51 protein-coding genes (1 of these 51 running past the window's edge) are annotated in these 57,671 nt (G+C 60.0%); 24 read left to right on the plus strand and 27 right to left on the minus strand.

The genetic code is table 11. The annotated features are described in order from the left end of the window. Positions 1–217 precede the first annotated feature (217 nt). The 8 genes from pdxJ to lptF form a co-directional block, all read right to left on the minus strand. Positions 218–964, minus strand: a complete 747-nt coding sequence (gene pdxJ / locus ACW9JE_RS04050) for a pyridoxine 5'-phosphate synthase (RefSeq protein WP_224534057.1) — start codon at positions 962–964, stop codon at positions 218–220. Between the two features lie 51 nt (positions 965–1,015). Beyond that, on the minus strand, positions 1,016–1,705 hold the full coding sequence (gene recO / locus ACW9JE_RS04055) for a DNA repair protein RecO (RefSeq protein ID WP_224534058.1): 690 nt from the start codon (positions 1,703–1,705) through the stop codon (positions 1,016–1,018). A gap of 171 nt (positions 1,706–1,876) precedes the next feature. Then, positions 1,877–2,779, minus strand: a complete 903-nt coding sequence (gene era, locus ACW9JE_RS04060) for a GTPase Era (protein WP_224534059.1) — start codon at positions 2,777–2,779, stop codon at positions 1,877–1,879. After that, entirely contained in the window at positions 2,772–3,461 is a 690-nt protein-coding gene (rnc, locus tag ACW9JE_RS04065; protein WP_175375233.1) for a ribonuclease III, read from the minus strand. Before rnc ends, era begins: the two co-directional genes overlap by 8 nt. A 185-nt stretch (positions 3,462–3,646) precedes the next feature. Then, positions 3,647–4,501: a signal peptidase I gene (gene lepB, locus ACW9JE_RS04070; RefSeq protein ID WP_224534060.1), complete on the minus strand. Its 855-nt coding sequence runs from the start codon at positions 4,499–4,501 to the stop codon at positions 3,647–3,649. Between the two features lie 5 nt (positions 4,502–4,506). Continuing rightward, positions 4,507–6,306: a translation elongation factor 4 gene (gene lepA / locus ACW9JE_RS04075; RefSeq protein ID WP_457432009.1), complete on the minus strand. Its 1,800-nt coding sequence runs from the start codon at positions 6,304–6,306 to the stop codon at positions 4,507–4,509. A gap of 171 nt (positions 6,307–6,477) precedes the next feature. Further along, positions 6,478–7,539 carry an LPS export ABC transporter permease LptG gene (lptG, locus tag ACW9JE_RS04080; protein WP_224534062.1) on the minus strand — a complete coding sequence of 354 codons (1,062 nt, stop codon included), beginning with the start codon at positions 7,537–7,539 and terminating at the stop codon, positions 6,478–6,480. Further along, the gene (lptF, locus tag ACW9JE_RS04085) at positions 7,532–8,650 is read right to left on the minus strand and encodes an LPS export ABC transporter permease LptF (RefSeq protein WP_457432011.1); all 1,119 of its coding nucleotides are present in this window, start codon (positions 8,648–8,650) and stop codon (positions 7,532–7,534) included. The genes lptG and lptF overlap by 8 nt, the downstream gene beginning before the upstream one ends. A 324-nt stretch (positions 8,651–8,974) precedes the next feature. Here lptF and ACW9JE_RS04090 point away from each other — a divergent pair, with 324 nt between their 5' ends. The 3 genes from ACW9JE_RS04090 to ACW9JE_RS04100 are packed head-to-tail and all read left to right on the plus strand — an operon-like array spanning position 8,975 to position 11,355. Continuing rightward, the gene (locus ACW9JE_RS04090) at positions 8,975–10,465 is read left to right on the plus strand and encodes a leucyl aminopeptidase (RefSeq protein ID WP_224534064.1); all 1,491 of its coding nucleotides are present in this window, start codon (positions 8,975–8,977) and stop codon (positions 10,463–10,465) included. 60 nt (positions 10,466–10,525) lie between these two features. Continuing rightward, positions 10,526–10,954 (plus strand): DNA polymerase III subunit chi, encoded by a 429-nt coding sequence (locus tag ACW9JE_RS04095; protein ID WP_224534065.1) that lies wholly within the window; start codon positions 10,526–10,528, stop codon positions 10,952–10,954. An 8-nt stretch (positions 10,955–10,962) separates the two neighbouring features. Then, complete coding sequence (locus tag ACW9JE_RS04100) at positions 10,963–11,355, plus strand: DNA polymerase III subunit chi (RefSeq protein WP_457432012.1); 393 nt, start codon at positions 10,963–10,965, stop codon at positions 11,353–11,355. 226 nt (positions 11,356–11,581) lie between these two features. Here the strand turns inward: ACW9JE_RS04100 and ACW9JE_RS04105 are convergent, their stop codons facing one another. Together ACW9JE_RS04105 and ACW9JE_RS04110 are read right to left on the minus strand one after the other, a co-directional pair. Then, positions 11,582–12,856 carry a glucarate dehydratase family protein gene (locus ACW9JE_RS04105; protein ID WP_457432013.1) on the minus strand — a complete coding sequence of 425 codons (1,275 nt, stop codon included), beginning with the start codon at positions 12,854–12,856 and terminating at the stop codon, positions 11,582–11,584. Beyond that, positions 12,853–14,223 (minus strand): MFS transporter, encoded by a 1,371-nt coding sequence (locus ACW9JE_RS04110; RefSeq protein ID WP_457432014.1) that lies wholly within the window; start codon positions 14,221–14,223, stop codon positions 12,853–12,855. Before ACW9JE_RS04110 ends, ACW9JE_RS04105 begins: the two co-directional genes overlap by 4 nt. A gap of 117 nt (positions 14,224–14,340) precedes the next feature. On the opposite strand from ACW9JE_RS04110, the gene ACW9JE_RS04115 reads away from it, so the two are divergent. After that, positions 14,341–15,249, plus strand: a complete 909-nt coding sequence (locus tag ACW9JE_RS04115) for a LysR family transcriptional regulator (RefSeq protein ID WP_224532976.1) — start codon at positions 14,341–14,343, stop codon at positions 15,247–15,249. Between the two features lie 238 nt (positions 15,250–15,487). Then, entirely contained in the window at positions 15,488–19,567 is a 4,080-nt protein-coding gene (locus ACW9JE_RS04120; protein ID WP_457432015.1) for a molybdopterin-dependent oxidoreductase, read from the plus strand. Between the two features lie 118 nt (positions 19,568–19,685). Here the strand turns inward: ACW9JE_RS04120 and ACW9JE_RS04125 are convergent, their stop codons facing one another. Beyond that, positions 19,686–21,365 carry an arylsulfatase gene (locus ACW9JE_RS04125; protein ID WP_457432016.1) on the minus strand — a complete coding sequence of 560 codons (1,680 nt, stop codon included), beginning with the start codon at positions 21,363–21,365 and terminating at the stop codon, positions 19,686–19,688. A gap of 310 nt (positions 21,366–21,675) precedes the next feature. On the opposite strand from ACW9JE_RS04125, the gene ACW9JE_RS04130 reads away from it, so the two are divergent. Beyond that, a complete protein-coding gene (locus tag ACW9JE_RS04130) occupies positions 21,676–22,665 on the plus strand; it encodes an AraC family transcriptional regulator (RefSeq protein ID WP_457432017.1) in 990 nt (329 codons plus the stop codon). Between the two features lie 61 nt (positions 22,666–22,726). Here the strand turns inward: ACW9JE_RS04130 and ACW9JE_RS04135 are convergent, their stop codons facing one another. Both ACW9JE_RS04135 and ACW9JE_RS04140 read right to left on the minus strand, forming a co-directional pair. Next, positions 22,727–23,950 (minus strand): OprD family porin, encoded by a 1,224-nt coding sequence (locus ACW9JE_RS04135; RefSeq protein WP_457432048.1) that lies wholly within the window; start codon positions 23,948–23,950, stop codon positions 22,727–22,729. A gap of 185 nt (positions 23,951–24,135) precedes the next feature. After that, entirely contained in the window at positions 24,136–25,992 is a 1,857-nt protein-coding gene (locus ACW9JE_RS04140) for a sigma 54-interacting transcriptional regulator (protein ID WP_457432018.1), read from the minus strand. 334 nt (positions 25,993–26,326) lie between these two features. On the opposite strand from ACW9JE_RS04140, the gene pchA reads away from it, so the two are divergent. From pchA to ACW9JE_RS04170, 6 genes are all read left to right on the plus strand, one after another. Next, positions 26,327–27,811: a 4-hydroxybenzaldehyde dehydrogenase gene (gene pchA, locus ACW9JE_RS04145; RefSeq protein WP_457432019.1), complete on the plus strand. Its 1,485-nt coding sequence runs from the start codon at positions 26,327–26,329 to the stop codon at positions 27,809–27,811. 45 nt (positions 27,812–27,856) lie between these two features. Beyond that, positions 27,857–28,186 carry a c-type cytochrome gene (locus ACW9JE_RS04150; RefSeq protein ID WP_457432020.1) on the plus strand — a complete coding sequence of 110 codons (330 nt, stop codon included), beginning with the start codon at positions 27,857–27,859 and terminating at the stop codon, positions 28,184–28,186. 10 nt (positions 28,187–28,196) lie between these two features. Further along, entirely contained in the window at positions 28,197–28,889 is a 693-nt protein-coding gene (locus tag ACW9JE_RS04155; RefSeq protein ID WP_457432021.1) for a hypothetical protein, read from the plus strand. 13 nt (positions 28,890–28,902) lie between these two features. Next, complete coding sequence (locus ACW9JE_RS04160) at positions 28,903–30,468, plus strand: FAD-binding oxidoreductase (protein WP_457432022.1); 1,566 nt, start codon at positions 28,903–28,905, stop codon at positions 30,466–30,468. 58 nt (positions 30,469–30,526) lie between these two features. Next, entirely contained in the window at positions 30,527–30,898 is a 372-nt protein-coding gene (locus ACW9JE_RS04165; RefSeq protein ID WP_224532967.1) for a c-type cytochrome, read from the plus strand. A 189-nt stretch (positions 30,899–31,087) separates the two neighbouring features. Beyond that, positions 31,088–31,573: a DUF6130 family protein gene (locus tag ACW9JE_RS04170; protein WP_224532966.1), complete on the plus strand. Its 486-nt coding sequence runs from the start codon at positions 31,088–31,090 to the stop codon at positions 31,571–31,573. Positions 31,574–31,866: 293 nt separating this feature from the next. On the opposite strand, the gene ACW9JE_RS04175 is transcribed toward ACW9JE_RS04170, so the two are convergent. Both ACW9JE_RS04175 and ACW9JE_RS04180 read right to left on the minus strand, forming a co-directional pair. Next, a complete protein-coding gene (locus ACW9JE_RS04175) occupies positions 31,867–32,724 on the minus strand; it encodes a glycine betaine ABC transporter substrate-binding protein (protein ID WP_224532965.1) in 858 nt (285 codons plus the stop codon). A 93-nt stretch (positions 32,725–32,817) separates the two neighbouring features. After that, positions 32,818–34,074 (minus strand): M24 family metallopeptidase, encoded by a 1,257-nt coding sequence (locus ACW9JE_RS04180; protein ID WP_457432023.1) that lies wholly within the window; start codon positions 34,072–34,074, stop codon positions 32,818–32,820. A 161-nt stretch (positions 34,075–34,235) separates the two neighbouring features. On the opposite strand from ACW9JE_RS04180, the gene ACW9JE_RS04185 reads away from it, so the two are divergent. Continuing rightward, positions 34,236–35,177 carry a LysR substrate-binding domain-containing protein gene (locus ACW9JE_RS04185; protein ID WP_457432024.1) on the plus strand — a complete coding sequence of 314 codons (942 nt, stop codon included), beginning with the start codon at positions 34,236–34,238 and terminating at the stop codon, positions 35,175–35,177. Positions 35,178–35,186: 9 nt separating this feature from the next. Here ACW9JE_RS04185 and ACW9JE_RS04190 read toward each other — a convergent pair whose 3' ends face one another. Continuing rightward, a complete protein-coding gene (locus ACW9JE_RS04190; RefSeq protein WP_457432026.1) occupies positions 35,187–36,152 on the minus strand; it encodes a GlxA family transcriptional regulator in 966 nt (321 codons plus the stop codon). Between the two features lie 193 nt (positions 36,153–36,345). On the opposite strand from ACW9JE_RS04190, the gene ACW9JE_RS04195 reads away from it, so the two are divergent. Continuing rightward, positions 36,346–36,987, plus strand: coding sequence for an HD domain-containing protein (locus tag ACW9JE_RS04195; RefSeq protein ID WP_457432027.1), 642 nt, complete (start codon positions 36,346–36,348; stop codon positions 36,985–36,987). A gap of 164 nt (positions 36,988–37,151) precedes the next feature. Here ACW9JE_RS04195 and ACW9JE_RS04200 read toward each other — a convergent pair whose 3' ends face one another. The 8 genes from ACW9JE_RS04200 to ACW9JE_RS04235 form a co-directional block, all read right to left on the minus strand. Next, on the minus strand, positions 37,152–37,670 hold the full coding sequence (locus tag ACW9JE_RS04200) for a hypothetical protein (RefSeq protein ID WP_457432028.1): 519 nt from the start codon (positions 37,668–37,670) through the stop codon (positions 37,152–37,154). Between the two features lie 83 nt (positions 37,671–37,753). After that, positions 37,754–38,452, minus strand: coding sequence for a hypothetical protein (locus tag ACW9JE_RS04205; protein WP_457432029.1), 699 nt, complete (start codon positions 38,450–38,452; stop codon positions 37,754–37,756). A gap of 98 nt (positions 38,453–38,550) precedes the next feature. Continuing rightward, complete coding sequence (gene pstB, locus ACW9JE_RS04210) at positions 38,551–39,312, minus strand: phosphate ABC transporter ATP-binding protein PstB (protein ID WP_178131312.1); 762 nt, start codon at positions 39,310–39,312, stop codon at positions 38,551–38,553. 76 nt (positions 39,313–39,388) lie between these two features. Beyond that, positions 39,389–40,285, minus strand: a complete 897-nt coding sequence (gene pstA / locus ACW9JE_RS04215; RefSeq protein ID WP_457432030.1) for a phosphate ABC transporter permease PstA — start codon at positions 40,283–40,285, stop codon at positions 39,389–39,391. Next, positions 40,285–41,250 carry a phosphate ABC transporter permease subunit PstC gene (gene pstC, locus ACW9JE_RS04220; RefSeq protein ID WP_224532958.1) on the minus strand — a complete coding sequence of 322 codons (966 nt, stop codon included), beginning with the start codon at positions 41,248–41,250 and terminating at the stop codon, positions 40,285–40,287. The genes pstA and pstC overlap by 1 nt, the downstream gene beginning before the upstream one ends. A 73-nt stretch (positions 41,251–41,323) precedes the next feature. Further along, entirely contained in the window at positions 41,324–42,355 is a 1,032-nt protein-coding gene (pstS, locus tag ACW9JE_RS04225; protein WP_457432031.1) for a phosphate ABC transporter substrate-binding protein PstS, read from the minus strand. Between the two features lie 275 nt (positions 42,356–42,630). Next, complete coding sequence (locus ACW9JE_RS04230) at positions 42,631–43,464, minus strand: type 1 glutamine amidotransferase domain-containing protein (RefSeq protein ID WP_224532956.1); 834 nt, start codon at positions 43,462–43,464, stop codon at positions 42,631–42,633. A 156-nt stretch (positions 43,465–43,620) separates the two neighbouring features. After that, positions 43,621–44,598, minus strand: a complete 978-nt coding sequence (locus tag ACW9JE_RS04235) for a TerC family protein (protein WP_457432032.1) — start codon at positions 44,596–44,598, stop codon at positions 43,621–43,623. Between the two features lie 272 nt (positions 44,599–44,870). Between ACW9JE_RS04235 and ACW9JE_RS04240 the strand changes: the two genes are divergently transcribed. Genes ACW9JE_RS04240 through ACW9JE_RS04265 form a run of 6 tightly spaced genes read left to right on the plus strand, consistent with a single transcriptional unit; the run spans position 44,871 to position 49,838 of the window. Next, positions 44,871–45,293, plus strand: a complete 423-nt coding sequence (locus ACW9JE_RS04240) for a nuclear transport factor 2 family protein (protein WP_457432033.1) — start codon at positions 44,871–44,873, stop codon at positions 45,291–45,293. Then, positions 45,290–46,051, plus strand: coding sequence for an SDR family NAD(P)-dependent oxidoreductase (locus ACW9JE_RS04245; RefSeq protein WP_457432034.1), 762 nt, complete (start codon positions 45,290–45,292; stop codon positions 46,049–46,051). The genes ACW9JE_RS04240 and ACW9JE_RS04245 overlap by 4 nt, the downstream gene beginning before the upstream one ends. After that, positions 46,048–47,295, plus strand: a complete 1,248-nt coding sequence (locus ACW9JE_RS04250) for an NAD(P)/FAD-dependent oxidoreductase (RefSeq protein WP_457432035.1) — start codon at positions 46,048–46,050, stop codon at positions 47,293–47,295. The genes ACW9JE_RS04245 and ACW9JE_RS04250 overlap by 4 nt, the downstream gene beginning before the upstream one ends. Continuing rightward, positions 47,292–48,083 carry a DUF1365 domain-containing protein gene (locus tag ACW9JE_RS04255; protein ID WP_457432036.1) on the plus strand — a complete coding sequence of 264 codons (792 nt, stop codon included), beginning with the start codon at positions 47,292–47,294 and terminating at the stop codon, positions 48,081–48,083. Before ACW9JE_RS04250 ends, ACW9JE_RS04255 begins: the two co-directional genes overlap by 4 nt. Next, the gene (locus ACW9JE_RS04260) at positions 48,070–49,338 is read left to right on the plus strand and encodes a class I SAM-dependent methyltransferase (RefSeq protein WP_457432037.1); all 1,269 of its coding nucleotides are present in this window, start codon (positions 48,070–48,072) and stop codon (positions 49,336–49,338) included. Before ACW9JE_RS04255 ends, ACW9JE_RS04260 begins: the two co-directional genes overlap by 14 nt. Before the next feature lie 17 nt (positions 49,339–49,355). Then, positions 49,356–49,838: a DUF2878 domain-containing protein gene (locus ACW9JE_RS04265; protein WP_457432038.1), complete on the plus strand. Its 483-nt coding sequence runs from the start codon at positions 49,356–49,358 to the stop codon at positions 49,836–49,838. A gap of 32 nt (positions 49,839–49,870) precedes the next feature. Here ACW9JE_RS04265 and ACW9JE_RS04270 read toward each other — a convergent pair whose 3' ends face one another. Together ACW9JE_RS04270 and ACW9JE_RS04275 are read right to left on the minus strand one after the other, a co-directional pair. After that, positions 49,871–50,422: a chalcone isomerase family protein gene (locus ACW9JE_RS04270; protein ID WP_457432039.1), complete on the minus strand. Its 552-nt coding sequence runs from the start codon at positions 50,420–50,422 to the stop codon at positions 49,871–49,873. A gap of 155 nt (positions 50,423–50,577) precedes the next feature. Beyond that, positions 50,578–51,120: an ATP-binding protein gene (locus tag ACW9JE_RS04275; RefSeq protein ID WP_457432040.1), complete on the minus strand. Its 543-nt coding sequence runs from the start codon at positions 51,118–51,120 to the stop codon at positions 50,578–50,580. Between the two features lie 513 nt (positions 51,121–51,633). On the opposite strand from ACW9JE_RS04275, the gene ACW9JE_RS04280 reads away from it, so the two are divergent. The 4 genes from ACW9JE_RS04280 to ACW9JE_RS04295 all read left to right on the plus strand — a co-directional run bounded on the left by ACW9JE_RS04280 (position 51,634) and on the right by ACW9JE_RS04295 (position 56,947). Then, complete coding sequence (locus ACW9JE_RS04280) at positions 51,634–51,951, plus strand: DUF6124 family protein (RefSeq protein WP_457432041.1); 318 nt, start codon at positions 51,634–51,636, stop codon at positions 51,949–51,951. 445 nt (positions 51,952–52,396) lie between these two features. Continuing rightward, on the plus strand, positions 52,397–53,011 hold the full coding sequence (locus tag ACW9JE_RS04285; protein WP_457432042.1) for a biliverdin-producing heme oxygenase: 615 nt from the start codon (positions 52,397–52,399) through the stop codon (positions 53,009–53,011). Then, positions 53,008–55,251, plus strand: a complete 2,244-nt coding sequence (locus tag ACW9JE_RS04290; RefSeq protein WP_457432043.1) for an ATP-binding protein — start codon at positions 53,008–53,010, stop codon at positions 55,249–55,251. The genes ACW9JE_RS04285 and ACW9JE_RS04290 overlap by 4 nt, the downstream gene beginning before the upstream one ends. A 199-nt stretch (positions 55,252–55,450) precedes the next feature. After that, positions 55,451–56,947, plus strand: a complete 1,497-nt coding sequence (locus ACW9JE_RS04295) for an ATP-binding protein (protein ID WP_457432044.1) — start codon at positions 55,451–55,453, stop codon at positions 56,945–56,947. Positions 56,948–57,030: 83 nt separating this feature from the next. Here ACW9JE_RS04295 and ACW9JE_RS04300 read toward each other — a convergent pair whose 3' ends face one another. Beyond that, on the minus strand, positions 57,031–57,671 hold the 3' portion of the coding sequence (locus tag ACW9JE_RS04300) for an MFS transporter (RefSeq protein WP_224532929.1). Its footprint extends 712 nt past the window's final position; only the last 641 of its 1,353 coding nucleotides appear in the window; its start codon lies beyond the right edge, outside the window; the stop codon is at positions 57,031–57,033.

A 57,671-nucleotide genomic window follows, 5' to 3' on the forward strand; every position in this document is an offset into this window, starting at 1 on the left:
GGGTTGGTGCGCGAGGGGGTGGTGTTGGGAAAAATAACTGGGAGTGGATCCACTGTTTTCGAGAAAAACCCCGCTCCCACAGGTTCATGGGACTAATGCAGACTTTGTGAACAACACACCCGGTGGGAGCGAGGCTTGCCCGCGAAGGCGTCAGGACAGCCAACATTGAGGCTGGATGATCCGGCCTCTTCGCGGGCAAGCCTCGCTCCTACGGGGGTCAGGCCTTGGCGGCAGCCGCCAGAATCAGCGCCTTCATCTCCGACACCGCCGACTTGAAGCCCACGAACAGCGCATGCGCCACCAGCGCGTGGCCGATGTTCAGTTCGTTGATGCCCTTGATCGCCGCCACTGCCTCGACGTTGTGGTAATGCAGGCCATGGCCGGCGTTGACGATCAGCCCCTGGGCCAGACCGAAGGCCACGCCGTCGGCGACGCGCTTGAGCTCTTCAGCCACTTCGGTCGGCGTCTCGGCATCGGCGTAACGGCCGGTGTGCAGTTCGATGGCCGGGGCACCGACGCGGCGCGACGCTTCGATCTGCCGCTCGTCGGCATCGATGAACAGCGACACTTCCGAACCGATCTTCGACAGACGCTCCACCGCCGCCTTGATCCGCGCTTCCTGCCCAGCCACATCCAGGCCGCCTTCGGTGGTCAGTTCCTGACGGGTTTCCGGGACCAGGCAGATGTGCGCCGGACGAACGCGCTCGGCGAACGCCATCATTTCTTCGGTGACGCCCATTTCGAAGTTCATGCGGGTCTGCAGCACTTCGCTGAGCACCAGCACGTCGCGTTCCTGAATGTGCCGGCGGTCTTCGCGCAAATGCACGGTGATGCCGTCAGCGCCCGCCTCTTCCGCGTCCAGGGCTGCCTTGACCGGGTCCGGGTAGCGGGTGCCGCGGGCCTGACGCAGGGTGGCGACGTGGTCGATGTTCACGCCAAGAAGAATGCGGGTGCTGGTGGTCACGGAAGCGCTCCAGAAGAAGAGAAAGTTCGGTGCACAGCATACACGGGGAATTTACGGCTTTCGAAACAACTCTCGGGATACCAGTGGCCGACCGCCCAAATGCACCGCCAGCGCCTGGCGCATCAGGCGCTTGGCGGCGGACAGCGCACCGGGGGCGGACCAGTCGGCTTCAGACATGGCCAGCAGTTCGACGCCGTTGAACAGTCCGGGTTGCAACAGATAGACCCGCTCCAGCCCTGCGTCCACTTGCAGGCGATAGAGACCGTCCGGCGCGATAGGCTCGCCGTGGATGTCGGTGCTCAAGGCAAAGCCATAACCCAGGTCGTCCAGCAGGCGCCATTCGAAGGAGCGCAGCAGCGGTTCCAGTGGCCGGCCCTCAGCCAGGGCCAGCAAGGTCGCGGCGTAGTGATCGAACACGCCGGGATGCGGGTCTTCGGCGGGCAGCAGACGAATCAGCAACTCGTTGAGATAGAGCCCGCTGAACAGCGCTTCGCCGTGCAGCCAGGTGGAAACCCCGGCACTTTCCATGCGCCCGACATTCTTAAGCTCTCCCCGCCCGCGAAACTCCACTTCCAGCGGCACGAACGGCCGCGCCAACGTCCCGGCCTTGCCCCGCGCACTGCGCAACACCGCCCGCAACCGCCCTTGGGGCGTGAGGAAGTCCACCAAGGCGCTGGTTTCGCGGTAGGCGCGGGTGTGGAGGACGTAGGCGGGTTGGCCGATGGGCGGGGTTTGCGACATTAAGTCAGAGGTCTCACTGGAGGAATGCGATCTTACCTGTAACCAAAAACCATTGTGGGAGCGGGCTTGCCCGCGATGGCGGACCCACATTCAACATCTCTGCCGAATGTTACATCCTCATCGCGGGCAAGCCCGCTCCCACAGGTTTCTACGGTGCGATGTCGAAAGGGTTTACAGATCGCCGTAACCCAGCGACCGCAAAGCACGCTCATCATCGGACCAGCCACCCTTAACCTTCACCCAAAGGTTAAGCATGATCTTGGAGTCGAACAGCAGCTCCATGTCCTTGCGCGCCTCGGTGCCGATGCGCTTGATGCGCTCGCCCTTGTCGCCAATGATGATTTTCTTCTGGCCGTCACGTTCGACGAGGATCAGCGCATGAATGTGCAGGGTCTTGCCCTGCTGCTTGAACTCTTCGATTTCGACGGTGATCTGGTACGGCAGCTCGGCACCCATCTGGCGCATGATCTTTTCACGCACCAACTCGGCGGCGAGGAAGCGGCTGCTGCGGTCGGTGATCTGGTCTTCCGGGAAGAAGTGATCGTTTTCCGGCAGCTGCTCGGCAATCACCTTCTCCAGCGCGTCGAGGTTGTGCCCGTGCTGCGCCGAAATCGGGATGATCTGCGCGTTCGGCAGCTGTTCCTGCAACCAGGACAGGTGCGGCATCAGCTCGGCCTTGTCTTCGATGCGGTCGGTCTTGTTCAGCGCGACGATCAATGGACCTGTTACGTACTGCACGCGCTCGAGGACCATCTGGTCTTCTTCGGTCCACTTGGTGCGGTCGACCACGAAGATCACCACGTCGACGTCTTTCAACGCCGCCGAAGCGGTCTTGTTCATGTAGCGGTTCAGGGCCTTTTCGCCACCCTTGTGCATGCCGGGGGTGTCGACGTAGATCGCCTGCACATCGCCCTCGGTCTTGATACCGAGCATGTTGTGACGGGTGGTCTGCGGCTTGCGCGAGGTGATCGCCAGCTTCTGGCCGAGGATGTGGTTGAGCAACGTGGACTTGCCCACGTTCGGACGGCCGACGATGGCAACGTAGCCACAGCGAGTTGCAGTTGTATCAGTCATTGCCATTCTCCACACCCAGGGCAATCAGTGCTGCGGCGGCCGCTACCTGTTCGGCAATACGACGGCTCACACCCTGACCTCGGCTTTTTTCGTTCAGTAGGATGATCTCGCATTCGACGAAGAACGTCCGGCAATGCGGCTCACCCTGGATATCCACCACTTCATAACGTGGCAGCTCGCACCCGCGGGACTGCAGGAACTCCTGCAGGCGGGTTTTCGGGTCCTTGTTGGTGTCGACCAGCGTCAGGCCTTCGAACTCGCCGGCCAGCCAGGCCAGTACGCGCTCGCGGGCGACTTCGATCCCGGCATCCAGGTAGATCGCACCAATCAGCGCTTCCAGGGCGTCGGCCAGAATCGACTCACGACGGAAACCGCCGCTTTTCAACTCGCCGGAACCCAGGCGCAGGTGCTCGCCCAGATCGAAACCACGGGCCAGTACGGCCAGGGTCTCACCTTTCACCAGGCGTGCACGCAGACGCGACAACTGGCCTTCGCGGGCCAGCGGGAAGCGCTCGAACAGTGCTTCGCCGGCGACGAAGTTGAGGATGGCGTCACCGAGGAATTCCAGGCGCTCGTTGTTGCGCCCGGCAAAGCTGCGGTGAGTCAGGGCCAGGACCATCAGTTCCTGATCCTTGAAGGTGTAACCGAGCTGACGCTCGAGACGGCTTAGAGAGGCGCTCACGGTTTACCCACGCTGAGTTCGTGGTTGGATTCCACCGCCATCGCCGGGTGGCGGCGCAGGCTTGGGACAATTAACGCTGTGTTCAAAAATAACGTCCTGAATATCATTGGCTTCATGCTTTCGGCCCCGAAATCCGTCGGTTCCAGAAATGCATTCGGCGCTGTGTTCAACAGCGCCGTGTGTGATTACTGAATCAGGCCAACCCGCGAGAAATTCGGCAAGTGACTGAGTTTGGGTTCCGGCCAGCTCATCCAGACTGCAAAGGCCTTGCCGACGATATTCTTGTCGGGAACCATGCCCAGCAGATCCTTGGGAATGTTCGGATCATCCCAGTAGCGACTGTCGTTGGAGTTGTCGCGGTTGTCGCCCATCATGAAGTAGTGCCCGGCAGGCACGGTCCAGGTACGGTCCGGCGTTGCGCGGTAGCGGCTCATTTCCTTGCGGATCAGGTGCTCGGCGACGCCGAGTTTTTCCTTGTAGAGCTCGGCGCTGCCCAGGGTGCCCGGCTCGGAGCCGATCAGCTGCTCGGCAATCGACTGGCCGTTGACGAACAGACGCTTGTCGGCGGTGTAACGAACCTGATCACCCGGCAAGCCAACCACACGCTTGATGTAGTTGACGTTCGGATCGCTCGGGTAGCGGAACACCATCACATCGCCGCGCTGTGGCTCGCCGACTTCGATGATCTTCTTGTCGATCACAGGCAGGCGGATCCCGTAGGAAAACTTGCTCACCAGGATGAAATCGCCGACGTCCAGGGTCGGTTTCATCGAGCCGGACGGAATCTGGAACGGTTCCACCAGGAACGAACGCAGCACCAGAACGATGAACAACACCGGGAAGAACGATTTGCCGTACTCGACCAGCAACGGCTCCTTGTTCAGCTTCTCCAGCACCACCCCGTCAGGCTGGCTGACGCTGCCCTCGTAGGAAGCAATGGCGGACCGCCGACGCGGCGCCAGGATCAGCAGATCGAGCAGCGCCAACAGACCGCAGACGAATACAGCGATAACCAGCAACAGCGGGAAATTTAGCGACATAGGACCTAACTATCCAACCTGAGCACGGCAAGGAAGGCGTCTTGTGGAATTTCCACGTTGCCGACCTGCTTCATGCGTTTCTTACCGGCCTTTTGCTTCTCCAGCAGTTTCTTCTTACGGCTGACGTCACCACCGTAGCATTTGGCCAATACGTTCTTTCTGAGTGCCTTGACGGTTGTACGCGCCACAATCTGACCGCCAATGGCGGCCTGGATTGCCACGTCGAACATCTGCCGTGGAATCAGTTCTTTCATCTTCTCGGTCAACTGACGCCCTTTGTAGTGCGCGTTGTCCTTGTGCACGATCAGCGCCAGGGCATCGACCTTGTCGCCGTTGATCAGCACGTCCAGCTTCACCAGATTAGCCGATTGGTAACGATCGAAATGGTAATCGAGCGAAGCATAGCCGCGGCTGGTGGATTTGAGACGGTCGAAGAAGTCCAGGACCACTTCGTTCATCGGCAAATCGTAGGTCACCTGCACCTGATTACCGAGGAACAGCATGTCGTGCTGCACGCCACGCTTCTCGATGCACAGGGTGATGACGTTGCCCAGGTGTTCCTGCGGCACAAGAATGTTGGCCCGCACGATCGGCTCGCGCATGTCTTCGATCGCAGACAGGTCCGGCAGTTTCGACGGGTTATCGACGTAGATCGTTTCACCGGTCTTGAGCAACAGCTCGAAGATTACCGTCGGCGCGGTGGTGATCAGGTCCAGGTCGTATTCGCGCTCCAGGCGCTCCTGGATGATCTCCATGTGCAGCATGCCGAGGAAGCCGCAACGGAAGCCAAAGCCCAGTGCGTCGGAGCTTTCCGGGGTGTACTGCAGGGACGAGTCGTTCAGGGTGAGCTTTTGCAGGGCGTCACGGAAGTCTTCGAAGTCGTCGGAGCTGACCGGGAACAGGCCGGCGTAGACCTGCGGCTGAATGCGCTTGAAACCTGGCAGCACGTCGACGTCCGGCGTGGAGCTCAGGGTCAGGGTATCGCCCACCGGCGCACCGTGAATGTCTTTGATACCGGCGATGATGAAGCCCACTTCACCGGCCTTCAGGTCAGTGGTGGCGGTGTGCTTCGGGTTGAACACACCAACGCTGTCGACCAGGTGGATCTTGCCGGTGGATTTGACGAGGATCTTGTCGCCTTTCTTCACGCGGCCGTGGCGTACGCGCACCAGGGACACAACGCCCAGGTAGTTGTCGAACCAGGAGTCGATGATCAACGCTTGCAGCGGATCTTCGATATTGCCGGTCGGCGCCGGAATGGTGGTCACCAGGCGCTCCAGCACGTCATTGACGCCCAGACCGGTCTTGGCGCTGCAAGTGACCGCGTCGGTGGCATCGATGCCGATGATTTTCTCGATTTCGTCCTTCACGCGCTCAGGCTCGGCCTGGGGCAGGTCGATTTTGTTCAGGACCGGCATGACTTCCAGGCCCTGTTCGATCGCGGTGTAGCAGTTGGCAACCGACTGCGCTTCAACGCCTTGACCTGCGTCGACCACCAGCAGCGCACCTTCACAGGCCGCCAGCGAGCGGCTGACTTCGTAGGTGAAGTCAACGTGGCCGGGGGTGTCAATGAAGTTCAGCTGGTAGGTAATTCCATCCTGGGCTTTGTAGTACAGCGTGACACTGTGCGCCTTGATGGTGATTCCGCGCTCGCGTTCAAGGTCCATGGAGTCCAGAACCTGGGCTTCCATTTCACGCTCGGCCAGGCCGCCGCAGATCTGGATGAAGCGATCGGCCAGCGTCGACTTGCCATGGTCAATGTGGGCGATGATGGAGAAATTGCGGATATGACTCAAATCACTCACGGATCAACACTCAAAAAGGCTGCAGGCATAGCCCGCCGAAAAATAGCCGGGAATTGTACCTGATCCACGGCGCAAGCGTCACGTTCGCAGGTCAGACGGCAGGTACAAAAACGCCCCGGTCTTGCGACAGGGGCGTTTTCAGATGAGACAAAAGACGTAAATCGCCCGCTTTTAGCCGGCCCGACGCAACAGCCATAGCCCCGCCAGGGCGCAGATCCCGGCCGGCACCAGCACCGCGAACAGTGGCGAGAAGCCGAACACCAGGCTCGACGGCCCCAGCAAATCCTGGGCAATACGGAAGGTAAAGCCCACCAGCACGCCGGTAAACACGCGCTGACCGAGGGTTACCGAGCGCAACGGACCGAAGATGAAGGAGATCGCCATCAATACCAGGGCGGCGGTGACCAGCGGCTGCAACACCTTGACCCAAAATGCCAGCCAATAACGGCCGTTGTTCAGGCCCTGATCCGCCAGATAGTGGATATACCCCCACAGACCGGAGATCGACAGCGACTCGGGCGCCATGACCACGGTGCTCAGCAATTGCGGGCTCAACGCCACGTCCCAACGCTCGACCGGGGTGTTGACCACTTCCGTGCTGCGCTCGTGGAACAAGGTGGTGGTCACATCGCTCAACTGCCAGTGATCGGTCTGGAATTCAGCACGTTTGGAGAAGCTGGACGACAACATGTGCCGTTCCTTGTCGAAGTGATAGCGGGTCACGCCGTACAGGATGCCGTTGGGTTGTACCGAGTTGACGTGGATGAACTCGTCGCCCTGACGGTGCCACAGGCCGTGCTTGGCGCTTTGCGCGTCGCCACTGCCCTGGGCCAGCGAACGGTTGGCCTGCGCAGTGCTTTCGGTGGCCGGCGCGACGTACTCGCCGATCAACAGCCCCACCACCATCAGCACCAGCATCGGCTTCATCACCGCCCAGACGATCCGCCCGACCGAAACCCCGGCCGCACGCATGATGGTCAGTTCGCTGTTGCTGGCCAGACTGCCCAGGCCGATCAGGCAACCGATCAACGCGGCCATCGGCAGCATGTCGTACAGACGACGCGGCGCCGTCAGCAAGACGTAACTCAGGACATCGACCAGCGTATAGGTGTCGCTGACATCGCCCATCTCATCGATGAACGCAAACAAGGTCGCCAGACCGAGAATGATCCCCAGTACCGCCAGGATCGCCATGAACACGCTGCTACCGATGTAGCGGTCGAGCTTAACCACGGGCCACCTCCCGCGCGCTGCGACGACTCGCCAGCTTCAGCTGCAAGGGTTCCCAGTAGAGCAGGCCCAGGCCGATGACCAGGAAAATCCCGTGCACCCACCAAAGTCCCAGCGCGGGCGGGATCTTGCCCTTTTCGAGGGCGCCGCGAGCGGCAATCAGGATGGTCAGGTAAGCCATATAAAGAAGAATCGCCGGCAGCAGCTTGAGGAAACGGCCCTGTCGCGGGTTGACCCGCGACAGCGGCACCGCCATCAGGGTCACGATGAACACCAGCAACGGCAGGGACAGGCGCCATTGCAGCTCGGTGCGCGAACGGATGTCGTCACTGCCCAACAGGGACGCGGTGGTCATGGCGTCGCGGTCGGTCACTTCATCGCTGACATCCGGCTTGGGCAGCAGTACGCCGTATTCCTGGTAGTGAATCGCCCGGTAATCGGCCTGCCCCGGGTTACCGTCGTAGCGGTAGCCGTTATCGAGAATCAGGTAGCGGTTGCCGTCGGGGCGGATTTCCTGACGGCCCTTCTCGGCCACCAGCACCGAAATCCCGCGGTCTTTCTGGTCGGAAGAGAGGTTCTTCTGGGAAATGAATACGCCGGCCAGATTGACCCGGTCATCCGACAGTTGCTCGGTGTAGGTCACCCGGGTCCCGTCGCGCAGGGCCTGGAAGCGACCGGGTTCCAGGGTATCGAACTCGGTCAGCGCGTCCTGCTTGTTCAGCAGCAGCTGGAACTGATTGGCCCCTTGCGGCGCCAGGCTCAGGCTCAACCATGCAACCACCAGCGCCACCAGGGCGGCCGGGAACAGGGTCATGCGAAACAGGCGTTGCTGGCTCATGCCGGTGGCCGACAGCACGGTCATTTCGCTTTCGAGATAGAGGCGACCGTAAGACAGCAGGATCCCGAGGAACAGGCCCAGCGGCAGGATCAGCTGCAGAAAGCCCGGCAGGCGAAAGCCCATGATCAGGAACAGCGAGCTCGGATCCAGCTGGCCCGAAGCCGCTTGCGCGAGGTACTTGATGAAGCGTCCGCTCATGATGATGACCAGCAGCACGGCGCTGACGGCGCTCAAGGTCAACAGGACTTCGCGGGATAGATAACGGAAGACGATCAAACCAGACACTCCAGGGTTGTCAGGCTAAGGCGGCCAAACAAGCAAACACTTCAGACAGCCCGCAGGGCAGAGCCGCCGAAAAAAAGATGGCGCATTATCCTGTGATTGAGTGCGCCTGTCACTTCGCAATGCATCGAGACACCTGCCGTAACAGGCCTGTTGACCACCATACAATCGTATGACCAAGGGTTGTCAGGCGCAGGTAGCGAGGTTCAAACTGCGGCCTTCGTCGCCAGACACCGCTGGCGCCTTCTATTTATAAGCAAGCGACGCACACCCGCTGTCGAGCGCTTGCGAGTTGACCATCAATTCAGGGACCTGGACATGGAACTGGTTGTAAAAAGTGTTAACGCGGAAACATTGAAGACCGCCACGCTGGTCGTCGCTGTCGGCGAAGGCCGCAAACTGGGCGCCACAGCCAAACAACTCGACGAACTCAGCGGCGGCGCCATCAGTGCCGTTCTCAAGCGCGGCGACCTGGCCGGCAAGACCGGCCAGAGCCTGCTGCTGCACAGCCTGCCGAACCTCAAGGCCGAACGCGTGCTGCTGGTGGGCGTGGGCAAGGATGAAGAACTGGGCGACCGCCCGTTCCGTAAAATCGTCGCCGGCGTGCTCAACACCCTCAAGGGCCTGGGCGGCAGCGACGCGGTGCTGGCCCTGGACGAAATCGTCGTCAAGGGTCGCGACAGCTACGGCAAGACCCGCCTGCTGGCCGAAACCCTGGTGGACGGCGGCTACCAGTTCGACCAGTTCAAGAGCCAGAAAGCCGAACCTCGCGCCCTGAAGAAAATCACCCTGCTGACCATCAAGGCCGCTCAGGCCGAAGTGCAGCGCGCCGTGACCCACGCCACCGCGATCGCCAACGGCATGGCCTTCACCCGCAACCTGGGCAACCTGCCGCCGAACATCTGCCACCCGACCTTCCTCGGCGAGCAGGCCAAGGACCTGGGCAAAGAGTTCAAGGATCTGAAAGTCGAAGTCCTCGACGAGAAGAAGATCAAGGCGCTGGGCATGGGTTCCTTCTACGCCGTCGGTCAGGGCAGCGCCCAGCCGCCGCGCCTGATCGTCATGCAATACAACGGCGGCAAGAAATCCGAGAAGCCGTACGCGCTAGTCGGCAAGGGCATCACCTTCGACACCGGTGGCATCAGCCTCAAGCCGGGCGCCGGCATGGATGAAATGAAATACGACATGGGCGGCGCCGCCAGCGTATTCGGCACCCTGCGTGCCGTGCTGGAACTCAAGCTGCCGATCAATCTGGTGTGCATCCTGGCCTGCGCCGAGAACATGCCGAGCGGCACCGCTTCGCGTCCGGGCGATATCGTCACCACCATGAGCGGCCAGACCGTGGAAATCCTCAACACCGACGCCGAAGGCCGTCTGGTGCTGTGCGACGCCCTCACCTACTCCGAGCGCTTCAAGCCACAGGCGGTGATCGACATTGCCACCCTGACCGGCGCCTGCGTGGTTGCACTGGGTTCCCATACTTCGGGCCTGCTGGGCAACAACGACGAGCTGATCGGCCAACTGCTGAGCGCCGGCAAGGCCGCCGACGACCGCGCCTGGCAACTGCCGCTGTTCGATGAGTACCAGGAACAGCTGGACAGCCCGTTCGCCGACATCGCCAACATCGGCGGCCCGAAAGCCGGCACCATCACCGCGGCCTGCTTCCTGTCGCGCTTCACCAAGAACCTGAACTGGGCGCACCTGGACATCGCCGGTACCGCCTGGACCAGCGGCGGCAAGGACAAGGGCGCCACCGGCCGTCCGGTTCCGCTGCTGACCCAATACCTGCTGGACCGCGCCAAAGCCTGAAACCGATGACCTGGGGCGGCGTTGCTTTCGGGCAACGCCGCCCTTGGCTCAGGAACCGCAATGACCAAAGTCGACTTCTATATCCTGCCCAGCGCCGATCCTTCGGCACGCCTGGATTTCGCCTGCAAACTCACGGAAAAAGCCTGGCGCATGGGCCACCGTGTCTATCTGCATTGCAGCGACACCGCCCAGCGCGACGATCTGGATGCGCGCCTGTGGGCCTTCAAGGGCGAAAGCTTTGTGCCCCACGGCCCCGCGGAAAGCGAACCGGACGGGCTGATCGTTCTGGGTATTGGCGATGATTGCGGTCAACATCAGGATTTGCTGGTCAACCTGGACCTCAAGATTCCCGCCTTTGCCCAGCGTTTCGCCCGCGTGGCGGAAGTGGTGGTCGAAGATCCGGTGATCCGCCAGGCCGCGCGGGAGAGTTTCCGTTTCTACCGCGAACAGGGCTATCCTCTGCAAGATCACCGTTTACAGCGACTCTGAGCATTCCGATGGACACTCCAAAACCGCTGCAAAAATCCGCGCACCTGCTGGACGACCTCGAATCGATCCGCCAATTGCTCGGCGATGACAACCTGCAACCGCCGCTGCTGACCGACACGGTCGAAGCGGACGATCAGGAACAGATTCCGATGTTGTTCGACGCCGTCAGCGAACCTGAACCGGCCGTCGAACCCGCCCCTCCCAAGCCCGCTGCCGCCGAGCCTGCACCGAGCGCCGACAAAAACGCCGAAGCGCAGCTGTACCTCGACAGCGAACTGCGCGCCGCCGCGCAATTGATCATGCAAGACGTGATCGACGACTTCGCCCCGCACATCGAAACCGAAATCAAACGCCGGCTGAGCGCGCGGCTTGAGCGGTTGTTGAGTCAGTACAACGACTGACCAAGGGGATTTGCGCATGCTCTTTGTAGGAGCAAGGCTTGCCCGCGAAGGCGCCCTTGAGATCGCCTTCGCGGGCAAGCCTCGCTCCTACAGAAAAGCGGTTCGCGGCAATTACAGAGAAACGGTCCGCGGGAATTACGGAACTACGGTCAGGAAAAAAAAGCCCGGGCAAGCGCGACCACGCTTCCCGGACCAAGGTTGCTACATGCTCTTTTGAACCCCGCGATCAGAACCGCGGCTTGACCGCTTTCCAATCCGGCTTGTACTTCTGCATCTGCTTCACGTCATCGCGCTGGCGAATGCCGCAGGTCAGGTACTGATCGTGCAGCTTGCCCAGTTGATCGTGATCCAGCTCCACGCCCAGCCCCGGGGCCCGGGTGATCTTCACGCAGCCATCGACGATCGGCAGCTTGCCGCCCTTGATCACCTCTTCGTCCGGTTCCTGCCACGGGTAGTGGGTGTCGCAGGCGTAATCGAGATTCGGCACCGACGCAGCGACGTGGGCCATGGCCATCAGGCTGATGCCCAGGTGCGAGTTGGAGTGCATCGACACGCCCAAGCCAAAGGTCTCGCACATTTTCGCCAGCGCCTGGGTGTCGCGCAGACCGCCCCAGTAGTGGTGGTCGGCAAGGACGATCTGCACGCTGTTCTGCGCCACGCTGCGGCGGAACTCGTCGAAATCGGTGACCACCATGTTAGTCGCCAGTGGCAGACCGGTACGTTTGTGCAGCTCGGCCATGCCGTCCAGGCCCGGTGTCGGGTCTTCGTAATATTGAAGGTCATCGCCCAGCAGTTCAGCCATGCGAATCGAGGTTTCCATGGACCAGTTGCCGTTCGGATCGATGCGCAGCGGATAGCCCGGGAACGCCTTTTTCAACGCCTTGATGCACGACACTTCATGCTCCGGCGGCAGCGTGCCGGCCTTGAGCTTGATGCTCTTGAAGCCGTACTCCTCGATCATCCGCCGCGCCTGGCCGACGATCTGCTCTTCGTTGAGCGCCTCGCCCCAGTTGTCCGGCTTGTAGGGTGAATTGACGTGCTGCGCATACTTGAAGAACAGATAGGCACTGAACGGAATCTCATCGCGAATCGCCCCGCCCAGCAGATCCACCAGCGGCACGTTCAACGAGCGCGCCTGCAAATCCAGGAACGCCACTTCGAACGCCGAATAGGCGTTGCTTACTGCTTTACTGGCATGGGACCCGGGCGCCAGTTCCGCCCCGGCAATGCTCGCCGGTTTGTTCGCCGCTACGGTGGCCTGAACGATAGCGCGCAGCTGGTTGAGGTTGAACGGATCCAGGCCGATCAGCTGGCTTTGCAACTGCTGCTGGATCGCCAGCGCCGGAGCGTCGCCGTAACTTTCACCCAGGCCGATGTAGCCGTTGTCGCTCTCGATTTCGATGATCGAGCGCAGCGCGAAGGGTTCATGAATGCCGCTGGCGTTGAGCAAAGGCGGATCACGGAAGGCGATTGGGGTGACGGTGACTCGGGTGATTTTCAAGAGGCTGCTCCCGTTGGATCAGATTTCAGGGCTTGATGACTGAGGGGCTTTTTTTCCACACCGCTCACTGCGGTGCCGGCTGGCGAGGTGCGGGCGAAGAAGATCACGATGGCTGCCAGCAACGAGGTCGCCGCCAGGCCATACAGGCCGCCCTCGATGGAACCGGTGGTTTGTTCCAGGAAACCGAAGGTGGTCGGCGCAACGAAGCCGCCGAGGTTGCCGATGGAGTTGATCAGGGCGATCACCGCCGCCGCGATCCGCGCATCCAGATAGCCTTGCGGGATCGGCCAGAACAGCGCCGAGGCTGCCTTGAAGCCGATGGCCGCGAAACAGATGGCGACGAAGGCGAACACCGGGCCACCGGTGGTGGACATGAACATGCCGAACGATGCGATCACCAGAGTCACCGCCACCCACGCCTGCTGGTACTTCCATTTGCTGGCCATGGCGGCGAAGCCGTACATCGCGACGATGGAGATGATCCACGGGATCGAGTTGAACAGGCCGACCTGGAAGTCGCCGAGGTTGCCCATCTTCTTGATCATGCTTGGCAGCCAGAAAGTGGCGCCGTAGATGGTCAGGGCGATGGAGAAGTAGATGAAGCAGAACAGCGCGATCTGCCGGTCGGCCAGCAACTTGAACACCGATGGTTTGACCGTACGGCTGGCGTCGCGGGCCTGTTGCTCCAGCTCAATGGCCGTGGTCAGCGCAGTCTTCTCTTCCTCGCTGAGCCATTTCGCCTCACGCGGATGGGATTGCAGCCAGAACCAGACGAACCCGCAGAGCACGATGGAGGCGAAACCTTCGATCAGGAACATCCACTGCCAGCCGTGCAGGCTCAGGCCGCTGATGTGCAGCAGCGCACCGGACACGGGGCCGGAGATCACCGAGGCAATGGCTGAACCACTGAGGAAAATCGCCATGGCCTTGCCGCGATCCGCCGCCGGCAGCCACTGGGTGAAGTAATAGATGATGCCGGGAAAGAAACCCGCTTCGGCGGCGCCGAGGATAAAGCGCAGGACATAGAAGCTGGTTTCGCCTTGTACGAAGGCCATTGCCATCGCGGCAGCGCCCCAGGTGAACATGATGCGGGTCAGCCAGGCGCGGGCACCGTAGCGTTGCAGCAGCATGTTGGAGGGCACTTCGAAGATCGCGTAACCGACGAAGAACAGGCCGGCACCCAGGCCATAGGCGGCAGCCCCGATGCCCAGGTCGGTTTCCAAGTGGCTGCGCACGAAACCGATGTTGACCCGGTCGATGTAGTTGACGATGAACATGATCACGAACAGCGGCAGCACATGGCGCTTGACCTTGGCAGCAGCGCGGGCCAGCGCGTTCGGGTCGGGTGGACTCTGGAGGGTTTTCAAGGGGCGACTCCCGATCATTGTTTTTTTAGGGATTGCTTCGATCTGGGACGATGATGGACGCGTGCATTGATCCCGTCTAATCTAACTTGGCATTCGATTGATACCCGGATTAGATCAATGTTCGAGCTGACTCAACTACGCTGCTTCACCACCGTCGCCACGGAACTCAACTTCCGACGCGCCGCCGAACGCCTGAACATGACCCAGCCGCCGCTCAGCCGGCAGATTCAGTTGCTGGAGCATCACCTGGGGGTCGAGCTGTTTACCCGCAGCACCCGCAGCGTTGCGTTGACCGCCGCTGGCCGTGCCTTTTTCGTCGAAGCGCAGAACCTGCTGGAGCGCGCCCAGCAAGCAGCGGTGACCGCGCGGCGGTTTGCCGAGGGCGACATCGGCTCGGTCAATATCAGCTTCGTCGGCAGCGCGGTTTACGAGTTTTTGCCCAAGGTCATCGCCGAGGCGCGGCTGACCCAGCCCCACGTAAAAATCGATCTGACGGAAATGAACACCTACCAGCAACACGAAGCCCTGCGCGCCCGCCGCGTCGACCTGGGCATCGCTCGTGCGCCGTTGCTGGAGCCCGGTTACTCCACCGAATGCCTGGTGCGCGAGCCGTTCGTGCTGGCCGTGCCCAGCAGCCATCGGCTGGCCACGGCGGCCACGGTGTCGGTCCAGGACCTCGACGCCCAGCCCTTCCTGATGTACTCCCACGTCGCCTACCCGCCATTCAACGAACTGCTGACCGGCACCCTGCGCTCGGCCCGCGTCGCCCCCGACTACGTGCAATGGCTCGGCTCCTCCCTGACCATCCTTGCCCTGGTCAACGCCGCCATGGGCCTGGCCCTGGTCCCCCGCTGCGCGACCAGCGTGGTGTTCAAGAACGTAGTGTTTCGCGATATCGATCTGGGTGAAGGGGTGCAGAGCGAGCTGCACCTGATCTGGCGGGAGAACAACGACAACCCGGCGTTTGCGATGTTGCTGGAGGGGATTCGGCGGGCGGTGCGCGAAGGTTGGGGAATCTCAGCCTGAAGTTGTTCCCTGCGGTGGTGCACCCACTCTGAAATCCGCAATAAAAAAGTGCACCCACAAACCCTCCCTTCCCCCTCAACCCCCATCAAACCGCCCTTCCCCCATCCTGGCCCGCCCTTTGCAATTGCCCTGAAACGCAGTCAACGCAGATTGCACCTATACGACAAAGGCGCCGTGTAGCCCCCGTTTCGACGGAGGGCCGCATGGCGCCTTTTGCATTGGTGGTTGAGGGACGAACATGGCAGACAGAACCGTACGCAGCGTATGCCCCTATTGTGGCGTGGGGTGCGGCATCGTCATGCAGGTCGAGGGCAACCGGGTGGTCAAGGTGGTGGGCGACAAGAGCCACCCGACCAACTTCGGGCGCCTGTGCACAAAAGGCACCACCAGCGGTCAGGCGATTGCCGAGTCCGGCCGGATGGAAAACGCCTACCTGCGCCACGCCCGTGACCATGACCCGGTGCGGGTCGCCATGGACCAGGCCATCCGCGAAACCGCCAGCCGGCTGCGCGGCATTCTCGATGCCCACGGGCCCGATGCCCTGGCGTTCTACGTTTCCGGGCAGATGTCGCTGGAGGCGCAGTACCTGATCAACAAACTGGCCAAGGGGTTCGTGCGCACCAACAACGTCGAATCCAACTCGCGCCTGTGCATGGCCAGCGCCGGCAGCGGCTACAAACTGTCGCTGGGCTCCGACGGGCCGCCGGGTTCCTACCAGGATTTCGACAAGGCCGATCTGTTCTTCGTGACCGGCGCCAACATGGCCGACTGTCACCCGATCCTGTTCCTGCGCATGATGGACCGGGTCAAGGCCGGCGCCCGGCTGATCGTGGTCGACCCACGGCGCAGCGCCACCGCCGACAAGGCCGGGCTGTTCCTGCAAATCAAGCCCGGCACCGACCTGGCGCTGCTCAACGGCCTGCTGCACTTGCTGCTGAAGAACGGCCACACCAATCCGAACTTCATCGCCGCCTTCACTGAAGGCTGGGACGCGATGCCCGAGTTTCTCGACGACTATTCCCCGGATAAGGTCGCGCAGATCACCGGCCTTGCCGAAGCCGACATTCGCCAGGCGGCACAATGGATCGGCGAGGCCGCCGAGTGGATGAGCTGCTGGACCATGGGCCTGAACCAGAGCACCCACGGCACCTGGAACACCAACGCCCTGTGCAACCTGCACCTGGCCACCGGCGCGATCTGCCGCCCCGGCAGCGGGCCGTTTTCCCTGACCGGCCAACCCAATGCCATGGGCGGCCGGGAGATGGGCTACATGGGCCCGGGCCTGCCCGGCCAGCGTTCGGTGCTGGTCGAGGCCGATCGTGTATTCATCGAAGACCTGTGGAACATCCCCCACGACAGCCTGCCGCGCACCGTCGGCGGCGGCACCGTGGACATGTTCGAGCAAATGGCCGAGGGCCGGATCAAGGCCTGCTGGATCATCTGCACCAATCCGGTCGCCTCGGTGCCCAACCGCCGCAAAGTCATCGAAGGCCTGCAGGCCGCCGAACTGGTCATCACCCAGGACGCTTTCCTCGACACCGAGACCAACCGCTACGCCGACATCCTGTTGCCCGGCGCCCTGTGGGCCGAAGCTGAAGGCGTGATGATCAACGCCGAGCGCAACCTGACGCTGATGCAGCAAGCCGTCACCCCGCCCGGCGAAGCGCTGGCCGACTGGCAGATCATCGCCCGGGTGGCCTGCGAAATGGGCTTTGCCGACGCCTTCAGCTACAACGATGCCAGCGAAGTGTTCGAAGAGATCAAGCGCGCCTGGAACCCCAAGACAGGTTACGACATTCGCGGCGCCAGCCATGTGCGCCTGCGGGAAACACCGCTGCAATGGCCCTGCGCGGCAAACGATGGCGATGACCGCAATCCGATTCGCTACATCAACGACGGTGTCAGCCAGACGCTGAGGATCGACACCGAGGGGCGCAAGCCGGCCATCGTCTTTCCCACCGAAACCGGCAAGGCCAGCTTCCTCGCCCGTCCGCACCTGCCGCCGGCGGAAATGCCCGACGAGCACTACCCTTTCGTGCTCAACACCGGGCGCTTGCAGCATCAGTGGCACACCCTGACCAAGACCGGCAAGGTCGCGACCCTGAACAAGCTCAACCCTGGCCCGTTCGTGGAGATCCATCCGGACGATGCCGCCAGCTTCGGCATTCGCGACAAGGATCACGTCGAAATACGCTCGGTACGAGGCCGCGCCGTGCTGCCGGCGGTGGTGACCGACCGGGTGCGTCCGGGCAACTGTTTTGCGCCCTTCCACTGGAACGATGTGTTCGGGGAAAACCTGGCGATCAACGCCGTGACCCACGACGCGGTCGACCCGATTTCCCTGCAGCCCGAATTCAAGTTCTGCGCCGTCGCCCTGCAACGGGTCGAGCTGATCGAGCATCAGTTCCTCGACGTGCCGGCGCCTAAAGCCGAACCCCTTCCTGTTTGCTCTTTGCCTGAGGAACTCGCCATGTCGTCCATCGAGGCGTTTGCCGATATCGTCGGCATCAGTCACCTGCCCTCTCCTTCGCTGAATGACCACGAGCGGCTGTACCTGGCCGGCTTCGTCAGCGGCCTGCAATCCTCGGCGAGTCGGCAGGCCAGCGGCGTGCCTGTGTTGCCGCTCAATGCGCCCATGGCCACCGACACCCGGTTGTGGCTGGACGGTGTGCTGGGCGGTCTGTTCAGTCGGAGCGAGGCCAGTCCGGTTTTGAGCGAAAGCTGCGCAGTTCCTGTCAGCGCAACCGCCGTCACCCTGTTGTGGGCCTCGCAAACCGGCAATGCCGAAGCGCTGGCCGAGGGGTTTGCGGGGCGTTTGCGTGAGGCTGGCATCGCTGTGGAGCTGTGTGCGATGGCGGATTTCGTGCCGGAAAAACTGAGCAGCATCCAGACTCTGGCGGTGATCAGCAGCACCTTTGGCGACGGCGATGCGCCGGACAATGGCGAAGGTTTCTGGCATGCCCTGAGCCGCTCCGAAACGCGCCTGGAATTCCTACGCTTTGCGGTATTGGCCTTGGGCGATCCGAACTACGACCAGTTCTGCCAGCACGGCAAAAAGCTCGATGAGCGCCTGCATGAACTGGGCGCCACGCGGTTGCTGGAACGGGTCGATTGCGACACCGAATTCCAGGACCGGGCGGATCAATGGCTGGCCGATCTGCAAAAAGCGCTGCTGCCGCAGACAACCGTGACGGTCGCCAGCCCCGCTGACGCGCCGAGCAAGGCCAAACCCTTCGCCTCCCGCCTGCTGACCAACCTGCACTTGAACCAGCAGAGCAGCAACAAGGAAACCCGCATGTTTGCCCTGGATCTGGCGGATTCCGGATTGCAGTACGAAGCCGGCGATGCCTTGGGCGTGGTGCCGCGCAACTGTGCGGAACTGGTGGGTGAAATGCTGCAGCTGACCGGTTTGGGCGCGGATACTTTGGTCAAGGTCGACAAGGTCGGTGAACTGCCTTTGCATCAGGCCCTGACCGAGCACTTCGAAATCGCTCGGCCGAGCAGCGAAACCCTGGCCTTTATCGCCGAACGCAGCCGCAATCCGGAGCTGAAGCAGCTGCTGGGCAGCGAGCGCAAGGCGCAATTGAAGGACTGGCTGTGGGGTCGGCAACTGGCGGATGTGTTGCAGGAGTTCCCGGTCGATTGCTCGGCCAGCGAACTGCTGGGCACCCTCAAACGCCTGCAACCGCGGCTGTATTCCATCGCCTCCAGCCCCAAGGCGCACCCGCAACAAGTGCACCTCACCGTGGCGGCGGTACGTTATGGAAAACGCAAAGGCGTGTCCTCGACCTTCCTCGCCGACCGCGCGGAAAACGCCGACGTGCCGGTGTTCGTGCAGCCATCCAAGCACTTTCGCACGCCGGCCGACGGCAATGTGCCCATGATCATGATCGGCCCAGGCACCGGCGTTGCGCCGTTTCGCGGCTTCCTGCAGGAGCGTCGCGCTCGGGGTGATCAGGGCAAGAACTGGCTGTTCTTCGGCGAACAACACGCCGCCAGCGATTTCTACTACCGCGACGAACTGCTGGACCTGCAACGCGACGGCCTGCTGACCGAACTGAGCCTGGCCTTTTCCCGCGACCAGGCGCAGAAAATCTACGTCCAGGACCGCATCATCGAACAAGGCGCCGAACTGTGGCGCTGGCTACAGCAAGGCGCGCAACTCTACATCTGCGGCGACGCCACCCACATGGCCAAAGACGTCGACCAGGCCCTGCGCCGAGTGGCCCAGGACCATGGCGGGTTGTGCACGGAAGGCGCCGCGGATTACTGGCGGCAGTTGAGCGAGCAGAAGCGGTATCTGCGGGATGTCTACTGACACCTGAACCTGTGGGAGCTTGCTCGCGATGCAAGCCCGGACACCGCGGGGCATCAGGCAGCCTGCGTCATCGTTGCCCTCCATCGCGAGCAGGCTCGCTCCCACAGAATGTTGGCCTCTACTTGAAGCAGAACTCATAGAGACAGGTCTGGAACCCATACTTGAGGTCGAACTTGCCATCGAGCACGTTGTTCTCCTTCGCGTACTGGTCCCACGCGACCAGCATTTCCTTCATCTTTACCGGCTCGGTGCGGGACAGGTCGCGGCTTTCGGTGGGGTCGTTCTTGAGGTTGTACAACTGCCAGTCGGCGTTGCCGTAAGGAGGATTGACGAAGGTGATTTTCCAATCGCCCTTGCGCAGTGCCTTGCGCCCGAACAACTCCCAGCCGATCTGACGCTGGGCCATCGCCTGACCTTCCAGCAACGGCCGCATGCTCTTGCCGCTGATGGTCTGCACCGGGCGGCCATGAAAGGTCTTGCCCAGTGCAGGCACACCAGCCAGGTCCAGCAAGGTCGGCATCAGGTCCATCACATGAACCACGTCGCTATTGAGGGTGCCTTGCAGGTGGGCCTTCTTCAGCATTTTCGCGCTGATGATCGCCGGCGCACGAATGCCGCCCTCGTTGGTGAAGCCTTTGAAGAACGGGTACGGGGTAGAGCTCACCTGGGCCCACTGTGCGCCATAGTCGGCATAGGAGCCTTTGTGACCGAGGTTCTTCAAGCTGTTATCGAAATCGCTGGCGAGCCATTCCTTGTTTCCAGGCAGGTCGATCGGGCTATTGCCATCGGCACCGTTGTCGGAGATGAAGACAATGAAGGTGTTGTCCAGCTTTCCGGTCTTCTCCAGGTACTGCAGCAGACGACCGATGTGGTAGTCCATGTTAGACACCATCGCCGCATAGATTTCCATGTTGCGTGATTCACGCTGGCGCTGCGCATCGCTCAACTGGTCCCAGTTCGGAAGACCCTTGGCCATTGGCGTGTTGGGGGTGGTATCGGTCGCGACGATACCGAGCTGCTTCTGACGTTCCAGACGCGCCTGACGGATCGGCTCATAGCCTGCGTCGTAACGCCCCTTGTATTTATCCAGCCAGTCATCCGGTGCATGCAATGGCCAATGAGGTGCGGTGTAGGACAGGACTGCCATGAAGGGCTTGCCATCGGCTTTGTCGGCGTCGATGTAATCAATCAACCTATCGGTGTAGAACTCGCTGGAGTAGAAGCCCTTGGGCACTTCCACCTGTTTACCGTCTTCGCGATAAATCGCTTTAGGGTCTTTGGCGATGATCGCATGCTGGTCATCAAAGTGACTGGCGCCGCCCTGCACCAGAATGAAGGAACGGTCAAAACCACGGGCCTTCGGGCTGGTTTCTTCGGTGCGACCCAAGTGCCACTTACCGGTGGTGTAGGTGTTGTAACCCGCGTCCTGCAGCACCTGCCCGACCGTGACCATGCGCTCGTTCAAGTACCCCTCATAACCAGGCTTGCCTTGCTGGAACGGCTGAAGCAGCTCGCCCATGTTACCCAAACCAGCGACATGGCTGTCGGCACCCGAGAGCATCATCGCCCGGGTCGGCGAACAGGTGGGCGCCGTATGGAAGTTGCTCAGGCGTACACCCTCCTGGGCAAGCGAGTCGATATTCGGGGTGCTGATTTCACCACCGAAACTGCCCAGGTCGCTGTAGCCAAGGTCATCAGCGACGATGATCAGGAAGTTCGGGCGCTCATCCGCGGCCATCGCTGTCTGGCTGCACACGGCAACCATCAAGGCAAGTAAGAGATTGGTCATCCGGCTCATTGGGTGGTTTTCTCCGTTGTTATTATTGGCTGAGCCGGCAGTATGCAAAGGCCCGGGCGCGAGCCGATAACGCGGTTGCGCAAGCGCTTATTCACCAGCGCCGTTATTTACCCGCACAGCTGGGGAAGCGGTTGATCGTGATTCATCATGGGCTGCATTCGGGAGGTGCTGACTTGGCCGGACGCATGGTAGTAGCCGTTCCTGAACCTGCAGTACAAGATATCGAGCTGGCACACTTGCGCCTGCCTGGACACATTGGCAGGCCACCCAACCGATCACCCCGGACAAAACAAGAAAAAAGGTTACGGTGATGAACACGACCACTATCGGCGGCCTCTCCCCTCCCAAAAACATTCTTTTTGCAGCGGAGCCAGTACTGCGCTCGCGCAATATCGAAGACGCCGAGGCGTTGCTCAACAACCATCTGGAAGAACGCCGGATAAGCCTCGGCGGACAGGGAACCCTGGACATCAACTTCACCCTGCAGTCCTTGCCGCAGATGAAGTTGTTCGGCGCGCAGTGGGGCCGCGAAGTGCGCGTGAGCTCAAGTCCCTTGAACAGCTGGCACGGGATTCTGCCCCTGCAAGGAACGATCAGCAGTCGTCCCGATGGCCTGCAAGCGAATGCGGGTGAGTTGCTGGTATTCAGCCCCGGGCATGAGGTGGATGTCACGTGGCATGAGGGCGTCAAGGCGATCGTCATTGCGCTGGATGCCGGATTGCTGCTCGATCACTTGGAACGCCACCATCAGACCCACGCGCTTCAGTGCCCGACCGGGACACTGTTGTTCGACAGAGATCACCGCGCCTTGCAGAGCCTGGGCAGCCTGCTGCGTCTGGTAGACAGCGAAACCGGCAACGCCTCGGGTTTGCTGGCAAACCCCACCAGCCAGTCCCATGTGCAACACCTGTTTTGCGAGAACCTGCTGCAATTGATCCCCAGCTTGCATGCCGAGCCGCAACGTCGCCTGTTGCCGGGCACGGTGAAACGGGTGATCGATTACATCCATGCCCATCTCGACCAGCCGCTGGACATCGCGCAATTGGTCAGCATCAGCGGGACGAGTCGGCGCAGCCTGGAACAGGCGTTTCGCAAGGGCCTGGGGACCAGCCCGCAGCGCTACATCCAGAGCTGCCGGCTGCTGGCGATACGCAAGGTGTTGCAGAAGCAACAACCCGGAGATCTGCAGCTATCGGCCTTGGCATTTCACTGGGGCTTTGCCCAACCCAGCCACTTCACCGCCGCCTACAAGCAGGCTTTCGGTGAGTTGCCATCGCAAACGCTGGCCAGGCCGCTATGACATTTTCATCGACGGCTTCATGACAACAGGTCGCTCCACTCGGAGCGACCGCCATCCCGATCTACCAGAACTTCCAGGTGTAAGTGGTCATCACCCGGTTTTCGTCATAGTCGTTGCCATGCTTGAACTGGGCATTGATGTTGCGCCACTCCATTCCCACGCCCTTCAATGGCCCACTCTGAATCACATACGCCAGGAACAGATCGCGCTCGCTTTCAGCGCTGTCGCTCAGATCACCGCCGCGATCAATGCCCGTGCCGCGTATGTAACGGGTGGTCAGGGTCAGTCCGGGCATCCCCATGGCCGCGAAGTCGTAGTCGTAACGCGCCTGCCAGGAACTTTCGTTGGGCTTGATGAAGGCCACGGCCGACCAGTTCACCAGATAAGGTTGCGGCGCGAAGCCATTCAGGGTCGGGAAGGTGCTGTCACCCAGCATGCGTTGATAACCCACGCCAAAACCATGCCCGCCCTTTTTCAAGGTGGTCATGACACCGTAGGAACGGTTGTCGATGTTGCCGTACAGCGCGTCCCCCGCTTCCTTGTTGTTGAAGTAGCGCAGATCGGTCTTCAGGCGGTAGCCGCCGCCCAGGTCCGAATTGAGTGTCAGGCCCAGGTAATGCTGCCGGTAAATATCCTCCAGTTGCCCGTAGAAGTAGCTGGCCGAAAGGTTGGGACCGAAGGCGTAGGTGGCGCCGGCGAAGTCCAGGCCATCGCTGGGGTAGCGCGGCCCGCCGGGTCTGGTAAACAGGTACATTTTTTCGCTGTTGGAGGATTCGCGGGTGCTGATCTCGGTGAAGCGCCCGCCAGTCAGGGTCAGGTCGTCTATCTCGTTGGACTTGATCACGGCACCGTGGAAGGTGGTCACCAACTGCCGGGAATCGTCCTGAAAGGCGACCGGCAGCGTCGGTCGATGTTCACCGATTTTCAGCTCGGTCTTCGACCAGCGAACTTGGGCGGTCAGCGCCGCCCGCCCGTATTCCGTGGCCTGCTCCTGCTTGCTTTGGCTGTAGGGCAAGACGCTGTCCGGGCCACGACCGCCGCCACCGTCAAGGCGATAGGCGTATTGCGCGGCCGCATCGAGACCGAATTCCAACGGCCCCTGGGTATAACCGGAGGTAAAGCGCAGATCGAAACCCTGGCTCCAACTGCCATCACGCGAGGTTCTCGGGTTATCGCCCTTGAAGTCGCGGTCGACATAGAAGTTGCGCAACCCAAGATTCAACTGGCTGTCTTCGACAAAGTCGGCTTGCGCAGCCAACGGCATCATCACCCCGATCAGCCCCATGGCCTTCAGGTGTTTCGCAGCACAATACGCAGGACGCGGCACAGCGGTGTACATCGGGTTCATGGCTACCTCTACACATTTTTATTTTTGTTGTAGAGGTTCAGTATCCGCAGCCCGCACGCAGGCCGTTATCGTCTGCGCGTGGTGACTAGCGGCGCAGCGCAGGTATTACCAGCCGGAGGGCGTTAACTGCCCTTGAGTCGATAACTGACTTGCGCGCGACTCATGCCGAGCATCTGCGCGGCCGCCGTGATGTTGCCACCGGAGCGTTCCATGGCCAGGCGCACCAGGTGCAGTTCGATGTCTGCCAGGGATGTGTTCAGCACTTGCTGGCTCCCGGAAAGGAAGGCCTGCAAGCTTTCCAGCATCGGCTCGCGAATGGCTTTTGCGCCACGGCTCTCCTCCATCGAGCAAGCGGGTGCCCGCACCTTGTCGGCCACCTCATCACGTCGCTCGACAGCCGACAGGCGCCCCTCAGGAGTCAGGCCGATCGCGGTGTCCATCAATGGCGCGCCGACTTCGGCCAGATGCACGATGTCGATGACCTCGCCATCACCGGCACTGATCACGCCGCGCTCGATCAGGTTTTGCAGTTCACGAATATTGCCGGGAAACCGATACGTGAGCAGCGCGTTAACCAGCCTCGTACTGAAGCCCGCCAACCGACGTCCGTGACGCTGGCTGAAATGGCGCAGAAAGTAGCTCATCAGCAACGGGATATCTTCGCGACGCTCGCGCAACGGCGGCAGATGAATAGGGAACACATTGAGTCGGTAGAACAGGTCTTCACGGAAGCGCCCCGCCTCGACTTCACGACGCAGATCCAGGTTGGTCGCGGCGATGACCCTTACATCCACCCGAATCGGCACGGTGCCGCCGACGCGCTCGATTTCGCCTTCCTGCAACGCGCGCAGAATCTTGCTCTGGGCACTGAGGCTCAAGGTCGCAATTTCGTCGAGGAACAACGTCCCGCCATGGGCGCGCTCGAAACGACCGGGACGCGAACGATCGGCCCCGGTAAAGGCGCCGCGCTCGACCCCGAACAGTTCGGCCTCCACGAGGTTCTCCGGCAAGGTCGCGCAGTTGAGTGCCACAAGCGGCAAATGCTGCCGGGAACTGGCCTGGTGCAGCGAGCGGGCGAATAGCTCCTTGCCGACACCCGATTCCCCGGTCAACAACACCGTCGCCTGGGTGGGCGCGACCCGTTGCAGTAATTGCGTGGCCACCACGAACGCCGCCGAAATGCCCACCAGCGGTTTGCTGTCGTCGGGCTCTTCAAGCTCGGCAACACGGGTCTCGGTACCCGAGGCATAGGTGCTGCGACTGAGGAAGTCACCGGGATCCAGATAAGCCAGGTCGACATCGATGTCGTCCCACTGATCGGCCGGTTTGCCAACGATGCGGCAGGCCGGATGGCCCATCGATCGGCACTCAAGCTCACGAAACACGACCAGCCTCCCCAGCAGGGACGAGGCGTAACCGCTGGCGTAACCGATTTCCATCCAGCAGGCCGGCTCGCCGCCCAGCCCATAGGCGGCAATGTGTTCGTCGTCTTCCAGTGAGTTGTGCCAGAGGAATTCGGAATAGAAATCACCGACGCCGGAATCGATCTCGAAGCGCACCACCTCGACATTGACCATGCCTTCGAGCATGTGCAGCCGCGGTCCGGCGCTATACAGGCTGGCGTCATCACCGTCTGGCCACTGTTCGCTGACTTGCGCGGCGTCACGGGCACCGGCCTGCCAGCCAATGCGCGTGAGCAGGCCACGTGCCTTGTCGAACCCCAATGCCTCGATCAGCTCGCGGCGGATAGCCCCGAACGCAGAGCCTTGCATCAGCATCATGCGCTGGCCGCACAGCCAGATGCTGCCGTCCTGCGGAGCGAACGCCACGGTCTGTGCCAGTTGCTCGGCCGAGGGCAGGCCGCTGGTTCCGAACTGACTGGCGCGGTCGACGATCAGGCGCTTGTGCCGGCCAAGCATCTGCTTGAGGAAGTCTTCGTCGGCGGGACGGCCGGTCTTGGTAGACGGAGTTCGAGTCATGGAAAGTCAACGCGAGGCAGTCAGGTGGCCGATGAGTATGCCCCGCCGCCCTGTGGGGTCAATCCACCGAGTATCGCTGCGGCCGGTTATATGTCCGATAACCGCACAAGTTCTGCTTCCCTTCAAATGGAGTGTCGAGCTTTCAACAAGCGGCGAATTCTCTGCATAAATTTCTGCAAAACGGCCTTCCAGTCAGCGCCCACGGCACGCCTCGCGCAAACCCAAACAAACGTATCCAACTGTTTTAAAAGGAAATTAATCCGATAAATCGACATGGTACGATAAGTGTTAACGGGCACCTGCGCACTTTAATAAAAAGAGAGGTGACCTCGACATGACAACTCCACACGCCATTCGCCCTGCCTATCAGAGCCTTGAAATGCAGCCACTCGCCGGTCAATGGCGAGCCGGCAGTGCCGATCGGCCGCTTGATGTGTTTGACCCCTTTACCCAGACGCGTTTGCTGCAAATCACCCTGGCCAATCGCGAAGACCTTGACGCCGCCTACCGCAAGGCACGCGAAACTCAAGAAGTTTGGGCAACCAAAGGACCGGCCGAACGTGGCCAGGTGCTGCTTAACGCGGTGAAAATCTTCGACGAACGCCGTGAAGAAATCATCGACTGGATCATCCGCGAGTCCGGCAGCACGCGCATCAAGGCGCAGATCGAATGGGGCGCCGCCCGCGCCATTACCCTGGAGTCCGCCAGCCTGCCTGGCCGTGTTCATGGGCGCATTCTTGCCTCCAATATCCCTGGCAAGGAAAGCCGCGTGTATCGCAAGCCTTTGGGCGTCATCGGTGTGATCAGCCCGTGGAACTTCCCGTTCCACCTGACCGCCCGCTCACTGGCACCGGCCTTGGCGCTGGGCAATGCCGTGGTAGTCAAGCCGGCCAGCGACACCCCGGTCACCGGCGGCCTTTTGCTGGCGCGAATTTTCGAGGAAGCCGGGTTGCCGGCCGGCGTGCTCAGCGTGGTGGTCGGTTCCGGCGCGGAAATCGGCGACGCCTTCGTCGAGCACCCGGTGCCGGCGTTCATTTCCTTCACCGGTTCGACTCAGGTCGGACGCAACATCGGCCGTATCGCCAGCAGCGGTGAATACCTCAAGCACGTGGCCCTGGAGCTGGGTGGCAATAGTCCGTTCGTGGTCCTGGCCGATGCCGATGTCGAGCAGGCCGTCAGTGCCGCCGTGGTGGGCAAGTTCCTCCACCAGGGGCAAATCTGCATGGCGATCAACCGCATCATCGTCGAAGCGCCGCTGCTGGAAACGTTCACCCGGCGATTCGTCGAACGCGTCAAGGCACTGCCCTGTGGCGACCCGAACAAAGCGGACACCGTGGTGGGTCCGGTGATCAACCAAAAGCAACTGGCCGGACTTCAGGAGAAGATCGCCACCGCCCAGGCCGAAGGCGCAACGCTGTTGGTTGGCGGGCAAGCCCAAGGCAACGTTCTGCCGCCGCATGTGTTCGGCCACGTCACCGCCGACATGGACATCGCCCGGGAAGAAATCTTCGGTCCGCTGGTGGGCATTCAGTGCGCCCGTGACGCCGAGCATGCCCTCGAACTGGCCAACAGCAGTGAATACGGACTCTCAAGCGCGGTGTTCACCTCCAGCCTGGAGCGTGGCGTGCAGTTCGCCCAACGCATCCACGCTGGCATGACCCACGTCAACGATATCCCGGTCAATGACGAACCCAACGCACCCTTCGGTGGTGAAAAGAACTCGGGGCTGGGTCGCTTCAACGGTGACTGGGCGATCGACGAATTCACCACCGACCACTGGATCACCTTGCAGCACGCGCCAAGAGCGTATCCGTTCTGAGCAAGGCCCATGAACCCACATTCCAATAAGAAAACGGAGTACGAAATGTCTTCACTCCTCAACCGCCCAGTGCTGAATCGGACCCTGTCCGCCTGCCTTGCCCTGCCCTTTTTCGTGCTGGCGGGTACTGCGGCTGCCGATGGCGTCTGGAAAGGCGGAGAAAACGTCTATGCCAAGGTGTGCGGTCACTGCCACGAAAAACAGGTCGGACCGCAAATCACCGGGCGCCAGCTGCCAGCACCGTACATCACCGCAATCGTGCGCAACGGTTTTCGGGCGATGCCGGCGTTCCCTGCCTCGTTCATCGACGATGACTCGCTGCAACAGGTCGCCGAGTACATTTCCAAAACGCCGGCCCCGGCGACCAAGCCTTGAGGAGCCAGCCATGAACATCGAACGTCGCACGGTACTGAAGGGACTGGCCTTGAGCAGCCTGGCCGGTGTCGCCATGAGCAGCTCCGGCCTGAGCATGGCCAATAGCGTCTTGGGCGCTCGGACGGGGTTGGCATTGCCGACCCTGGTGCTGGTCAACAATGAGGTGGCCGAGTCGGTCTTTCTTCAGGGCGTCACCGCGAGTCCGGCAGGCAAGCAGGTGAAGGTGCAACGCACCGACCTCGGGCTGGACTTCATTCAGGGTTTCGACAAACGCCTGCGCAGCGGCCAGCCACAACGCATCATCGGTCTGGTCGACGATGCCAGTGCCGCACTGATCGTTGATCTGGCCCGCAGCGCTGGCGCGCGCGTGCAGTGGCTGGGCCAGCATCACGCTACAACCGGCACGTCAAAACACCGTTTGCTCAGTGCCGAAGCCGCAAGCGGCTGCGCCCCCAGACTGGGCCTGAGCCTGAATGCATGTGGCACTGGCTTCAGCCTGACCGAACACCGTCTGCATGGCCTGCAACCTCCATTGCAAGTGTCCGCGGCTGCCCGCAACAACGTTGGCTCAGACCAATGGGCAGCCACCCTGGGCTACACCCTCGCAACCCTGGGTTCCACCCATGAAGGGCAGCCTCCCCTGATCACCCGCCAACCCTCGCCGCTGACCGGTAATTTCGTTTCGTTTTCGATCCAGGCATGAAGGAGCTCACCCAATGACTGAAACCAACAAAACCCTGCTCCCGCGCGGCGTCGACAGCGCAAACTTCGATCGGGCAATCGCCAGCTTTCGCCAACTGTTGGGCGATGAAAACGTCCTGGTCAAGGACGATCAACTGATCTCCTACGCCAAGATCATGATGGCCGTGGACAATACCGAGCACACGCCATCCGCCGCCGTGACCGCCACCACCGTCGAACAGGTGCAAGGCGTGGTGAAAATCTGCAATGAACACAAGATCCCGGTGTGGACCATCTCCACCGGGCGCAACTTCGGTTACGGCTCTGCAGCACCCGGCCAGCGCGGTCAGATCATTCTCGACCTGAAGAAGATGAACAAAATCCTCCACGTCGACCCCGAGCTGTGCACCGCTCTGGTCGAACCGGGTGTGACCTATCAGCAGCTGTACGACTACATCCAGGAACGCAATCTGCCCCTGATGCTGTCGTTCTCTGCGCCGTCGGCCATCGCCGGCCCGTTGGGCAATACCATGGATCGCGGCGTGGGTTACACCCCCTACGGCGAACACTTTCTGATGCAGTGCGGCATGGAAGTGGTGCTGGCAAACGGCGATGTGTATCGCACCGGCATGGGCGGCGTGAAAGGCGACAACGCCTGGCAGGTTTTCAAGTGGGGTTATGGTCCGACCCTGGATGGCATGTTCACCCAGGCGAACTACGGTATCTGCACGAAGATGGGCTTTTGGCTGATGCCAAAACCTCCCGTGTTCAAACCGTTCGAGATCAAGTTCGAGAACGAATCGGACATCGCCGAGATCGTCGAATTCATCCGCCCGTTGCGCATCGCTCAGGTCATTCCCAACTCGGTGGTGATCGCGGGCGTGCTCTGGGAAGCATCGACCTGCAACACCCGCCGTTCCGACTACACCAGCGAGCCGGGCGCGACTTCCGATGCGATCCTCAAGCAGATCCAGAAGGACAAGAACCTCGGCGCCTGGAACGTCTACGCCGCTCTGTACGGCACCCAGGAGCAGGTCGACGTCAACTGGAACATTGTCACCGCAGCCCTGAAGAAACTGGGCAAAGGCCGCATTGTCACCCAGGAAGAGGCTGGCGACACCCAGCCGTTCAAGTACCGCGCTCAGCTCATGTCCGGCGTGCCTAACCTGCAGGAGTTCGGTCTGTACAACTGGCGTGGCGGCGGTGGCTCGATGTGGTTTGCGCCGGTGAGCCAGGCCCGTGGCAGCGAGTGCGACAAACAGCAGGCGCTGGCCAAGAAGACCCTCAACAAGCACGGCCTGGACTATGTCGGCGAGTTCATCGTCGGCTGGCGCGACATGCACCACGTCATCGACGTGCTGTATGACCGCACCAACCCCGAGGAAACCAAACGCGCCAACGCCTGCTTTGCCGAATTGCTGGATGTGTTCGAGAAGGAAGGCTACGCCGTGTATCGCGTCAACACCGCCTTCCAGGAGCGGGTTGCGCAGAGCTACGGCCCGGTGAAACGCAGGCTTGAACATGTCATCAAGCGGGCGCTGGACCCCAACAACATTCTTGCACCGGGCAAGTCGGGCATCGACCTCGCCAATACATTCTGATCGATCCCAAGGCTGCGCCTGGACTCTCTGGCGTAGCCTTCAATTTCCAGGACACGTAATGACTTACACACAATTGCTGGTCGCCGGCAGTCTTCTACTGGCCGCGCCTCTGACATTCGCCCAGGGTGACGTCACTCAAGGCAAAGCCCTTTTCAGCACCCAATGCGCCCTCTGCCACAGCCCGGACGCGGGCAAGAACCTGATGGGGCCAAGCCTGCACGGCGTGTTCGACCGCAACAGCGCCCTGGCCCCCGCCTTCACCTATTCCCCCGCCCTGAAAGGCGCCGGGCTGAAATGGAACGACGCCAACCTGGACAAGTGGCTGACAAACCCCGCCAGTGTGGTGCCGGGCAACATGATGATGTTTCCCGGTCAGGCCGATGCGCAGAGTCGTCAGCATCTCATCGCCTATCTGAAGAGCCTGCAGTAACCGCTGCTATAGGGGAAATTCGCCAACTGTGGGAGCGAGCCTGCTCGCGATAAATGTCCTGACGACGCGTTTTATCAGACGGCCTGCGTCAACGTTGACCACCATCGCGAGCAGGCTCGCTCCCACAGGTTTGATATGGACGCTGATGGGTAATCTAGACTTGAACAAAACCCTGCGGGAGAAAATCCCATGTCCCTCGCCCTCAGAAATCTGATCGTCTTTGCCCTGTGCGGCTTTTTCGGCCACACAGCCTTCTCCCAGGAGAAAACAGACACCATTCCCCCGCCGGCAATACTCCCGCTGGAATCCGAGGCCCTGCCAAAACTCATCGCCTATCCGCCGCTGCCCGAGCCGCTGGCGCGTGGCGTGGTCATCATCCAGTACCGAACGGAGCATGTCCGGATCATGCCCGTGTTTGGAAAAACCGCGGGTGACGTATCACCACGACTTGGCCATCTCCACGTGACCATCGATGACTGGAAAGGCACCTGGGCGCATACCAGTGAGGACCCGATCATCCTGGTTGGCCTGACGCCTGGCGCACACAAGGTGCTACTGGAAGTCGCCGACCCGACTCACAAAATCCTCACCAGCACGACAGTGAGTTTTGAGGTGCCCGAAAAGAAAACCGCAGGCGGCCCGGAAATGGGTGATGGGCATGCGGTGAAACAATGAGGCAATGAAAAGCTGCATTCCCCTGTAGGATCGAGCTTGCTCGCGATGGAGGCCCGGCCACCGCGGGGCATCAGGCAGCCAGCGTCATCGTTGACCACCATCGCGGGCAAGCCCGCTCCCACAGTGAAGGGGTGACTGCCCCCGACTTTGGCATCGGCACATCACCCATGTGGGAGCGGGCTTGCTCGCGAAAGCGATTCATCAGTCGCCATCACTGTTGACTGGAGCACCGTCTTCGCGGGCAAGCCTCGCTCCTACAGGTTCTACATGTTCGCTGAGAATTCGGCAGCAACTTACTTGAACCACCCATCAATCGTTGCCCGATTGGCATCGATCCAGACCTGAGCACCTTTCTCCGGCGTGCTACTGCCATTTTCATTAATCGTTGCCATCAGATCACCGAGCGACTTTTCGTCCATCTTCCATTGCTGAAGCCAATGCTCCACTTGAGGATGATCATTTCTGAAGGACTGCGCAGCGATTCCGTATATCGAGTCCGTCGCTCCGAAGATTTTTTTGGGGTCGTCCAGGTAACGTAGATCCTTTTTCGCCCAGACCCAGTGTGGCTTCCACAGTGTGACGACAATCGGCTCCTTGCGCTTCATGGCGCGATCCAGCGACTGCAACATGGCCACTTCCGAAGAAGGCAAAAGGTTGTAGTCCAACTTGTATTCGGCCATGGCTTTATCGGTGAGGCCCATCAGTCCGGTTCCAGCGTCAATGCCGAAAATGGACGCTCTGCCACGCCACTGAAACTCCTCCTTGTGATCGTTGAGCTGATCGATGCTGGTGATATCCACGTAGTTCGGCACCGCCAGCCCCAGATTCGCTTCACTGAGCCACGGCCCGATCAGTTGCACCTTGTCCTTGATACTCTCGTACGCGGCTTTGTCAGAGGCTGGCAGCCATACCTCGAAAGACACGTCGATCTTCCCTTGGGCCACGCTGTTGTAAAGAATGATTTTTCCAGCGTTCTGAAGCGAAACCTTGTAATTCTTCTCTTCCAGAAGAAGTTTCCACATGTTTGCGACAGCGATATTTTCTGCCCAACTGTTCACACCGATGGTGATCGGCTTGGCGTCGGCCGCATGAGCTGTGGCCCCGAGGACCATAAACAAGCCGAAGAGCAGTACCTTCAATTTTTTGAGCATTTGGAAATAGCCCCTCTGTTACAGGTACGTGGCGGCGCGTTCCTTACGCTTCGAGGTTCGCGCGCCGCCGCCTTTTTAAACGGTTGAACTGCGTTACCTCAGAAGTTCTTCTTCAAACGGGAACATCGACAGCAATCGGGTCCCGGTCTCAGTGACAAGCAGTTGTTGTTCCAGCTTCACACCCTCACTGCCGCCGTCTTCCCCCATATAGCTCTCGACGCACAATGTCATGCCAGGCTGGATTTCACCGTCGTAGCCGGAGGTGGGATAATCCGCATGGTGGTAGAGATACGGATACTCACCCGTCATCCCGCAACCGTGTGAGGACAGGTAGTAGCGGTTGACGTGATACTTCTCAGGAATGTTCCAGGCCTGATCGCTGTACTCCCTGAACGTCATCCCGGGTTTGATCACCGAGATATTGTGATGCACCTGTTCATGAGCGAGTTTGTACAGCGTGCGCTGGTGTTCGGTAGGAGCGCCCGGACCGGCATGGAAGGTGCGAGAAAAGTCCGAGTAGTAGCCATGGCAACCCACAACATCGGTATCCAGAGCGATCAACTGGTTTTCACCGATGACGTTGTTCGATGTTTCCTGAAACCATGGGTTGGTTCTGCCCCCTGCGCTGAGCAGACGGGTCTCGACGTAGTCGGCATCCTGAGCGATTACCGACTGGTGCAATACCGACCACAGCTCGTTTTCGGTCAGACCGGGGCGAATCGCTTCGCGCAGTTTACCAACGGCAATTTCGGTGGCACGCAGCGAGGCCACGACACATTTGAGCTCTTCGCAAGACTTGATTGCACGGGCCATCTCAATGGACTCCTGTGCATCGACAATCCGCACACCCGCATTCGCCATTGCGATCGACACACCAGCATTCATCCGCTCCATGCCCACCGTGGCACCCGGCCCGACCAGCTCATTCAGAATGCCGACCATCTCGGCTACCCAGGCCTTCTCACGCTCCACGATACTCGGACCTGCGGCTACAAAGCTTGCGGTCGATGATGGACGAACCTCGTCGATAGTTTCGAGTCCTCTGGCCAGGTGCTCGCATCCGGTGAACTCAAACAAAATCGTCCGATGCTCGGTAACGATCAGATAGCGTGAAGGTGTGTTTCGAGCGCAGAAGATCTGCATGTTGCGGGCGCCGGTCGCGTAGCGGATGTTGACCGGGTCGCTGATGACCAGCGCAGCCACCCCACGTTTGCGCATTTGCTCACGCACCCGGCCCAATCGGTAAAGCCGTACGGCACGCAAATCGATGCCACCATTCCCTTGAACATTATCCAGAAGGGCTACATCGGAAAGATCTGAGCGCTCGCGATGCCAATCCAAGGTCGTCATATAGATATCCAGGCTAAGAGTTAACTATTTGTTATCAAGAGCCGCGGACTTGCCAGCGCGCTGACACGCTCTCGCATCCCGTCTGAATCAAAATTTACAAGCCTGAGAATTGGGTGTACACAGATGGAAATTCATGACGGTTAACAACTTCAGGTTATTAAATGAAAAGTCTGCGTCATCGACTTCCATCGCTTACCAGCCTGATGGCCTTCGAAGCGGCGGCTCGTGCCTTGAATTTTTCTCGCGCAGCGCAGGAGCTCCATGTCTCCCAGGCTGCGATCAGCAAGCAGATCCGACTATTGGAAGAGGCGTTGGGAATTGAGCTTTTCGTGCGCAACGGACGACGGGTGACGCTTTCTCCACGCGGCAAGCAACTGCTCACCAAGGTCAGCACGTCATTCAATTATCTGGCGGATGCTGTCGAAGAAATCAGCGTGAAGGACCAGTGGCAGCCGATCACGCTCGCTGCGAACACGGCGACTGCCCATTACTGGTTGAGCGAGGTCATGCGCGACTTTCGTCAGAATCACCCCGGCTTTTGCGCAAGCCTCAGAATGATTACATCTGACCATACCTCGGACCTGCTCGACGAAAGCGTGGATCTGGCCATCGTCTACGACCCTATCCATCACGAAAACTGGTCCTCCCAACTGCTGTTCGAGGAGGAACTGTTTCCCGTCGCAAGTCCTGATTACATTCGCGAGAACCCACTGGAACACGCAGACCCGGAAGCACTGTTCAAGCACAAACTGCTGGAATACGAGCGCCTGGAACCCAACTGGATCAACTGGAAAGCCTGGTTCGGGGCGCTAGGTGTCGATGCAGGCAGAGTCCGGCCCGCAGAATACGGGAACAATTACATCGTATTGGTGGATGCCGCCACGCGAGGTCGTGGCGTGACAATTGGAACTCGCTACCTGCTGGATCAGGAGCTTCGAAGTCAGCGGCTGGCACGGTTCTCTTCTCTGACAGTGAATTCGGGAAGAGGCTATTACCTGATGACCAACCTGGGACGGCCCTTGCGTGATGAGGTCATCGAACTGAGGGATTGGATCAATAGCTACAGCCAGCCCGTGGAGCTCGCATCCCCCGACGCTCAATAAAACCCTGCCTCAAACCATCGCCGCAAAGTTCAGCCTGAACTGCCGCGGCGTCACCCCCAGCCTGCGATTGAATACAAAGCGCATATGCCGGGCGTCGCGAAATCCGCACTGGTAGGCCACGGTCTTGAGCGGTACGCGGGTGCTTTCCAGAATCGCCCGCGCCGCATCGACCCGCGCTCGTTCGACAAACTCCATCGGGGTGATTTTCGCTTCCTTGGCAAACACCCGGGAGAAGTTGCGCACACTCATGTTGGCGGCGTTGGCCAGGTCGGCGATGGTCAAGGCACCGGTGAGGTTGTTCAGCACGTAGCGTTTGACCATGGCCACCACCGATACAGGTTCGGCGTGGGGCACCAGGAACTGGCTGAACTGTGACTGCCCGCCTGAGCGCTGGGTGAAAACCACCAGTCGCTTGGCCACGCTCAGCGCCACGTCAGGCCCATGATCGAGGCCCAGCAGGTACAGCGACAGATCGATGCCCGCCGTGACTCCGGCGGAGGTGTAGAGTTTGCCGTCCTGGACGTACAGACGATCAGCCTCCACCTGGGTCGAAGGACAGAGTGTCGCCAGCAGCGCCGCGTCATCCCAGTGGGTCGTCACCGTGCGCCCTTCCAGCAATCCGGCCCGGGCAAGGATGAAGGCGCCGCTACAGATCGAGCCGAACCGCTTCGCCCGCGCGCTGGCATCACGCAGCCAGGCGTCAAAGGTCACGCCGAAATCCATCACCGGCGCTTGCGGCCCGCCGGCCACCAACACCAGGTCGTAGGATTGCAGCGCTTCGCTGAAATGCCGATGGGCGTTCAGCACCAGGCCGTTGGAACAGGTCAGCACTCCGCGCTCGACGCCAATCACCTCCAGCCGGTAGCTATCCTCGGGCGCGAGGAACCGATGGGCCATGGAGAACACATCCATGGGCCCGGTGACATCCAGGGAGCGGACACCGTTGAAAGCGACGATGGCGACGGTTTTTTGCATGGCCGGACGGTACCTGCAGCAGGGAGGAGATCGCCTCTCACCCTAGCCGAATCTGCGGCCGACAGGTGAGGCTGGCGCGATATCGCGGTGTATTGGCCGCGATAGGCCCCAGGGATCAATTGTCCGGTTTTGAGGGCGCGAACACACTTGCAACCCTCAACGCCGCCACGGCGTTCACCACGAGGAAGTCCCCATGAGCACCCGCATTGCCGGCATCAAAATCCCCGACAGCGCCCTGGCCAAGGCGGCCACCGACTACATCCGCGACATTGAATCGGACCTGCTGTATCACCACTCGCGCCGGGTCTTTCTGTTCGGCGCGCTGAGCGGCGAGCGCAAGCAACTGGCCTATAACCCGGAGCTTTTGTACATCGGCGCAATGTTCCATGACCTCGGTCTGGTGGAAGGCTATCGCACCGACAACGAGCGCTTTGAAGTCGATGGCGCCAACGCCGCTGCCGAGTTCCTCAAGCCTTACGGTTTCAGTGATGACGATATCGAACAGGTCTGGCTGTCCATTGCCCTGCACGCCACTCCAGGCATACCGCATCATTTGCGCCCGACTGTGGCTCTGGTGACCGCCGGCGTGGAAATGGATTCGCTGGGAATTGGCTACGAGACGTTTTCGGACGTGCAGCGCGAAGCGGTGGTGCATGCGCACCCACGTGGCGAGGGGTTCAAGGAGTGTGTGCTATGCGCCTTTGCCGATGGCACGCGCCATCGTCCGGACACGGCCTTCGCCAACGTCATGAGCGATGTGCTGGTGGAAAAGGATCCAGGGTTCAGGCCGACGAATTTCGTCGAGATCCTGCGCAAGTCACCTTGGGCGTCCTGACAGAAGATCAATAGATCGCAGTTTTTGCTTGGGAATGCATTCCCCTGTAGGAGCGAGCATGCTCGCGATGGAGGCCCGGACACCGCGGGGCATCAGGCAGCCAGCGTCTTTGTTGACCACCATCGCGAGCAGGCTCGCTCCCACAGGTTTTATGTGTCGGAGGTTCAGCTTGCGTACGCAACACCCTGCTGCCGAGCAACCACCGCCTGGACCTCAGCCACCGAATCCAGAACTCGCTGCGCCCAACTCTCATCATCGGGACGCACGACCACAACCCGAAATCCGTGGTCATGCCCCTCAGCTTTCACCCCTTCGGAATCATCGACATGCAGGTCGATATCGAACGCTGTCGGGAGCTTCGAGGGTGAGTTCACCATCCCCCGTTCCGTCAGGGCCTGGTTATGCCGAACACTGTTGACCACGCCGTCGACGTGGATTCCGTACAGCAACAGCCAGCGCCGGATATAGGACGGTGTACGACCGGACGAGGTGTAGACCCAGATGCTGCAGCCCTGGCGGCGCAACTCGCGGGTCAGCGAGCGTGTTCCGATGCGTAGCGGTTCGCCCAGCCAGCGATGCACGAAATCCGGCATCGGGCCTGGCTCGACGTCGCTGTGGTGCGGCAGGCAGGCCAGGGTGTCGTCGATATCAAACGAAACCCGAATGCGCTGACGTCTGAACATGGACGGCGCAAAGGAATCTTTCACTGCCTGCCATGCCTGATCCGTGATTTCTCGGCATCTTTCAAGCATTGGGTAGGTATTCATCAAGCGCCTCCCTGATAGGCAGGAGCGAGTTTTCTGCTCAGGAAAAACCGCTTCGGATCCGGAGACTGCTCTTCGAGGAAAGCTGCGTATTTTTTCTTGATCTTGGGTAATTCAAATAACGCCTTGACGCCATGTTTGGCGGAGTTTCGGATGACCGACGAGGGATTGAAGTAACCCTTGGCGTTGTCCAGGTTCAGCACGAACGGAGGCAGCCCGGCGCGCATCAGCAGGTAGCTGACGATGAGCGAGCCAGTGCGATTGTTGCCTTCAATGAACAGCTGCGGTTTGCTGAGAATCCGCACATAGACACCCGCCGCGCGCTTCCAGGGCGATTCGCCGTGATGGGCGCTGTACCAGTTGAACAAGTTCTTGATGCCACCTTCCACGTCGTTGAAAAAGTGCGCCTCGGTGGCCGCCAGGTGCGGTGCGAATTCCAGTCGGCGAGCAGGGTCTCGACCGCACAGAACGGTGGCATTGATCTCCAGCATCAGATTCAGTTGCTGCAAATCGAACAGGTCGACATCCCGTGCGACGTAGTCGTCGATCAGGGCGTAGCCCTCAACCACATTCATCAGTACTTCGTCGGTGAAGGGATCACGCGGCTCGGTGAAGTGCTCGCTCAGTTCAGCGAAGCGATACTGCACTTCACGCAGGGCGCGCTCTATCGCTGGCAAATCAAGACGACGCGGTGCAGACATTGGCAAACCTGAAAAAAGAGGAGTGAGACGAAGACAACCCTATGGACGAAAAAACCGTATAGCCGCGAGCGGTATACGGTTTTTGACGCACGTTCGGTTTAGCTGAACTTGCCGCTGATGTAATCCTCGGTCATCTGCTCGCGCGGGCTGCCGAAAATCTGCGTGGTGGCACCCATCTCGACCAGATAACCGGTGCGTGTCCCCTGGGAAATATCCACCGAGAAGAAAGCCGTGGTGTCGGCGACACGGATGGCCTGCTGCATGTTGTGGGTCACCAGGGCGATGGTGTAGTCCTTCTTCAACTCGACCATCAGTTCCTCGACACGGCGAGTGGCGATCGGGTCGAGCGCCGAGCACGGCTCATCCAGCAACAGAACTTCCGGCTCGGTAGCGATGGCGCGAGCGATACACAGGCGCTGCTGCTGGCCACCGGACAGCGACAGACCGCTGACCTTGAGCTTGTCCTTGACTTCATCCCACAGCGCGGCGCCCTGCAGGGCGTGCTTGACGCGATCACCCAGATCGCCCTTGTAGCGGTTCAGGCGCAGGCCGAAAGCGACGTTGTCGAAGATACTCATCGAGAACGGGTTGGGTTGCTGGAACACCATGCCGATATAACGACGCACGACCACCGGGTCCACGCCCTTGCCGTAGACGTCTTGCCCGAGGAAATGGACATGGCCGTCGAAGCGAAAGCCTCTGACCAGGTCATTCATCCGGTTCAGGCTGCGCAGCACGGTACTCTTGCCGCAGCCCGAAGGACCGATGAAGCCTGTGATCTTGTTCTTTTCGATCGGCACGTGGCTGTCACGTACCGCCAGGAAGTTGCCGTAGAAAATCTTGTCCAGTTTGCAGTCCATGACCACCGGAGACTTGGTCTCGACAGGGGCGATTTTTTGCGTAGATAGAGTGTTCACGATTCAGATGCTCCCGCTCTTAAAACTTTGGTTTGCCGAAAACACGGCTGACGACGTTCACGATCAGCACGATCACCACCAGCACCAGCGAAGCCGCCCATGCGAGCTCGAGCTGGTTGTCGAAAGGCATGCCGGAAAAGTTGTAGATCAGCACGGAAAGCGAGGCCGTCGGGTTCATCATCGACAGGCTGCCTTCGTGGTAGATCCAGTAGTTGCTGAACAGCGCGGTAAACAGTAACGGCGCGGTTTCGCCCGCTGCGCGCGCCACGGCCAGCATGACGCCGGTCAGAATCGCCGGAAGGCCGGTAGGCAGAACGATTTTCCAGATCACTTGCGAGCGCGTGCAGCCCATGCCGTAGGCGGCATCCTTCATGATCTTGGGCACCATCTTCATCGACTCTTCAGCCGTCAGCACGACGATCGGCAGCATCAGCACTGCCAGTGCCACGCCACCTGCCGGTGCCGAGTAGGTACCCGTGGTCACGACCACCAGGGCGTAGGCGAAAACACCCGCCAGAATGGAAGGCAGCCCGGTGAGCATCTTGGCGGCGAAGCGCGAGGCATTCGCCAGTTTGCTGTCAGGTCCCAACTCAGCCAGGAAGACGGCTGCCATGATGCCGACCGGCACCGCGATGGCGGCCGCGATACCGACCATGACGAAGGTACCGGCCAGGGCGTTACCAAAGCCGCCACCGGTCTCGAAGCCTGTCGGCGGCAGTTCGGTGAAGACTTCAAGGCTCAGGCGAGCACCACCACGGGTGATCAGCATGTAGAGCACTGAAAACAGCGGCACACTGGCCACCACAGCGAGAAGCCAGACTAGCGTGGTCAATACCAGGCTGCGCAGCGCGCGGCCTTCGAACCTGCGTTGCAGGCTCGGTGCAGCGGAAATGGAAGCAGCAGTGAGATCAGTCATTATTTGTTCCCCCGCTGGGCGTACATCATGATCATGGAACCGATGACATTCACCAGCAGTGTGATGAACATCAGCACCAGCGCGGCGTACATCAGAACCTCTACTTCGTTCGGTCCCGCTTCAGGGAAGTTCAGCGCCAGCAAGGCGGCCAGCGTGTTGGCCGGTGCGAACAGCGAAAGCGAAATGTTGTTCGCGTTGCCGACCAGCATGGCCAGGGCCATTGTTTCACCCAGTGCGCGGCCCAGGCCCAGCACCAGCGAGCCGAAGATGCCGGTGGCAGCGGACGGCACCATCACTTTCAGAATCGCTTCCCAGTGGGTGGTACCCATGCCGTAAGCAGCCTGCTTGGTTTTCATCGGAACGCCGGTGAGCGCATCCTGCGAAACGGCGGCAACGGTCGGCAGAATCATGATGGCCAGCACCAACGCAGCAGGCAGCAATCCTGGCCCGCTCAACGAAGTGCCGAAAAAAGGAATCCATCCGAGTTCGGTGTTCAACCATGTCGTCAGAGGACGAATGGCCGGGATCACCACGTAGATCCCCCACAGGCCATAAACCACGCTGGGAATGGCTGCGAGCAGTTCGACGATGGTGCGGAAGATGGCCGCCAGTTTGGCGGGCAGAAAATCCTGGGTCAGAAAGATCGCCATGCTGACGCCGAAAATGCCGGCGATGAGCAATGCGATCAGTGCACTGTAAAGCGTGCCCCAGATGGCAGGCAGAATGCCGTACTTGCCCTGGTTGACGTCCCAGACGGAACCCAGGAGAACGTCCAGGCCATGCTTTTCCATGCCCGGAAGGGCCTTGCGGCCCACTTCGAATACAAGGGCGAATACCAACACCAGAATCAGGACCACACCTATGCGCGCAATCGCGCGGAAGGTCCGATCCACCAGGAAATCCTTCGCGGAAGGCGGTTGGCACGCAGAGTCCGGGTTAACCGGTACGACAAAAGGCTGGGTCATGGGTGTATTCCGGAACAGGTGGAAATCTCATCCGGCGTGCCTGCAGCGCACGCCGGATGAAGACTCGCGAGCGTTACTGGATGTTGGCCGAAGCTTTGCGAACCTGATCGATGACCGATTGCGGCAGCGGGATGTAGCCCATCGAGTCGGCAATCTTCTGACCTTCGGTCAGGCTGTACTCAACCATTTCACGCATGGCCTTGGCCTTGGCCGGGCTCTCGTTCTGCTTGCGGAAGATCATCCAGGTGTAGGAAGTGATCGGGTAGGACTTGGCGCCGTCCGGATCAGGCAACCAGGCCACCAGGTTTTCCGGGAACTTCACCGCGTTCAGAGCTTCGGCACCGCTTTCTGCGTTAGGCACAACGTACTGACCGGCCTTGTTCTGCAACTCGGCGAAGTCGACTTTGGCCAGCTTGGCGAAGCCGTATTCGATGTAGCCGATGGCACCAGGGGTCTGACGGACGGTAGCGGTCACGCCGTCGTTTTTAGGCGACTTGATGAATTTGTCGCTGGCAGGCCAGTTGACGGTGTTGCCTTCGCCCAGCGCGGTTTTGAATTCCGCATTGATGGTCGACATGTGCTTGGTGAACACCGCGGTAGTACCGCTGGAGTCTGCACGTACGACAACAGTGATTGGCAGTGCCGGCAGCTTCAGGTCAGGGTTGGCTGCGACGATCTGCGGATCGTTCCACTGGGTGATCTTGCCCAGGAAGATGTTGGAGTAAACGTCGCGTGGCAATTTCAGGCCTTTAGGGCTGCCTGGCAGGTTGTACGCCAACACGATTTCGCCTGCGGTCATCGGCAGCAACTGCACGCCTTCGGCAACCTTGGCGATGTCCTCGTCTTTCATGGCCGAGTCGCTGGCCGCGAAATCAACGGTTTTGTTCAGAAAGTCCTGTACGCCCGCACCGCTACCTTTCGACTGGTAATCAACGGTGACGCCAGCGGTTTTCTTGCTGAAATCCTTGAACCAGGTCAGGTAGATAGGAGCCGGAAAACTGGCGCCAGAACCTGTCAGGCGCACGCTTTCGGCAGCAAAAGACACTGATGTGGCGCAGATAGAAACGGTAAGAGCGAGCGCAGCGGACTTAACAAAACTTTTCATGAACGGCATTCCTTTTGAGAGCGGCTGCCGCACTTTGAACCAGTTATATGAAAAATTTATGACAGTCGGGTGGCAAAAAGGTGGCTTGTTGATTTGACGAGCCATTTACCCATGGATTTCCACGCCCCTTCTGTAGGAGCGAGCTTGCTCGCGATGCAGGTCTGGACACCGCGGGGCATCGGATAGCCAGCGTCATCGTTGGTCACCATCGCGAGCAAGCTGGCTCCTACAGGGTTCAGCACTTCTTCAGGGCGATATGACTCGCCCGCCCAGGCTTACTTCTTCAACTTCGCCAGCATGGCCACTGCGACTGCCTTGGCCGACTGCGGATTCTGGCCGGAGATGACTTCGCGATCCTCGATCACGTGCTCGCTCCATGGCTTGGCTTCATTGAAGTTGGCACCAGCTGCCGTCAGGCCATCCTGCGGGAACAGTTTCATGTGGCCGCCGCCGAGGAAACCTTTGGCCTGCTCTTCTTCCGCGTCGGTGAAGGCGGTGACTTTGTAGCCCTTGTAAATCCAGTTGGCGGGCGCGGCCGGCTGCTTGCCTGATTCCAATGCGGAGACAAAACCACGGGCGTCGGGGATCGCCGACAACATGGCGATGGTGCCATGGCAGGTAAAGCCGGTGACTTTGCCGTTGTCATGGAAGTTGGTCAGCAGTTGACCCAGTTGCTTGTCCTTGAGCAGGTCCTGCATCGGGATATGGCCGCCAGGCACGAACACGGCGTCAAACTTGTCGTAACCGATTTTCTGAACCTGCGCGAAGCTGATTGCCGGCGAGCCGTTTTTGGAGGTCAGCTTCAGCGTGTCCAGCAGCGCGAGGCTTTGCTGACGGGCCTTTTCATCACCGCCCCAGAAATTCACATCGTTGGATTTCTGGTCCGCGGTTGGCGCCTTGCCGCTAGGCGTGGCAAATACCACGGTCTGCCCCGCCTCGATGAAAGTCTGCACCGGTTGCATCAATTCGTTGAGGAAGAAACCGGTTTGCATGACCTTGCCGTCTTTGAGGTCCAGTTGATCCTGGTCCGACAGGACAACCAATACCGTGCCGGCGTTGGCGTAGCTGGCGGCAGCGGTTAACAGAGCGGCGATAATGGTTTTTTTCACGTGATACTCCAGTAGTGATGGTTGGATGGATCCATCTTATTACCGGAGCAAAAAGCGATAGAGCCCCTGAACTGAATTTCAATTATTACACTGAGTAATCAATAACCGAGCCTTACTGTCGCTGCAGCTTTCTCGGTGCAAACTCAGAACATCGCTTCATGACTGTTCTCCCGCGACCTCTGTTTTGCTCTTCGTCAACGCCAGACTCAACAGCACCGAAATCAATATGATGCCGCCGACAATGCTCAGCGACCATTGGATCGGCATGTGCCACCACGGCGCGACCAGCATCTTGCCGCCGATGAACACCAGTACGATGGACAGGCCATATTTGAGCAAGTGGAAGCGGTGGGCCATGTCGGCAAGCAGAAAATACAGTGCGCGCAGGCCCATGATGGCGAAGATGTTGGAGGTGAAAATGATGAAGGGGTCAGTGGTGACGGCGAAGATAGCCGGGATGCTATCGACCGCGAAGACCAGGTCGCTGGCCTCGATCAGTACCAGCACCAGGAACATCGGCGTCGCCCAGCGCAGGCCATCCTTACGCACGAAGAAGCGCTCGCCATGAAAGTTGTCCGTGATACGCATGTGGCTACGCAGCCAACGCAGCAAAGGGTTCTTTCCAAGGTCTGGCTGCTGATTGGCGAAGACCAGCATCTTGATGCCGGTGATGACGAGAAACGCACCAAAGACATAGAGTAACCAGGCAAACTCCCGCACCAACCAGACACCCGCGAAAATCATACCTGCGCGCATGATGATGGCGCCGAGCACGCCATAGAGCAGCACGCGGCGTTGCAACTCCGGCGGCACGGCGAAGTAGCCGAAGATCATCACGAAAACGAACATGTTGTCGATCGACAGCGACTGCTCGATCAGGTAGCCGGTCAGGAATTCGAGCGTTGTACGCTGGGCCACTTCGGCGCCGAACGTGCTGTCCAGGTACCACCAGAGCAAGGCAGCGAAGACCAATGCCAAACTGATCCAGGCGAGGACCCAGGCCAGCGCTTCTCGCACCGAAACACGATGCGCCTTTCGTCCGCCGAAGACGAACAGATCGAGCGCCAGCATGGCCAGGACAAACACGATGAAGGCGGCCCACATCCAGGGTTGGCCGATGCTGATGGCAGTCATTCTCTATCTCCGCATGACGCAGCAATAGGCTGGAGAGGTCATGCTAGCGATCATGGTTCATCAACAAAAATCGTTTATTCGGTGCGAATAGTTCGTTTTTTACGAAGTATTGCCAGGGATTCTCCCTCCTCAACTATCGTCCTCAAGACCCTCCTCACGCTTCGAAGCAAAAACTTGTACAGGAAATTTGACTTGTACAGCATGCACCCTATTCTTTAAAAACCTGTACAAGCCAATCGATCCGTACAAGAAAAAGCTAATGGGGATGCAACGTGTCTGACTTCCTCCAACGTTTCGCCAGCGGCTTCGCAGCGCTCGACGCCAGCAATTTGCACAGGCTGACGGAGTTGTACAGCGACGATATCCACTTCAGCGATCCGCTACACGAGATCCAGGGCCTGACAGCGCTGCAGGACTACTTCTCAGAGCTATACGTCAACGTCAGCGAGCTCGGATTCTCGTTTCACGGCTATGACCAGGTGGAAGAAGGCAGCGGTTATCTGCGCTGGAACCTGCAGTTTCGCCATCCCCATTTACGCCGTGGCCAACTGATAGAGGTCATTGGCTGCTCATACCTGCAATGGCACGAGAAGGTATACCGGCATCGCGACTACTTCGATGCCGGCGCGCTGCTCTATGAGCACCTGCCGGTAATGGGCGCCGCGATTGGCTGGTTGAAGGGGCGCCTGGCATGAAACGTATATGGCTCACCGGCGCCAGCAGCGGCATAGGCGCGGCACTTGCGCAAATTCTCCTGTCCCAAGGCCATTTTCTGGCTGTCAGCGCCCGCAATGTAACGGCCCTGGAAAAGCTGCAGACAGGACATCCGCAGCAGGTGCTTGTCTTACCAGGCGACCTGACCGATGCACGACAGGTTCGAGCCATGGGCGATCGAATCGGCGAACTCTGGGGCTACCTGGATCAGGTCATCCTCAACGCTGGAACCTGCGAGTACCTGGACGCTGGCCACTTTGAAGCCAGCATGATTGAACGGGTGATGCGGACCAATCTGTTTTCCGCGGCTTACTGCGTTGAAGCTGCCCTGCCACTGCTGCGCAAGGCACAGCGACCTCATCTGGTGGCGATCTGTAGCTCGGTTACTTACCTGCCATTACCTCGCGCCGAGGCCTATGGCGCCTCCAAGGCGGCCATGCGTTACCTGTTTCAATCGCTTCGCATCGATGTGGCACACGAGGGGATAGACGTCACGCTCGTCAGCCCGGGCTTCGTCGATACACCGCTGACGCGACAGAACGATTTCCCGATGCCGATGCGTTGGCCGGTGGGCAAGGCTGCCGACTACATCGCCACTCGCCTGGAAAAACGACCGCTGGAAGTCGCCTTTCCCGGACCTTTCATCGCCACCCTGCGCCTGTTGGCGATCCTTCCTCAACGCCTGCAACTGGCGCTGGCCAGGCGTATGGCGCGTCCGGCTACAGAAGCATCTTCATGAAAATTGCGATTATCGGTAGTGGAATCTCCGGCCTGACCTGCGCCTGGCTGCTCAACCGCAAACATGACATCACGGTATTCGAGGCGGATGACTGGATCGGTGGCCATAGCCACACGGTCGAGGTTGCAGCAGAGGGGAAAAGCCACGCTATCGATACCGGTTTTATCGTCTTCAACGACTGGACCTATCCCAACTTCATCCGTTTGCTGGATCAACTCGGCGTGGCTTCGCAACCCACCGAGATGAGTTTCTCGGTTCAAGATCCGAGTACCGGCACCGAATACAACGGCAACAATCTCAACAGCCTGTTTGCTCAGCGGCGCAACCTGCTTTCACCCGGTTTCTGGGGCATGTTGCGTGACATCTTGCGCTTCAACCGCGAGGTCATACGTGACCTGGACGAACAACGCATCACTGGCGAAACCACGCTGGGCGACTATCTGGGGCAGAACGGTTACGGGCAGCGTTTTATCGAACACTACATCGTCCCGATGGGGTCGGCGATCTGGTCGATGTCACGGGCCGACATGCAGCGTTTTCCATGTGAGTTCTTTGTGCGCTTCTGTAGAAACCATGGGCTGCTGTCGGTGACCAATCGGCCACAGTGGCGCGTTGTCAGTGGTGGCTCGCGCACTTACGTAGCAGCGTTGAGCGCAGGCTTTGTCGAACGCATCCGTCTCAACTGCCCGGTCCATCGGGTCGTACGTGACGACGCTGGCGTCAATCTGCACAGCAGCGCCGGCATCGATCGCTTTGACAGCGTGGTATTCGCCTGTCACAGCGACCAGGCGCTACGCCTTCTTGTTGCGCCCAGCCAAGCCGAGCGGGAGATTCTCGGCGCACTGCGTTACGACGAGAACGAGGTGGTACTGCACACGGACACGCGTGTGCTGCCAAGCCGTCGCCTGGCCTGGGCAAGCTGGAATTACCGCCTCGGTGGCTCGCCCCGGCAACCGGCCGCTGTCACCTACAACATGAATATCCTGCAAGGGCTGCAGAGCGACACCACCTATTGCGTGAGCCTGAATCAGACGGCGGGCATTGACCCAGGCAAAATCCTCGACCGTTTCCGCTACGCCCACCCGCAATACAGCCAGGCAGGCATGGTTGCGCAGGCACGATGGCAGGAATTGCAAGGCGCCCAGAACAGCTATTACTGCGGCGCTTACTGGGCCAACGGTTTCCACGAGGACGGTGTGGTCAGTGCCTTGCGCGTGGCGGCCGCTTTCGGAGAACAACTGTGAACAGCGCGTTTTATTACGGCTGGGTCAGCCACCGCCGGGTGCTGCCGCGCGCCCATGGGTTTCGCTATCGCATGGGTATGCTCTACCTGGATCTTGCGGAACAAGCGCAGGTCTTGAGCCTGTCATGGCTGGCCGGAAACTCGCGCTGGGGCGCTTTCACCTTCCGCGAAACCGATTATTTGCCATACGCCACGCGCCAAGGCATGACGCTGAGCGATGCAGTACGCCAACGCGTCGAGCAGGCCCTCGGATTCGCACCACAAGGGCGTATCTGTCTGCTCACCCAGCCGCGCAGTTGGGGGCTGTCCTTCAATCCGATCAGCCTGTTTTACTGCTTCGAATCCGACGGCAGTCTGGCCGCCATCCTCTGTGAAGTCAGCAATACCCCCTGGCGAGAGCGTTACCACTACGTACTGCCGACCCACGCCAGCGGTGAGTCGCGCCATCGGGTGAGCAAGGGGTTTCATGTATCGCCCTTCCTGCCCCGCGATCTGCAGTACCGCATGCGTTTCTCTGCTCCCGGGCAAACGCTGCACGTGTCCATGCAGGACTGGCTGGGGGAGGAAAAAATCTTTGAGGCTGGCCTGGGCCTGGAGCGCATCGAGCTGACGCGTCAAAGCCTGCACCGCCACCTTCTGGCCTTCCCCTGGATGACCGGCAAAACCCTGATCGGCATTTACTGGCAGGCCCTGCGTCTGCTGCTCAAGCGTCTGCCACTGTTTTCCCATGAAGCCGCAACCGGTGAATACCTCACCGCAGAGCTGGAGTCGCGCCATGACAAATCCTAGCCTCAACCCCTCCAGCACCTGTAGCTCCACGGCCAGCGGACCGGGCGCCCGTCTGTTGAAGAAATTGGTGTTGCGTCAGTTGGCGCAACTGCGTCACGGGCACTTGGTGGTCATCGTCGACGGTCAGCCCTTGAGCTTCGGCCAGCCAGGCGAGGGGTTGCATGGCGAGATCGAAGTGCATGATTCGGCGCTCTGGCCAATGGTGGCGGCGAATGGCTCGATTGGTGCTGGCGAGGCCTATATCCACGGCTACTGGAGCAGCCCGGACCTGACCGCAGTGGTGCGCATTTTCGTTGCCAACCTCGATGTGCTGGATGGCATGGAGCGCGGCCTGGCACGTATACGCCGTCCGCTGACCAAAGCCCTTCACTGGCTCAACCGCAATACGCGTCGGGGCTCGCAGCGCAATATTTCAGCTCACTACGACCTGGGCAACAAGTTGTTCGAACAGCTGCTGGACCCGACCATGATGTATTCGGCGGCCATGTTCCGCTCCACCAGCGACAGCCTCGAACAAGCCCAAATGTACAAACTGGAGTGCATCTGCCAAAAGCTCGATCTCAAACCCGGTGACCACCTGCTGGAGATCGGTACCGGCTGGGGCAGTATGGCGCTCTATGCGGCCACCCACTACGGCTGCAAGGTCACTACCACCACCCTCTCCCATGAACAGTTTGAGTACACCCGGCGCCGAATCGAGGAGCAGGGCCTCCAGGAGCGCATCACCTTGCTGTTGCAGGACTATCGTGACCTGACAGGCAAGTACGACAAGCTGGTGTCGATCGAGATGATCGAGGCCGTCGGCCACCGCTTCCTGCCCACCTACTTCAAACAGTGCGCGCATCTGCTCAAAGAACACGGACTGATGCTGTTGCAGGCGATCACCATTCGGGACCAGCGCTACGAGCAGGCGAAGAAAACCGTCGACTTTATCCAGCGCTACATTTTCCCCGGTGGTGCCTTGCCTTCGGTCAGCGCGATGCTGAACACCATCAGTCGCGACACCGACCTGAACCTTCACCACATGGAGGACTTCGGTCTTCATTACGCTCGTACCCTGCGCATGTGGCACGACAACCTGCGACGCAGCCGGCATAACCTGGAAGCACTGGGTTACGACCAGACGTTCTATCGCCTCTGGAAGTTCTACCTGTGTTACTGCGAAGGTGGCTTTCTGGAGCGAAGCATCGGCACCGCGCATCTATTGCTCGCCAAGCCAGGGGCAAGACCGGCGCCCTTCGAGCTGAAGGCGTGAGCGGACGAGGCCGGTTATTGGTCAACGCCGGTCTATTCCAACTCGGGTGGTTCGCCTGTGTATTGGGCGCTCATCGGCCCTGGCTGTTGCTGGTCGCAATTGCCTGTCTTGCCTTACACCTGTTCTGGATCGCAAACGCGAGTAATGAGTGGCCCAGTCTGTTGCGGGTGGCAGCCTCGGGCTGGATTCTGGACACCACGCTGATGCACCTCGGGCTATTCCACTTTTCCGGCGCCACTGTAGTTCTGCCACTTTGGCTGGCATTGCTTTGGCTGCTTTTCGCCAGCACCTTGCGCTACAGCCTGAGCTGGACAAACCGACCCTGGTGGCTGGGCAGCCTGGCAGGCGCTATCGGCGGGCCGCTCTCCTATTGGGGTGGCGCAAGGTTGGCAGAAGTGGGATTGCCCCTGGGTGTGTGGCCGAGCATTCTGTTGCTCGCATCGATATGGGCACTATTGATGCCGGCGCTGCACTGGATGGCCGGACCGCGTGTTCGTTGACTCAAGGCGACGTGTTCACTTGCTCGACGGCCTCAGGGTTTCGCTGCGCCCAGCAATTGGGCACGCAACTGTGGATCGCGTGTTCGGGGGTCAAGCCAGATTGCGAAAAAGGCTTTGGCGAACGCATCGTCGCGCACCACATGCCGCAGGTTCTCGCCTACATAAAAACGTACGCCCTCTCCCGGCATAAAGACTCCGGTTATGCGGTCACCTGCGCGTACATCGACGAACGCGCTCTGCATCTCCCGCTTCCAGCGAGCAATCAGCTGTGAGTTTCCGGCACTCGGCGACAGGCGACGGATTTCCTTGATGCTGGCTTCCACCAGATCATCGCGACTGATCGCACGACTGTAGGTCAGCTCCAGCGCAAAAGGCACATCTGCCCCCGGCGCTTTACCCGCAATCAGGCGTGGGCTCCAGAGCTGGGCGCTGTAGATGGAGAACCCAAAAACCCGCATGTCACCGCTACCCGACAGACGTGCATCGGGTAAGGCTTCACGCCAGCCAGCAAACAGTTCTGCACTCTGGAGCATCAGCACAAGGCAGATAGCGTGGCGGATCGAGCGTTCCGGCTGCCAAGTCATGCGAAAAGCCTCGATAGGACTTAATGGGCGCCTTTAAAACTTATACCAAATCATGATTTTGTACAGCCATTGCCTGGGAGTGATGGTCGCTGCGGGTACGGCTGTAATTATCCAAAGTGCGTTGAGCTTCGTATGCGCGCCGTCACGGTTTCCAGCTATTGCGATACTTGCGGCAAAGCATGAACGACATCCGCAACCATCTTCTCAGCACTGATCGTGCCGTCAATCCGCAAGACAGGAACAGTCTGCTCTGTTAGCCAGGCCTCGTGCCACGCTCGATTGCGTCCCGAAAAATTCGGATTGTCGTACTGCGAGGCCCACTCGCGGAAAGCCACATGTATCTCATGCATGTCACCACCCGGCGCTATGCGATTTCCGAAGCGTTCCTTCTCACGTGCGGCCAGCCTTTCAAGGCGAACGGGCGTTGGTGTTTCAACGAACACGATCAGATCGACATCGGTTATCAACGCATCGCCCCAGCCCATGCAAGAACCGGTCAGCACCCAATCGTCACCCTCGAATTTTTGCCGGATCAACACCACTCGCTCACCGGGAGGCCGTTTGGTGGTGAAGGGAGGGTTGGTAGGCATCCAGAAAAAATCATCGACATCGACATGTCGTACGTTGAGTAGAGCTGCGGTGTTCTGACCCAAAGTGGTCACGCCTGCACAGGAAGCACCTGTAATGTAAATCCGCATTTTTTCCTCCATGGAGACAGGTCGGTTACGAGGTCGGCAAGATATCCCATCCTTGACCCAGCCTCTCTTTTTTTCTGGGTTGTGAATGACTGCTTGCAGTTTTGCGGCCTGAGCATGCCAATTTATGCGGTCGCAGGAAGCGCGCCTACAAGCTTTAAACACGCCTCGAGAGCGCGTGTTTAAAAGCCTTCGGAATTACTTCCGGAAAGCTACAAGACCTTGCGCCGTTGCCTACCGCTACGCCAGAATCCGCCGGCTTGTGCGCCTTGGGGCCGCTGGGTAACTTGATTCGCATCACTGCCTTGGTGATACGGGTTTAGCAGCTCGTGGTATTTAGCAAGGTGCATAGCGCTCCCTTCAGTCAGGCATCCATTTGCCTGCGCTCAATGGTAGCTGTGCGCAGGGCGCCTTCGGGCGCGCCGGTTTTGCTAACTCCCCGGTCTGCTAACCTGCGCACAGCCGCCACCCCTCGTTTAGCAGCGATGGTTAACGGCATTTTTGGAGTTAGCAAAAATGTTCAAAGTCACACCCAATCCCCCGGAAACCGATCCAACCTCGCCGCACGATCCCAACCTTGATCCCCCCTCAACCGCCGACATCAAAGCCACACCTCGAACACCCAGTACCCTCTTCACCGTCAACCCCGAAACCCGAACCGAGGACCTGATGGTCTACCTCGTCGAAACCCTCGCCTCGGTCGACGTCATGGTCCATCACCTCGTCGATCATCTGGACGGCGGTTTACGCAATGCCCTGCTGGGCATTTCCAACAGCATCATGCTGGCGGAGATCACCGCGAATCGGGTTCTCGATCAGCTCGACCCACCCTGACTCAATGTTGAAATGCGTTCCCCTGTAGGAGCGAGCTTGCTCGCGATGGTGGCCCGGACACCGCGGGGCATCAGGCAGCCCGCGTTATCGTTGACCACCATTCGCGGGCAAGCCACGCTCCCACAGGTTTTATGTGTCGACCGCAAATAGTGCGCACGACAAAAATCCTGTAGGAGCGAGCACGCTCGCGATGGTGGCCCAGTCAGCGCGGGGCATCAGGCAGCCAGCGTTATCGTTGACCGCTATCGCGAGCAGGCTCGCTCCCACAGGTTGTAGATGTCGGCTGAAGGTTGAGCGCGACACCCATCCCGTCACTCGAACTTTTTTTGGGCACACATGTCGGAATCGTGAAGCTGTCTGGTCAGTACTGTTGGTTTGAATGCTAGAGTTCTCCCTTTTTTGACCACAGTGTCTGGCCCATGCGGCCCTATCAAGAGCGCAACCCATGCAACCAAAGGCCCGTGAAGTTTATGTGCCACCGGTGCTTCAGGATCTGCGGGCCGGTACGGCCCAACTGCACATCGCACTGGAAAAACGTCTTCCTTTTTTCTCCGATTCCCTTGACATCCAAGCCTTCCACAAGCTGATGCAGGCCTATTACGGCTTCTATCTGCCGGTGGAGAACGCTTTGCGGGACAGCTCCGCGATCCCTGTCGATTTCGATCTGGCGCCCCGGCTCAAAGCCCAAACCTTGCGCAGCGACCTGCAGGCCCTGGGCATGTCAGCCACGATGATCGACGAGCTGCCGATGTGCGAGCAGTTGCCGTTGATCGATTCCAGCGCCGCCTGCCTGGGTGTGCTGTATGTACTCGAGGGTGCGACGCTCGGCGGGCAGATCCTGCGCCGGGAAATCGCCAGCCGTTTGCATCTGGATGCCGAGAACGGTGCAGCCTTTCTCGATATCTATGGCGCAGCGACCGGACGCCGCTGGCGTGACTTCATCGAATACCTGGGCGCTCAGCCGATGCAGGCGAGCGAACGCGATGCGGTTGTAACGGCTGCACAAACTACATTCAGCTGTTTCGAACAGTGGCTCGACAGTCGAGAGGTACTGGCATGAACCTGCAAGACCAACAAGTTTTCGAAGAATTGCTCGCCAACTGTGCCGACGAGCCGATCCGTTTTCCCGGTGCGATTCAGCCCCATGGATTGCTGCTGACATTGAGCGAGCCGGCGCTTGAAATCATTCAGATCAGCGCCAACGTCGAGACCCTGCTCGGGCGTGCGGCGCTGGAGCTGGTCGGTCGACCGCTGCATAGCCTGATCGGTATCGAATACGCCGAAGCGGTTCGCGAGATTTCGCTGCAACCGATGTTGACCGGCGCGCAACCGCTTCTGTTGCGCCTTGACGGTACAACGTTCGACGCCCTGCTCCACCGCCATCAGGACGTGTTGATCCTGGAGCTGGAAATCCACGTGGACAACTTCAAGCCCCGCAACGTGGCGGGCAGCGAAACCCATCTGGGGCGCATGCTCCAGCGTTTGCAGGCAGCCACGACGTTGCAGGCGCTGTATGACATCAGCGTCAAGGAAATCCAGGCCATGACCGGTTACGACCGGGTGCTGATCTATCGCTTCGAAGAGGAAGGACACGGTCAGGTCATTGCCGAAGCATCCGACCCGTCGATGGAAGTCTTCAACGGCCTGTTTTTCCCGGCCTCCGATATTCCCGAGCAGGCGCGCGAGCTTTATCGCACCAACTGGCTGCGGATCATCCCCGATGCCGCGTACCAACCGGTGCCGCTGGTGCCCAAGCTGCGCCCGGATACGCAAACACCGCTGGATCTGAGTTTCGCCACGCTGCGTAGCGTTTCGCCGATTCACTGCCAATACATGAAGAACATGGGCGTGCTGTCGTCGATGAGCATTTCCCTGCTTCGAGGCGACAAGCTCTGGGGGCTGATCAGCTGCGGCAATCGTGTACCGCTGCACGTGCCCCATGAACTGCGCACCGCGTGCCAGACCATCGGTCAGGTGTTGTCGCTGCAGATCAGCGCGATGGAGTCGCTGGAGATCAGTCGTCAGCGCGAAGATAAAATCGAAGCGCTGGCGCTGCTCAATCAGGCCATGATCGACTCGCCGCATAACGTCTTTGACGGATTGGCCGGGCAGCCGCAGGTGCTGATGGCGCTGACCGGAGCCGCGGGCGTGGCGATCATCGAAGACAAGCAGTTGCACCGTTACGGCAACTGTCCTGAGCCGGAAGATATTCGTGCTTTGCACAAGTGGTTGCAGGAGAGCGGTGAGGCGGTATTTTCCAGCCATCATCTCTCTAGCGTTTACCCGCCGGCCGCGCAGTTTCAGCAAGTGGCCAGCGGCCTGCTCGCCATGACGCTGCCTAAACCTGTGGACAACGGCGTGTTGTGGTTCCGTGCGGAGGTCAAGGAAAACATCAACTGGAGTGGCGACCCTCGCAAACCGCTGGATCTTGAAAACTCCGACACCGGCCTGCGCCTGCGCCCACGCACCTCGTTCGAGATCTGGAAGGTCGAGATGGCCGGGATCTCCGCCAAGTGGAGCCATGGCGATCTGTTTGCCGCCAACGATCTGCGGCGCTCGGCTTTGGAAAACGACCTGGCCCGCCAGGTGCGCCGTGAGCAGGAAGCCGTGCGTGCCCGCGATGACCTGGTGGCGGTGGTCTCCCATGACCTGCGCAACCCGATGACGGTCATATCGATGCTGTGCGGCATGATGCAGAAAACCTTCAGCTCCGACGGCCCGCACACCTCGCGACGCATGACCACAGCGCTGGACACCATGCAACAAGCCGCCGGGCGGATGAACACCCTGCTGGAAGACTTGCTCGACACCTCGAAAATCGACGCCGGGCGCTACATCATCAAGCCCCGCAAACTTGACGTCGCACAGATGTTCGAAGAGGCGCAGACACTGCTTGCGCCGTTGGCGCTGGACAAGGACATCAGCATTTCCTTCGAGGCCGCGCCCGATTTACGAGTCCACGCCGACCCCGAGCGCATGTTCCAGGTCCTGTCGAATCTGGTCAGCAATGCAATCAAATTCACCCCACGACTGGGCTCGGTGAACGTGCACGCAGAGTCGGTCGGTAATGACATCGTCTTCACGGTGCATGACACCGGCGAGGGTATTCCCGAACACAATCTGCCCCATGTGTTCGATCGCTACTGGACAGTCAAGGAAGGCAACCCGACCGGCACAGGGCTCGGTCTTTACATCACCCAGGGCATCGTGGAAGCGCACGGCGGGAAGATTTCTGCCGAAAGCGAACCGGGCAAAGGTTCTCGGTTCAGGTTTACGGTGCCGGTGTCTGCGGAGATCTGACTGGCTGATCACCCCGGGGTGCTGCCCGATACGAGAGACCGATACTCATACTTCGACGTCGTTATTTCATGCTTAGGTATGACTGAACACATGGCGCGCCAAACCCTTGTATGAGTATCGGGTGACACACGAAGACTGTTAAATTCTGCGCCCTGAGTACGCCCCTACATGCAGGTAAATCGCAGGAAAATCAGTCCGAATGAAAATGGCAACTTCAGTCGTGCCCGGACACTGTGCCGGGATCAATTCAGCGTCGCATGTATGGATGCTGAAGTTGGGCGCGGTCACGCTGACGCTGATGATTTTCCTGGTCGACTGGTTGAGCTCGCTCGATGTGGCCATCGCGGTGCTTTATGTCGCTGTCATCCTGATCTCCAGCGATCTGTTTTCTTACCGAGGCATGCAGGCGGTTTCAGGCTTGTGCGGCCTGTTGACACTGGGCGCCTACCTGCTTTCCCACGAAGACACATGGCTGGCGCCGCCTTTCGCTCGCTGCCTGGTGAGCCTTGCCGCAATAACCATCACCGCGATCCTGGCATTGAAATGCAAAGCAGCCAGAGATGCGCTGGTGGAACAGGTACAACTGTTGCGTCGCAGCGAGGCGTTATTGGCCGGGGCCCAGCGGCTGAGCAGCACCGGCAGCCTTGGCCTGAAGATGCCCGATGGGCAAGTGGACTTGTCCGAGGAGGCCAGACGGATATTCGAGTTCGAGGGCCGATTGCAGCCGACAGTGCAGCAGATAATCGCGCGCGCACATCCGGACGACACTGACGATCTGAAAAAACTGATTCAGCAGGTCCATGCCCAGCACGATTGCCCGCAGACAGAGTTCCGGTTACTGATGCCCGATGGACGTTGCAAAAATGTACGCATGCTGGCGCAGCGAATGACTGACTCATCCGGTGGCTGCGAGTACCTGGGCGCGCTGATGGATGTCACCGCCGCAAAAAACGCGGAAGAGGCACTTCATCAGTCACAGTCTCAGTTGGCGCACATCACCCGCGTAACGGTTCTGGGCGAGATGGCGGCGTCCATCGCCCATGAGGTCAATCAACCACTCGCGGCGGTCGCGACCAATGCTGAGGCGGGTTTACGATGGCTTGACCGGGAGGAGCCGAACGTCGCCGAAGTGCATGGCGCCGTTCAGCGCATCATGAGCGAAGCTCATCGGGCGAGCGAAGTCATCCGCCGGATTCGCGCTCTGTCGTGCAAAACCGAGCCCCATTACTCGCCGATCGACCTTCAGGACGTACTGCAGGAGGCACTGCTGCTCACCCGCCGGGAAACAAGACGGCACAAGGTCAACATCGAGCTCAAATCGCAGGCTGACGGTCTCTGGGTCCAGGGCGATCGCATTCAGTTGCAGCAGGTGATCATCAATTTGCTGCTGAACGCTTTGCAGGCTTTGTCATCCATGCACGCCAAAGGACGACGGCTGGTTATCGTGCTGGACACGGCGCCGAACAGTCAGGTGACGTTACGCGTTCAGGACAACGGTCCTGGCATCCCCGCAGAAATCCTGCCCAGGCTATTCGAGGCGTTCTTTACCACCAAAGCCGAAGGGATGGGCATGGGCCTGTCGATTTGCCGATCGATAATCGAAGCGCATGGCGGGCGGATCTGGGCTGAAAGCGAACCGGGACGTGGTGCCAGTGTATGTTTCTCTCTTGCGGGCGGGACTCCCGGCTCATCCTGAGCCAGGAGCCTGTCTGCTCTCTCCAAAGTGAGCTGATGCCTCGACCCTGTTCACGGGACAGGATCAAGGCATTCAGGCTTCAGTCAGGCCTTGCTGTCCTTGGCCAGCATCGCTTTGGGAATCAGCAGGATCAGCACACAGCTCACCAACAGGCATCCACCCAGCACATAGGTGCCGTTGTTCATGTCGCCCGTCAGAGTTTCGGCGGTGGCGGTAATCATCGAGCCGGTGAACCCGGAAAGGTTGCCGATCGCGTTGATCATGCCGATGCCCGCCGCTGCTGCCACACCCGACAGAACCGTGCCCGGCAAGGTCCAGAAGATCGGCATCAGACTCAGCAGACCCGATGCCGAGACGCTGAGGAAGAAGATCGACACCGGCAGGTTGTGGGCGAAGAAGGCGCTGCCGATCAGGCCCATGCCACCGATGAATGCCGGAACCGCTGCGTGCCAGCGACGCTCGCCGGTTTTATTGGAGTGCCAGGCGTTGAGTGTCATGGCCACGATGGCGGTGGCGTAGGGAATCGCCGTCAGCAGACCGATGTCCAGAGTATTGGAGATACCGGTGGATTTGATGATGGTCGGCATCCAGAACGCGAGCCCGTAGAAACCGGTGTTGAAGGTCAGCAGAATCGCCACCAGCAACCATACCCGACCGTTGAAGATCACATCCCGCAGGCTCGAAGCTTTCGACTTGTTGTCCTGGTCGAGATTGTTCTTGAGCA

The sequence above is a fragment of the Pseudomonas sp. SDO55104_S430 genome (assembly GCF_054070595.1).

Bases quoted from the DNA above. Each gene is read 5' to 3' on its own strand.
- ACW9JE_RS04180 (WP_457432023.1), bottom strand. From the start codon at position 34,074: ATGACGACCTTGGATTGGCATCGCGAGCGCTCAGATCTTTCCGATGTA.
- ACW9JE_RS04125 (WP_457432016.1), bottom strand. From the start codon at position 21,365: ATGAGCCGGATGACCAATCTCTTACTTGCCTTGATGGTTGCCGTGTGC.
- ACW9JE_RS04170 (WP_224532966.1), top strand. From the start codon at position 31,088: ATGTCCCTCGCCCTCAGAAATCTGATCGTCTTTGCCCTGTGCGGCTTT.
- ACW9JE_RS04150 (WP_457432020.1), top strand. From the start codon at position 27,857: ATGTCTTCACTCCTCAACCGCCCAGTGCTGAATCGGACCCTGTCCGCC.
- ACW9JE_RS04175 (WP_224532965.1), bottom strand. From the start codon at position 32,724: ATGCTCAAAAAATTGAAGGTACTGCTCTTCGGCTTGTTTATGGTCCTC.
- ACW9JE_RS04135 (WP_457432048.1), bottom strand. From the start codon at position 23,950: ATGGGGCTGATCGGGGTGATGATGCCGTTGGCTGCGCAAGCCGACTTT.
- era (WP_224534059.1), bottom strand. From the start codon at position 2,779: ATGACTGATACAACTGCAACTCGCTGTGGCTACGTTGCCATCGTCGGC.
- ACW9JE_RS04260 (WP_457432037.1), top strand. From the start codon at position 48,070: ATGACAAATCCTAGCCTCAACCCCTCCAGCACCTGTAGCTCCACGGCC.
- ACW9JE_RS04130 (WP_457432017.1), top strand. From the start codon at position 21,676: ATGAACACGACCACTATCGGCGGCCTCTCCCCTCCCAAAAACATTCTT.
- ACW9JE_RS04195 (WP_457432027.1), top strand. From the start codon at position 36,346: ATGAGCACCCGCATTGCCGGCATCAAAATCCCCGACAGCGCCCTGGCC.
- pstS (WP_457432031.1), bottom strand. From the start codon at position 42,355: ATGAAAAGTTTTGTTAAGTCCGCTGCGCTCGCTCTTACCGTTTCTATC.
- pstA (WP_457432030.1), bottom strand. From the start codon at position 40,285: ATGACTGATCTCACTGCTGCTTCCATTTCCGCTGCACCGAGCCTGCAA.
- ACW9JE_RS04285 (WP_457432042.1), top strand. From the start codon at position 52,397: ATGCAACCAAAGGCCCGTGAAGTTTATGTGCCACCGGTGCTTCAGGAT.
- ACW9JE_RS04140 (WP_457432018.1), bottom strand. From the start codon at position 25,992: ATGACTCGAACTCCGTCTACCAAGACCGGCCGTCCCGCCGACGAAGAC.
- ACW9JE_RS04095 (WP_224534065.1), top strand. From the start codon at position 10,526: ATGACCAAAGTCGACTTCTATATCCTGCCCAGCGCCGATCCTTCGGCA.
- ACW9JE_RS04275 (WP_457432040.1), bottom strand. From the start codon at position 51,120: ATGCGGATTTACATTACAGGTGCTTCCTGTGCAGGCGTGACCACTTTG.
- ACW9JE_RS04100 (WP_457432012.1), top strand. From the start codon at position 10,963: ATGGACACTCCAAAACCGCTGCAAAAATCCGCGCACCTGCTGGACGAC.
- ACW9JE_RS04250 (WP_457432035.1), top strand. From the start codon at position 46,048: ATGAAAATTGCGATTATCGGTAGTGGAATCTCCGGCCTGACCTGCGCC.
- ACW9JE_RS04270 (WP_457432039.1), bottom strand. From the start codon at position 50,422: ATGACTTGGCAGCCGGAACGCTCGATCCGCCACGCTATCTGCCTTGTG.
- ACW9JE_RS04200 (WP_457432028.1), bottom strand. From the start codon at position 37,670: ATGTTCAGACGTCAGCGCATTCGGGTTTCGTTTGATATCGACGACACC.
- ACW9JE_RS04120 (WP_457432015.1), top strand. From the start codon at position 15,488: ATGGCAGACAGAACCGTACGCAGCGTATGCCCCTATTGTGGCGTGGGG.
- pchA (WP_457432019.1), top strand. From the start codon at position 26,327: ATGACAACTCCACACGCCATTCGCCCTGCCTATCAGAGCCTTGAAATG.
- ACW9JE_RS04245 (WP_457432034.1), top strand. From the start codon at position 45,290: ATGAAACGTATATGGCTCACCGGCGCCAGCAGCGGCATAGGCGCGGCA.
- ACW9JE_RS04165 (WP_224532967.1), top strand. From the start codon at position 30,527: ATGACTTACACACAATTGCTGGTCGCCGGCAGTCTTCTACTGGCCGCG.
- ACW9JE_RS04190 (WP_457432026.1), bottom strand. From the start codon at position 36,152: ATGCAAAAAACCGTCGCCATCGTCGCTTTCAACGGTGTCCGCTCCCTG.
- pstB (WP_178131312.1), bottom strand. From the start codon at position 39,312: ATGGACTGCAAACTGGACAAGATTTTCTACGGCAACTTCCTGGCGGTA.
- ACW9JE_RS04090 (WP_224534064.1), top strand. From the start codon at position 8,975: ATGGAACTGGTTGTAAAAAGTGTTAACGCGGAAACATTGAAGACCGCC.
- ACW9JE_RS04290 (WP_457432043.1), top strand. From the start codon at position 53,008: ATGAACCTGCAAGACCAACAAGTTTTCGAAGAATTGCTCGCCAACTGT.
- ACW9JE_RS04205 (WP_457432029.1), bottom strand. From the start codon at position 38,452: ATGTCTGCACCGCGTCGTCTTGATTTGCCAGCGATAGAGCGCGCCCTG.
- ACW9JE_RS04280 (WP_457432041.1), top strand. From the start codon at position 51,634: ATGTTCAAAGTCACACCCAATCCCCCGGAAACCGATCCAACCTCGCCG.
- ACW9JE_RS04155 (WP_457432021.1), top strand. From the start codon at position 28,197: ATGAACATCGAACGTCGCACGGTACTGAAGGGACTGGCCTTGAGCAGC.
- pstC (WP_224532958.1), bottom strand. From the start codon at position 41,250: ATGACCCAGCCTTTTGTCGTACCGGTTAACCCGGACTCTGCGTGCCAA.
- ACW9JE_RS04160 (WP_457432022.1), top strand. From the start codon at position 28,903: ATGACTGAAACCAACAAAACCCTGCTCCCGCGCGGCGTCGACAGCGCA.
- ACW9JE_RS04295 (WP_457432044.1), top strand. From the start codon at position 55,451: ATGAAAATGGCAACTTCAGTCGTGCCCGGACACTGTGCCGGGATCAAT.
- ACW9JE_RS04115 (WP_224532976.1), top strand. From the start codon at position 14,341: ATGTTCGAGCTGACTCAACTACGCTGCTTCACCACCGTCGCCACGGAA.
- ACW9JE_RS04185 (WP_457432024.1), top strand. From the start codon at position 34,236: ATGAAAAGTCTGCGTCATCGACTTCCATCGCTTACCAGCCTGATGGCC.
- recO (WP_224534058.1), bottom strand. From the start codon at position 1,705: ATGTCGCAAACCCCGCCCATCGGCCAACCCGCCTACGTCCTCCACACC.
- lepB (WP_224534060.1), bottom strand. From the start codon at position 4,501: ATGTCGCTAAATTTCCCGCTGTTGCTGGTTATCGCTGTATTCGTCTGC.
- ACW9JE_RS04235 (WP_457432032.1), bottom strand. From the start codon at position 44,598: ATGACTGCCATCAGCATCGGCCAACCCTGGATGTGGGCCGCCTTCATC.